The organism is Janthinobacterium aquaticum, assembly GCF_009208565.1.
GTDB lineage: Bacteria > Pseudomonadota > Gammaproteobacteria > Burkholderiales > Burkholderiaceae_D > Janthinobacterium.
Map to the genome: position 1 here is coordinate 57,672 of NZ_WFLK01000006.1, position 57,671 is coordinate 115,342.

The window sequence follows — 57,671 nt, forward strand, 5'->3', positions numbered from 1 at the left end:
CCACCAAGGAGGCGATGGCGGCCCAGGGCGACGATGGCGGCATCCGCTACTATTCCTACGAATGGACTTATGTGGTGGGCGCCGGCCTGCGGCCATGGTATGGCGTGCAGCCGCGCCTCAATGCGGCGCCGCTGCCGGCCGAGACGCTGTCGGGCGGCCTGGGTTCGGTGTCCTACAACTACTCGGACAACGCGCTGTTCATCTTTCAGCAGCCGCACAACCATACCGGCATGCAGAACATGCAGCGCTTTGTCGAAGGCCGGCGCCTGGTGCACACCAACTTCCGCACCGGCGAACACAATGAAGGCGGCAACGACCGCTATGCGCCAGCCGTCGGCCTGCAGGGGCAGCGCTATACGCAGTCGGCCTGCATCGCCTGCCACGTCAACAATGGCCGCAGCCCGGCGCCCGCCTCGATCAATCAGCGGCTCGACATGATGGCCGTGCGCGTGGCCGCGCTCGATGCGGCCGGCATGCAGGTGCCGCACCCGCAATACGGCACGGCGATCCAGATGAATGCCGTCTCGGGCGCCGGTGTGCCGCAAAACTGGGGCAACAGCGTGGCCGTCGGTGGTTTCGAGACCAGCCAGGTGACACTGGCCGATGGCAGCGTGGTCGAACTGCGCAAGCCCAAACTTGCTTTCGAGGGCCCGGTGCCATCTATCGTCTCGCTGCGCGCCGCCCCGCCGATGATCGGCACCGGCCTGCTTGAAGCGGTGCCGGAAGCCGACATCCTGGCGCGCGTGCGCAGCACGGCCGACGCCGACGGCGTCAAGGGCCAGGCCAACTTCGTGTACGACCCGGAAAGCGGCGCCGTGCGCCTGGGCCGCTTCGGCTGGAAGGCGGCCAAAGCCACCTTGCGCCAGCAGGCAGCCGAGGCGCTGCTGCTCGACATGGCCGTGACTTCGCCGGTGTATCCGAACCGCGCCTGCACGGCAGGCCCCGTCGCCTGCGCTGCCGGCGGCAAACAGGCCGGCATTTCCGAGGCGGACCTGCAGTCGATCTCGCACTACCTGGCGCTGGTCGCCGTGCCGGCCCAGCGCAGCATCGCCAGCGGTTTCCCCAAGGGCGTGGCGCCTATCGATGAACTGAAGGTCGACCCGCAGCAGGTGACGGCCGGCGCAAAACTGTTCCAGGGCATGCGCTGCGCTGCCTGCCATACGGTGGAAATGAAAACCGGCAGCGGCCACCTGTTTGCCGAACTGCGCAACCAGACCATCCGCCCCTACACCGACCTGCTGCTGCACGACATGGGCCCGGGCCTGGCCGACAAGTTTGTCGAAGGCCAGGCGCAAGGCGCCATGTGGCGCACCGCCCCGCTGTGGGGCATCGGCTACACGGAAAAAGTGCTGGGCAAGGAAGGCAAGGCCGGCTACCTGCATGACGGCCGCGCCCGCAGCCTGACCGAAGCGATCCTGTGGCACGGCGGCGAAGGCTCCCGCTCGCGCCAGCGTTTCGAGGCGCTGTCCAAAGCGGAGCGGGAATCGCTGCTGGCATTCCTCAAATCACTGTAAGCATCGCCGGCCCTTCGGGCCGTAATCCGACAATACCTTCGTGTGCCAACGATGTTGTCGGATTACGCCCTTTGGGCTAATCCGACCTACTTGACTCAAATCGCTGTAAATATCCTGATGCCGCCGTAGGTCGGATTAGGCCCCGCAGGGGCCGTAATCCGACAATACCGCTGACGCTAACAATGTTGTCGGATTACGCCCTGCGGGCTAATCCGACCTACCTTCATTCTTTTTTCTTCATCAACCCCGCCAACGCCGCAAACGGATTATGCGTCGCCGGCGCCACCTCGGCCGACAGCAAGCCGGCGCCGCGGTCCGCTTCCAGGTAGCGCGAGTGTTCGTTGTCGTGGCAGTACAGGCACAGCAGCTCCCAGTTGCTGCCATCGGGCGGATTGTTGTCGTGGTTATGGTCGCGGTGATGCACGGTCAGCTGCTGCACGTTGGCGCGCGTGAATTCACGCATGCAGCGTCCGCACACCCATGGATACATCTTCAGCGACCGTTCGCGATAGCCGCTCTCGCGCTGATCGGCGGCGCGCCGTGCCTCGGCCACGATTTTATCGAGCCTGGCGGCGTCAGGTTTCTTCGCTTGCATATGTGCCTTCAATATCGGTGGAATAAATAGCCATTTTAATGACAGTCACCGTCAAACTGGCTGTTTTTCATCGCACTATCGGCCCGCCATGCGCGCGGCATGGATTTTTTTGCCATCTTTCTCGCCGTGCGTGCTTGATTTAAAGCAAAATGGGTCCAGCGCCTGCCTCCTTTCGCGATCACGATGACGAGACCTCTGCCACGCCTGTTCAGCCGCCTTTACCGTCTCAGCCTGGTGCCGCTGTTTGCGCTGCTGTTGCTGGCGCTGCTATGGGGCGCGGTGCTGGCGCAGATACGCCAGGAGCGCGCCAGCAGCATGCGCGATGCGGTCGCCGGCAGCGAGTCGCTGGCACGCACGCTGGCTGACCACACCAGCACTATCCTGCGCCAGACCGACCACGCCACGCAGCTGTTCAAGCTCAAGTTCGAGGAGTCCGGCGGCGCCTTGCGCCTGAAAGAATTTACCCGGCCGCGCGGCCTGCTCGACAGCGTGCTGCCATCCAAGCTGGCCTTGCCCATTGCACTGGTGGACGCCAACGGCAGTATCATTGACACGAGCAATGCCTATCTGCCCGAGTATCCGGGCGGGCAGGCTTTTTTCAAGGCGCTGGCCGGCAATGCGCTCGATGTGGCGCTGGTCGATACGCCGGTGCTCGATGCAGCCAGCAAGCAGTGGACCATCCGCCTGGCGCGCCGCCTCAATGACAGCGGCGGCAATTTCGCCGGCGCCATCGTGGTGCTGGTCGACCCCACCTATTTTGTCGACGACTACGATCGCCTCGACCTTGACGAACACGGCGCGCTGATGCTGGTGGCGCGCGACAGCGGCCTGACCGTAGGACGCATCGGCGAACAGCAGATCATCAGCGACCGCATCGACTTTCGCGCGCCCGGCCCGCCCGCGCGCGCGCCGGAAGAAATCGAGATCGTGCCGGCCATCGACGCCACCGACCGCATCTACAGCTACCGCGAGCTGGCGCGCTATCCGCTGCTGGCGGTGGTAGGGGTGAGCCGCTCCAGCGCGCTGGAGCACTTCGAACACCGGCGCCGCCTGTACCTGGGCGCGCTGGTCGGCGTCAGCCTCCTGATCGTGGGTTTCGGCGCACTGCTGACGCGCCAGAGCGCACGCCTGCGCCGCAGTTCGCGCCAGGCCAGGGAAGCGCAGGCGCTGCTGCGCGCGGCGCACCAGGCCAGCCTCGATTCGATCATGCTGCTCAAGGCCTGGCGCCCAGCTCCCGGTGCATCGCCGCAGGACTTTATCCTGGCCGATATCAACGAAAGCGCCGCCGATATGCTGGGCAAACCACGCGCCGAACTGCTGGGCCAGCGCCTGCTGCAGGTACTGCCGCTGATGCGCGGCGAGCGTTTCTTCGAGCGCTTCGTGCAGGTGATGCAAAGCGGCCAGCCGCAGGAGGAAGAGTTCGAGCTCAAGCTGGCCTCGGGCGCCACGCGCTGGCTGCGCCACCAGGTGGTGCCGATTATCGACGGCGTGGCGCTGACCTCGCGTGATATCAGCGCGCGCAAGCGCGACGAGCTGGCCGTGCGCGACAAGGGCAGCTTTCTGCAGTCCCTGGTCGAACATCTGCCGGTGCTGGTGTACGTCAAAAGCGCGCGCCCGGAAAATTTCGGCCAGATGGTGGTATGGAACACGGCGGCCGAACTGGTCACCGGCTACCTGGCCGTCGACGTGCTGGGCAAGACCGACAGCGTGGCTTTTCCGCCCGACTTCGGCCTGCATGACATTGAAGACGACCGCGCGGTGCTGGCCGAACGCGGCGTGATCGACCATGTGGAAAAGCCGTTGCGCCTGGCCGACGGCACCACGCGTTATCTGCACGTGGTGTCGGTGCCGGTGTTCGACGAACGCCAGCAGGTGGAATATATCCTGTGCATCGGCGAAGATATTTCGCAGCGCCGCCAGCAGGAACTGGCGCTGCGCCAACACCAGGCCGAACTGGCTGCCGTCACCGATTCCTCGCCGCTGGGACTGGTGCGCCTCGACCGCGAGCGCCGCTGCACCTATGTCAACCGCACCTTCGAAGCCATCACCGGCCTGCCGCGCGCCGCTGCGCTGGGGGCCGGCTGGACTGGCGCGCTGCATCGCGACGATTATCCGCAGATGCACGGGGCGCTGGACCGGCTCAAGCGAGAACAAAGCGCTTTCCAGGCCACGCTGCGCTGGGTGCACCGCGACGGCAAGCTGGTCTGGGTTTCGCTCAAGCTGGCGCCGATCCTGGTCGACGGCCGCGTCGACGGCTGGGTCGGCAGCCTGGACGACATTACCACCCTGCGCCTGTCGGAAGTGGCGCTGCTGGAAAGCGAAGCGCGCCTGCGCACCATTGCCGACACGCTGCCGGCCATGGTCGCCTATATCGACGCCGACCAGGTCTACCGCTTCCTCAACGTTGCCTACGAGCGCGAACTGGGCATGCCGGCAGCACAGGTGCTGGGGCGCCGCATACCTGACACCGTCAGCGCAGAGCGCTACCGCATGCTGGTGCCGTATATATTGCGCGCGCTGGCCGGCGAGACGCTGAGCTTTGAGGAAGAGGACATCAAGGACGATATCGCGCGCTGCATGGAGGTCATTTACATTCCGCAGATCGGCGAAGACCAGCTGCAGGTGGTGGGCTTTCACGTGATGCGCCAGGATATTACGGTGCAAAAGCGCGAGAAGCAGCGCCTGCTGGCGCTGGCCCAGGTCGATACGCTGACCGGCCTCACCAACCGCGCCGGCTTCCTGCAAAAGCTCAGCGACTGCATGCAGGAAAGCCGCCGCCAGGGACATCTGATGGCCGCCATGTACATGGATATCGACCGCTTCAAGCCTGTCAACGACACCTACGGCCACGCCATGGGCGACGCGCTGCTGCGCGCCTTTGCCCAGCGCCTCACCCACACCATGCGCGCCACCGATATCATCGCGCGCCTGGGCGGCGATGAATTTACGATCATCCTGAGCCATCTGCACCGGCCCGACGACGCCACCGTGCTGGCGGCGCAGATCGTCAGCACCATGCAGCAGCCGTTCGATCTCGATGGCACGGTGGTCAGTATTTCGGCCAGCATCGGCCTGGCCTTCTACTGCGGCGCCGACATCACGCCAGCGGCGCTGCTGCAGCAGGCCGACGTGCTGCTGTACCAGGCCAAGCAGGATGGGCGCAACGGCTACCGTGCAGGCGCGGTCGAACCCTGAGCGCCGATTTGCTATATTGACGCCTGTTCCCACCTTCGCCCGACCGATCTCCATGCGTCTGCTGCACACTTCAGACTGGCACCTGGGCCAGACCCTGCACAATTACGAGCGCCACTACGAGCACCAGTGCTTTCTCGACTGGCTGCTGGAAACCCTGGTGGCCGAGCGCATCGATGTGCTGCTGGTGGCCGGCGACGTATTCGACAACGCCAACCCTTCGGCCGCCTCGCAAAAGCAGCTGTACGGTTTCCTGCAGCAGGCGCGCGCGCGCCTGCCGGCGCTGCAGATCATCGTTATCGCCGGCAACCACGATTCGGCCGGCCGCCTGGAAGCACCGGGGCCGCTGCTGGCTGCGCAAGGAACGCATGTGATCGGCCATGTGCTGCGCGACGAGGCCGGCCAGATCGACCTGGAGCGCCTGCTGCTGCCGCTGCATGACGACGCTGGCAATGTGGCGGCCTGGTGCCTGGCCGTGCCGTTTCTGCGCCCCGGCGACGTGCCGAAGCTGGCGCCCGACAGCCCCCAGGAGCCTTACCTGGGCGGCATCGCCCTGCTGTACCGCCAGCTGACCGACCTGGCGCTGGCGCGCCGCACACCTGGCCAGGCCATTATCGCGCTGGGCCACTGCCATATGGTCGGCGGCGATATGTCCAATGACTCCGAGCGGCGCATCGTGATCGGCGGCGCCGAAATGCTGCCGGCCGGGATCTTTGACCCGGCCATCGCCTATGCGGCGCTGGGCCACCTGCACAAGGCGCAAGCCGTGGGCGGCCATGAACATATCCGCTACAGCGGCAGCCCGATCCCGCTGTCGTTTGCGGAAGTGCATTATCGCCACCAGGTGCTGTGCCTGGAACTGGACGGCGCGCAGCTGGGAAAGTTGCGCGTACTCGATATCCCGCGCGCCGTGCCGCTGCTGCGCGTGCCCGAAAAACCGGCGCCGGTGTTTGAGGTGTTGGCGCAGCTGGCCGCACTGGCCATGCCTGAAGCGCCGCCTGAAGCACAGCCCTACCTGGAAGTGCGGGTACGGCTGGACGCCCCCGAGCCGGGCCTGCGCGCGCGCATCGAAGCAGCGCTGGACGGCAAGCCGGTACGGCTGGCAAAAATCGAGACCTCGAGTGCCGCAGCCAGTAATGCGCCGGCTGCCATGACGCTCGACCAGCTGGCGCAACTGCAGCCCGATGAAATCTTCCGCCGGCTGTACCAGCAAAAATTCGGCAAGGAGGCGCCGCCCGATCAACTGAGCGCACTGGCCGAACTGCTGCTGCCCGACACTGAGGTGCAAGCATGAGAATCCTCGCCATCAGCGGCAAGAACCTGGCCTCGCTGGCAGGTGAATTCCTGGTCGACTTTGAACAGGAACCGTTGGCGTCTGCCGGCCTGTTTGCCATCAGCGGGCCGACCGGTGCCGGAAAAAGCACCCTGCTCGACGCGCTGTGCCTGGCCTTGTATGACGCCACGCCGCGCCTGCTGCGCGTGGCCGGGCGCAATGCACTGCCCGACGTCGGCAAGGAAACGGTCAATGCGCAAGATACGCGCACGTTGCTGCGGCGCGGCACGCCGGAGGGCTATGCGCAGGTCGATTTTGTCGGCAACGATGGTGGCCGCTACCGCGCGCGCTGGAGCGTGCGCCGCTCGCGCACCAAGGCCGAAGGCGCATTGCAGGCCACCGCCATGAGCTTGCACCAGTTGCCTGCGCTGCAGCCCATCGGCGGCACCAAGACGGAAGTAAAGGAAGCGATCGAACAGCGCATCGGCCTGTCGTTTGACCAGTTTACGCGCGCCGTGCTGCTGGCACAGAACGAGTTCTCCACCTTCCTGAAAACCGAAGACAACGAACGCGGCGAGCTGCTTGAAACGCTAACCGGCACCACCATCTACAGCGACATCTCGATGCGCGCTTTCGAGCGGGCAAAAAAGGAAAAACAGCTGCTCGAACGTCTGAGCGACAAGCTGGCAGACCAGAAACCGATGGCGCCCGAACTGCGCCAGGAAACGCAGGCGCAGGCCGAAGCGGCCGAAGCGGCCTTGCATCAGCTCGATGCGCGCAAGAGCGTGCTGGAAAGCCAGCAGCGCTGGCACCAGCAATCGCAGCAGTTGCACGACAGCGTGGCGGGTGCCGGCCAGGACATGGAAGCGGCCAGGCTGGCGCAGGCCGAGGCGCAGCCACGCATCACCACGCTGGCGCAATGGGAGCTGCTGCAGCCGGCCCGCCCCCTGCTCGACGATACGGCGCGCCTGGCGGGCGAACTGGCGCAGACCAGCGAACGATTGACGCTGGCGCGCCAGCAGGCGGCCGAGGCGCTGGCCGGCGAACAACAAGCATCTGCCAGTGCGCAACTGGCCGGCGAACAGTTGCAGGCGCAGGAAGCGGCGCAACGTGCGGCGGCGCCACAGCTCGATCAGGCCAAGGCGCTCGACGCCGGCATCGCCGCGCGCCTGCCGGCGCACCAGCAAGCCAGCACTGCCATGCAGGCAGCCGATTCTGCCAACGATACGGCGCGCGCCGAACTGCTGGCCGTGCAGCAGCGCCAGCAGGCGCTGGAGGCGCAGCAGGCAAGCGGCGCCGAGTGGCTGGAACAGCACCGACACTGGCGCACGCTGGCGCAGGAGTGGCCGCTGTGGGATCAGTTGCTGCAGCAGGCCGGCCAGCACGCAGCCCAGGCCGATGCGCTCGATACCAGCCTGGCGCAGGCTAAGCTGACAGCGCGCCAGGCCGCTGACGATGCCGCCAGTCTGCAGGCCACGCTGGCACAGGCCGCCAGTGAGCTGGCGCAACGCGAGCAGCAACGCGCCACCGCATTGGCGACGCTGCAGGCGCTCGATGGCGCGCAACTGGAACAGCGGCGCGAACAGCTGGAAAACCAGGCGCGGCAGCTCACCACGGCAGAAAAAAGCTGGACCGAACTGGCTCACCATCAGCAGCAACTGCGCCAATGGCAGGACACGGCCACGCAACTGGCGCAGTCGGTGCAGCAGGAAAGCGCCGCCCAAGCGACACTGGCGGCGCAGACGGCCGGCCTGGAAGCGGCGCTGGCGCAAGCTGAAAAAGCACTGGCCGGTGCGCAGGCTGCCTGCAGCGCCAGCGTGGAGCAGATGCGCGCCAACCTGGCAGAGGACGAGCCCTGCCCCGTGTGCGGCGCGCTTGAGCATCCTTACAGCCAGGCCGAAACGGCGCTGCATGCGATGCTGGCCAGCTTGCAAGATGGCGTATTGTCCTGCCGCGCGCAGCTGCGCAGCCATGGCGACCAGTTGGCCCTGCACAAAGCGGCGCTGGCCAGCCTGGCGCGCGAGCAGGCCACGGCGCAGGCCGAGTTGACCCGTCTGCCGCCGCTGCTGGCCGCCCTGGAACAACAATGGATAGAGCACAGTGCGCTGCCCGGCTTGCCCGAGCCGGCGCTGCGCACGGCGTGGCTGGCCGACCAGCTGGCCGCCAATATGGCCAGCCTGCAGGCCCTGTTGCAGCAACTGGCCGCACTGCGCCAGGCCGGCGTCGCGCGCGACCAGGCGCAGGCCGCTTATGACGAGGCCAGCGCGCACCACGCGCGCCTGGGCGTGTTGCATAACGAAGCCCAGGCGCAGCTGCTGCAATGCCAGTCGCGCCTGGCTTCTGCCGCAGAACGCCAGGAAACGGCGCGCCAGTCGCTCGGCGAAGTGCTGGCGCAGCTGAACCGCGCCTTTGCCGACATGGACGAAGCCGGCGACTGGAAAGACGGCTGGCGCCAGGGTCCGGCCGATTTCCGTGCCGCGCGCCAGGCGCAAAGTACGCAGTGGCTGGCGCAAAACAAGGCGCAGGATGAGCGTACCGGCCAGCTCGCCACGCTGGCCGTGCAGCTGCAACACGCGCACGCGCAGGCTGACCAGGCGCGCCAACTGGCGCAGGAGGCGCAGACGGCGTTTGCCCAGCTCGACGTCCAGCTCAAAAGCTTGCAAACGCAGCGCGCCGCCCTCTGGCAAGGGGCAAACGTGGCGCAAGTCGAGCAGCAGCTGGCACAAAACGTCGATGCGGCGAAGGCTGCGCTGGCCCGCGCCCAGCAGGCAGTGCAGGCAGCAGGCCATGAGCGTGCGCGGCTCGACGAAGCCTGCGCGCAAGCGAACGCGCGCATCGCCACTCTCCAGCAACAGCAGGCCGAGGCAGCTTGCGCCCTACAGGACTGGCTGGCGCAATTGCAGCAGTCACAAGGCGATCAGGCGCCTGCCGACCTCGCGCAACTGCGCGCGCAATTGGCTGTCACGCCCGACACCATGCGCGCCGAGCGCGCGGCGCTGCAGGCCATCGCCGACCGCGTGACGGCAGCGGCGTCGGTGCTGGCCGAACGCCAGCAGCGCCAGCTCGCGCATCTGGCGCTGCGACCAGCCGAGCTGGAGGACGATCCACAGGTGCTGCAACAGGCGCTCGATACGTTGGGCGAAGAGCGCGGCGCCGCCAACCAGGAAGCGACGCGCCTGCGCCTGGCGCTGGCGCAGGACGATGCGCGCCGCCACAGTGCGCAGGAAGTGCTGAAGCAGATCGAGCAGCAGGCCAGCGTCGAACACCGATGGGCCAGCCTGGCCGATCTGATCGGCTCGGCCGACGGCAAGAAGTTTCGCAACTATGCCCAGCAGTTCACGCTGGAGGTGCTGCTCGGCTATGCCAACGCGCATCTGGCCCAGCTGGCGCGGCGCTATCAGCTCGAACGCATCAGCAATCCCGGCCAGCCGTCGCTGGGCCTGATGGTGCGCGACCAGGACATGGGCGGCGAGCTGCGCTCGGTCCATTCGCTGTCGGGTGGCGAGTCGTTCCTGGTGTCGCTGGCGCTGGCGCTGGGCCTCGCTTCCCTGTCGTCGAACCGGGTGCGGGTCGAGTCGCTGTTTATCGACGAGGGATTTGGCAGCCTCGATACCGAAACGCTGCGCGTGGCCATGGATGCACTCGACGGCCTGCAGGCGATGGGCAGGAAGGTTGGCGTGATCTCGCATGTGCGCGAAATGACCGAGCGCATCGCCACCCGCATCCTGGTGCAGCCGGGCGCCGGCGGCAGAAGCGTGGTGACGGTGCGCTGATGAGGCGCGCGGGCGATTGGGTTAAAATCGCCCCCTTTGCACCATCCAACTGATCAAGGACACCCATGAAAGCCGCCCGCAGCCTTACCTTCAAATGCGTCAAATGCCAGAAATCGATGCAGGTCTATCTGCAGAAAGTATCGGCCTGCTCGCATATCACGCCTTACCAGGGCATCTGCCAGTGCGGCGAAGTCAAACGCCACGCCACCGGCCAGGCAGAAACCGTCAAGGCCTACCTGGAGTCGGCAGACGGTAGCTGGTCGCACCACCACTGATGGTTAAAGAATTGGGCGCAACCGCCGATACAGCAGTTACTACCTACTGATTGGAATTGCCATGTCCCAGCTGCCTGCCATCGCTAACCGCCAGAGCGCCGCCAATACGCTGTCCCAGACAGCGCCAAAAGCCGCCGGCAGCGGCAGTGGCAGTGGCGCGACCAATGCGCTGATGCAGCGCACCTCGCAAGACATGGTCGCCCTGTCGAAAAAAGGCCTGGACCTGTCGGCACAGGGTTTGTCGGATCGTACCGACGCGCTGGGCAACGCCACCGTCGACGTGGCGCAGGATTTGCTGGGCAATATGGCACGCCAACTGTTCGGCGACGGTGCCAGCATCAATTTCGATTCGGTCGACCTGTCGGCATCAAGCGGCTATGCGGCGCAGATGGCCAGCTATGCCGGCCCCAATGGCCGCGCCGGCATGGCCGGCTTCAGCCTGGCCGAAAACGCGCACTTTATCGGCAAGGGCACCATTACCACGGCCGATGGCCAGAGCTTTGAATTCGAAATCGAAGTGCAGTACGAATCAAAGATCAGCGCCAGCGCGCAGTACCAGTCGCAGGCCGCTGCGGCTGGGGCTGGCGACGAGGCCGAAGACGGCAGCGAACTGCCCTCCGTCGACCTGCCGAAGATGGATTTTGCCGGCAGCCTCAGTGACCTGTTCAAAATGCTGGGCCAGCAGCTGCGCAGCAGCATCTACGACGCCCAGGCAGCGCAGGACGAAAAAGCCGGTGCCGCCAATGAAGCAGGCAGCCTGACGCTGCGCCTGCTCGACCTGGTGCAGCAACCGAAAGCGCAGGCAACGCCGGCACCAGCATCAACAACCAATGCCACGCCGGAAGAACAGGCCAGGGCGCAAAGCCAGGCCAAGGCGCTGGCGCAGGCCTATGGCGCGCCGGACGGTCCGCTCAAGCCATCGGCCTGAGCGCGCAGCAACATGCCAACCAGGCGGGCTGGCAGCCACGTATAATGGAAGACCGCCTGCGCAGGCAGCACGCCGCGCGCCCTCTTCTATCGATTGAACGCCATGCCCGACACCACACCCCTTGCCGACCACCCGCAGATCCACTGGACCGAGAACGGCGTCGCACACAGCGCCCGCTGGCGCTCCGAAAGCGGCATGCCGCCGCCCAAGCGCGTGATGATTGCCGACGACCGCATGACGGCCGACCAGGCCTATCGCCTGGCCTGCGAAGGCACGGCACTGCTGTGGCGCGGCGACTTCCAGAACGCGCGCCAGTTGCTGCAGGCACTGGCGCGCCGTAACGACCAGAAAAAACCCGGCAAAAAAACTGGCAAAAAAAACAACCCGGCCGACGATCAGCCGGCCAGCCCCGGCGCAGCATTCCATCTGCACCGCCAGGCGCAGTCGCAGCGCGCCCGCACGCTGGCCATGCTGCTGCTGCCGTTCGAGGCCGACTACACGATTGCCCTGCGCCGCGCGCCCGACGTGAAACTGGCCTGCAATGAAGCCTATGGCCGTGGCGAGGAGCCGTTCGTGGCCTCGCTGCGCGAGCTGCTGGGCCTGATCGGCGCCCATGAATGGCGCCGCAATGGCGTCGAACTGCCGGCACTGGGCCAGCGTATCCACCCGCATTACGGCGTGTTTTCACCGATACGCGGCGAGTATGTGCAACTGGTGGCCGACACGCCGCTGCCGGCCGGTACGCGCCTGGCATTCGATATCGGCACCGGTACCGGCGTGCTGGCGGCCGTGCTGGCGCAGCGCGGCGTCAAGCACATCGTGGCCACCGATATGGACCCGCGCGCCTTGTCCTGCGCACGCGACAACCTGGCGCGCCTGGATCTGCTGGAGCAGGTCGAGGTGATCGAGGCCGACCTGTTCCCGGCGGGACGCGCGCCGCTGATCGTGTGCAATCCGCCATGGCTGCCGGCACGCCCCAGTTCGCGCATCGAATACGCCGTCTACGACCCGGAAAGCAGCATGCTGCGCGGCTTCCTGGCGGGCCTGGCCGCGCATCTGGAGCCGGGCGGCGAAGGCTGGCTGATCCTGTCCGACCTGGCCGAACACCTGGGCCTGCGCCCGCGCGCGCAGCTGCTCGACTGGATAGCGCAAGCTGGCCTGAAAGTGATCGAGCGCCACGACGTCAAACCGACCCACCCACGTGCGCAGGACGCCAGCGACAGCCTGCATGCAGCGCGTTCGCAGGAAGTCACTTCGCTGTGGCGCCTCGCGGCGGCATAAAGCAAAAATGCCAGGTTTTCACCTGGCATTTTTGTATGAGCGTAGGTCGGATTAGCGTAGCGTAATCCGACATCAGCCAGCACAGCTACAGCTGCATCAAGCCTTGAAGAACTTCAGCAGATCAGCATTGATCACATCAGCATGCGTGGTTGGCATGCCGTGCGGGAAGCCCGGGTAGGAAATCAGCTGGCCTTTTTTGAGCAACTTGACCGACTTGGCGGCGCTGTTACCGAACGGCACGATCTGGTCGTCTTCACCGTGCATGACCAGCACCGGCATGTCCATCGCACGCAGATCATCGCTGAAGTCCACTTGCGCGAACTGGAAGATGCAGTCATAGGCAGCCTTGACGCCACCCATCATGCCCTGGCGCCACCAGTTCTGGCGGATCGCTTCCGACACTTTCGCGCCCGGACGGTTGTAGCCGTAGAACGGGATCGTCAGGTCCATATAGAACTGTGGACGGTTGAACGCGGTGCCCTGGCGGATATCGTCAAACACCTTGAGCGGCACGCCGTCAGGGTTGGTGGCCGATTGCACCATGATCGGTGGCACGGCGCTCAGCAGCACGGCCTTGATGACATGCTTCTTGCCATACTGGCGCGTGAAACGGGCAACTTCGCCGCCACCGGTGGAGTGACCGACGTGGATGGCTTTCGTCACTTTCAGCTCGGTCGCCAGCGCAGCGACGTCGGAGCTGTAGGTATCCATGTCGTTGCCGGTATCGGTCTGGGTCGAACGGCCATGACCACGGCGGTCATGCGCGATCACGCGATAGCCGTGCTGCAGGAAGAACATCATCTGGCTGTCCCAGTCGTCCGAGGTCAGTGGCCAGCCGTGGTGAAACCAGATCACCGGCGCGTCTTTCGGGCCCCAGTCCTTGTAGAAGATACGGGCGCCGTCCTTGACGATAATCATGCCGGTGTTCATGTCGGTCATGTCCGGATGACGTGCCTGCTCGGCGCGCGTGGCTGCCGACGCCAGGCTCGGCATGGCCGCCACGGCAGTAGCAGCAGCTACGCCCAGGCCGCCAAAAATGGCGCTACGGCGCGAAGCCACCGGATCGGCTGGCGTGGTGTTGGTATCCCTGTTGGTATTATTGTTCGATTCCATCTGATGCTCCTGAAAACGGGTTGATATTGGACTAGCCTTGTGAAAGACGCCAGGCAGCGCCACGTGGGCAGGCCGCCTGGCCACGACAAGAAGCAGTGTAGACAATTGCGTATCAATCCACCTCTATAGGAAGGTAGGGAGGCAGGCATTTCGTTTGGCAGGCTGCTCAGGCGAGCGCCGTTGCGCAATGCAGCAAACTGCGCTATAATTCGCCCGCGGGGTGGAGCAGTCTGGCAGCTCGTCGGGCTCATAACCCGAAGGTCACAGGTTCAAATCCTGTCCCCGCAACCAGATACCGGAAAGCCGTTGAGTCCTGCAAAGGATCAACGGCTTTTTCTATTGCAGCGCAGCATTCCAGCGCGCGCAAGTCGCCACATTTTTCACCCGCTTTGCTATTGGCATGAACTTGGTATATAATTCGCCTGCGGGGTGGAGCAGTCTGGCAGCTCGTCGGGCTCATAACCCGAAGGTCACAGGTTCAAATCCTGTCCCCGCAACCAGATACTAAAAAGGGCCTGTCGCTTTGCGACAGGCCCTTTTTGCATTGCATCAAGCATTTTTACATTCTGCTCCCATCGAATCACTTACCCCAACCATACGCTTGTTGTTCTGTGGAAATTGTGTATGATAAGTGGCAATCATTTTTGACATTATTTACCGCCCACAACGAGCTATGCACATCAATACAACCAGAACGGCGCTCCTGAGCGCCATCATTATCGCAACGCTTTCCCAGGCCCACGCCAAGGATATACGCGACGAACTTAATATCCAGACAGGCAAGGCGCAACTCGTGATCCGCGACCTGCCACCGCAGCAAGTTGCGGAAAAAGTCAAAGACGCCCTGTCGCAGTTTGCCATTCCAACCAACCTCAACTTCAAAACTATTCCTACACCGCTGCCAGCCAGGCCCGGCGCGCCGACAGAGAAGTCGGTGCTGATCCAGGGCAGCCCTGCGACCGATTACGTGTGCGACGGCGCCTATGCGGAACTGACCAAAATGCCGCCACCGGTACAGAATGCGTTTTACTTCAACCGTGAAGCTTTGCGCTCATGCATGTATGCATTCCAGGGCGGGGTCAGGATCGACATCATTTTCCACGTGATCCGCAAGACCGAATCTCTGACCGGCGGCTTGTTCAACAGCATCACGAAATCGATACGCGGCAGCGATGGCGAACGTATCAGCGGCCAGCTCAAGGAAAACATCGAGGCCATCCGCAAGGTATTGCCCACAGCGCTGGTGGCGCGCATCGAAGCGCCAGGCATGGCAGTTGAGGAACCTGACAAGGATGCCGTTGCGCAGATCATTCCACCACCGACACCAGCAGAACTGGCGGCCGCACAAGCGAAGCCGGAGCAGGCAGCACCAGTCCAGGCTTCCGCACCGGCAAAGCCGGCAGCGCAGCGCCATATGGACGGCGGCGTGGACCTGTCGCTGATTGGCGCCCGTAAGGAGCTCACTGCCATGGGCTTCAAATTCTTCGACCAGGACCAGTTTGTCGATGCGGCACGCCGCAACGACTTTTTGACGGTACGGCTGTTCCTGGCAGCAGCCGCCATCCGCCCTGGCAGCCCCGACAGCAAGGGTGACACCGCACTCAGCTTTGCCAAGGACAATACGGAAATGAAATTTTTTCTGAACGCCTTTATTGAAGCGGAAAAACAGGGAGATTACCCAGGCAAGATCGGTGAAGCCGTGTTATCGCGCTGATTATCGCGCTGCCCCACAAGGCTGCCCGGTGGCGCCTCAGGCTGCCACCGTCGGCACACTTTGGGCATCGGCTCGCATGCGTGTTGCAGCTGCCTGCAAGCTGGCCGCAGCGCGCGCCAGGCTGTCTTCGTCCTTTTGCTCGGCCATGGCGGCAAAGGCACTGATATGGAACATGGCCACCATACCCGGTGCAACACCCATCTCCAGCGCCGCACCGGCCAGTTCGTTCGACGCGGCCAGGTAACTGTCGCTGCCCGCCTCGAATGCCTGTTTGGTCTCCAGCAATTCCTGCCCGCCCTCGCCCTGCTGCAGGCAGGCGTCGACGCGCTGCTGGAACGTCAGCAGCGTTTCAATGCCGGCTGGCGGCACATCGTCCATCGTCGCTACGGGCGGTGCCACGCTCTCTGCCACCGACTCAGGTGCTGGCGCCGGCGCTGCCGGCCGGGGTTCGGCCTCCTGCAGCGGCAGCATGTCGTTACGCACCAGCCAACGCTCGACAGCCAGGAAGTCTTCAAACACTTCGGCCAGCTTGGGGTTGACCAGCCGCACGTCGCCATTGCGCCAGTCGATCTTGGCACCCTGGCCGCTGCGGCCCAGCAGGATATCGCTGCCGCCTTCCACATTGGCAACCTGGCCGATCACCAGCCAGTTCATGCTTAAAGCCTGGCGGCGCATCACATTGACGCGGCTGAAATGGCTGAGCCAAAAATATCTGGCGAATACTAAAGCAAGGGCACCGCCAAACAACCACAGCATTGTTTTCTCCACGACCAGTCGACAGCAGGCATTCTCGCACATCGCCCGTTGTAAAGTCGCATTTCCACAACGCCACGCGGTTGCCGATTGCCGCGCACCGTCCGCTCGGCTATTATGAGAACAATTCTCATTTAGATTGACCATCTTGCTTGCCGCCTCCCCTTCTTCGCCGGACTTCCAGACGCTGTATGCCGAGAACCACGGCTGGTTGCTGCAGTGGCTCAAGCGTCGCTTGCACGATGCGGGCCTGGCCGGCGACCTGGCGCAGGATACGTTTATCAAGATTCTGCTGGTAGGCAACAGCCGCGAAATTATCCAGCCGCGCCCGTTTCTCGCCACCATTGCCCGGCGCCTGCTGGCCAACCATTGCCGGCGCGAAGAGCTGGAACAGGCGTATATCGAGGCGCTGCTGCACCAGCCACAAGCCCAGGCGCCATTGCCTGAGACGATGGCGATCTTGCTTGAATCGCTGCAACGCATCGACCATGCACTGGACAAACTGTCGGCCAAGGCGCGCGCCGCGTTTCTGATGGCCCACCTGGACGGCATGCGTTATGCGGACATTGCCGCCGAACTGGGGGTTACTGCCCACTCGGTCAAGAAATACCTGAGCCACGCCAATCTGCTGTGCTTTTTTGCCGTGCCTGATTTTGCAGCGCCTTGACATGCACGCTGCCAGCAAAGTGTATGCAGAAGGACAGCCGATCGACCTGCATGTGGCCATGCAGGCAGCCGAATGGCTGACCACCCTAATGAGCGGCGACGCCACGCCCGCCGAACGTCAGCAGTGGCAGGCCTGGCGTGCGGCCCATCCCGACCATGAACGGGCCTGGACGCATATAGAAAAAGTCAGCGGCGGCCTGCAGGCGCTCGACGCAAAAGCCAGCCGCCAGGCGCTGATACAGCGTCCGCGCGCAGCCACACGGCGCCAGGCCCTGGGCATGCTGGGCTGGGTGGCCGCCATCGGCCTGGCCACCTGGGGCGGCGCACGCACGCAGGCGGCGCGCACGCTGCTGGCCGATATCTCTACCCCGCTGGGCCAGCGCCGCAGCGTGACGCTGGCCGATGGCAGCGTGCTGCAGTTAAATGGCGACAGCGCCGTCAATATCCGCTTTGACGGCGCGCAGCGGCGGCTAGAGCTGGTACGCGGCGAAATATTCATCAGCACCGCACGCGAAGCTGGCACACCCTACCGTCCGTTCCTGGTCGACACCGTGCATGGCCAGGCGCAGGCGCTTGGCACGCGCTATTCGGTGCGCCAGGACGATGCACATACCAGCGTGGCGGTGGAACAGGGCGCGGTGCGACTGACGCCGCGCCATGGCAACGCCAGCGTGCTGGTTCAGGCCGGCCAGGCCAGCAGCATGACGGCGCAGGCGGCAGCGCCTGCACATGGCGTATCGGGCGATATCTGGGGCTGGCGCCACGGCCTGCTGCTGGCCGACGATATGCTGCTGCGCGACTTTCTGCATGAGCTGAGCCGCTACCGCCACGGCTTGCTCGGCTGCGACGACGCCGTGGCGGGACTGCGCATTTCCGGCGTGTTCCCGCTGGCCGATACCGACGCGGTGCTGGCCTCGCTGCCCAATTCGCTGCCGGTCGCCATCCGCTTCCGCACCCGCTACTGGGTGCAGGTGGAAGCACACGCCGCATCCTGAAAAAAAATTCAAAAAAAACTTACCCGATTTGTTTTCCCGCGTGTCCTGTACAGGCAAAGCACTTTTCTTCTGACTCGACACAAGGACACCATGTCTGCTTCTCTTCCCCGCGCCACGCCACGGCGCACCCTCGTGGCGCGCGCCCTGGCGCTTGCTTTCTTCACTTCCGGCGCCGCGTGCATCACGCCGGCCCTGGCGCAGGAAAACACCGCACAGGAAATCACGCACGAATTTCGCGTGCCGGCCGGAGACCTGGCCAGCGCATTGCGCCAGGTGGCCAGCCAGGGTGGCGTCATTCTCAGTTTCACGCCCGAGCAGACGCGCGGCAAGAACAGCGCCGGCCTTGAGGGCCGCCACAGCGTGCATGCAGCGCTGAACGGCGTCTTGCGCGGCACCGGCCTGCAGGCCGAACGCAGCGCCAATGGCAGCTACGCGCTGCGCGCAGCGCCAGCCGTACCGGTGGCCGCCACCCTGCCCGAAATTTCGGTCATGGCGCAGCAGGACGCCACCGAAGGCAGCACCAGCTATGTATCGAAAGTGGCGCTCACCACTGCCACGCCACTGGGCCTGGCCCTGAAAGATACGCCGCAATCGGTCAGCGTGATCACCAGCGCTCGCATGCAGGACCAGGGCTTGAACACCATCGCCCAGGTCATGGCGCAGGCGCCCGGCATTACCCTGTTCAAGCTCGGTAGCGAGCGCACCGGCTTTACCTCGCGCGGCTACGCCATCACCAACTACCAGCTCGATGGCGTCAGTACCCACTCGGAAAACCTCGGCCTCAACGCACTGCCCTCGCAAAGCCTGGCCGACATGGCGCTGTACGACCGCATCGAAGTGCTGCGCGGCGCCTCGGGCCTGATGACCGGCGCCGGCGACGCGTCGGGCGCGCTCAATATGGTGCGCAAGAAGCCGACCGCGCAGTTCCAGGCATCGGTCGAAGGCGCGCTCGGTTCATGGCACGAGAAGCGCGCCGTGGCAGACGCGGCCGGCCCGCTGAACGAAGCGCGCACGCTGCGCGGTCGCGTGGTGGCCGTCAGCGAAGAAGACGAAGGCAGCATCGACGATTACCAGCGCAACCGCAAAGTAGTGTACGGCGTGATAGAAGCCGATCTTGCACCGGGCACGCTGCTGAGCGCTGGCGTCACGCACCAGCGCAACCGCTCGAAAGGTTCGCTGTCCTACCTGGGCTTCCCGCTATTTTTCAGCAATGGCCAGATGACCGACCTGCCACGCTCATTCAATCCGGCAGCGCCATCGAACCGTTTCAATATCAACGCCACCGACACCTTTGCTGCGCTCGAACACCAGCTGGCCAACGACTGGAAGATCAAGCTGACCGCCAACCACGTGCAGTCATCGCAGTCGGAGCGTTCGCTCTACCTGGGCGTGAGCGACGGCTTTGCCGACCAGGCCACTGGCGACGGCCTGCCGCTCAAAGCCAATTTTCGCGACTACCAGTTGAAGGTCAACAGCGCCGACCTGAAACTGAGCGGCCCTTTCACGCTGTTCGAGCGCCAGCATGAACTGGTGTTCGGCTTTGACTACAGCGAATTTGAAAGCAAGACCGATGGCCGCTACGACTGGGACGTGCAGCGCAAGAAAGGCAATCTGTACACCTGGGCGCGCGACGAGGTGCCAGTCTACGGCGGCCCTTACGTTACCTACGACAGCACGCGCCGCCAGGCCAGCGCCTACGCCGCCGGCCGCTTTGCCGTGACCGACAAGCTCAAGGCGATTGTCAGCGCCAAGGTCATGCGCTATGACGAGAACTATGTCACCAAGGCGCCCAGCATCGATTACTACAGCCAGACGCCGGCCTCGGAAAGCCGCGTCTTCACGCCTTACGGTGGTCTCGTCTATGCGATTGACGCCAGCCACAATGCCTACGCCAGCTACTCCACCATTTACCAGCCGCAGGCTTCGCAGGACCGCAACGGCGCCCTGCTGGCGCCGCGCGAAGGCAAGAACTACGAAGTCGGCGTCAAGAGCGGCTGGTTTGACGGCCGCCTCGATACCACCGTGGCGCTGTACCAGATCCGCCAGAGCAACCTGGCCGAATCGGACCCCGGCTACACCGTGCCCGGCACAACATTCCCGGCCTACCGCACCATCAGGGGCGCCAAAACGCAAGGGCTGGACCTGGAAGTGACGGGCGCGCCCATCACTGGCTGGAACGTGTCGGCGTCATGGTCGTACAGCCAGACCAAGGACGCTGACGGCAAGGCAATCCAGACTACCTTCCCGCGCCACCTGGTCAAACTGTGGAGCACCTACCGCCTGCCTGGAGAACTCAATCGCCTGACGGTCGGCGGCGGCGTCAACTGGCAAAGCCGCGTGTATTCCGATATCGAAGCGTGGCAGATCGAACGCACGCTGCACTGGACACAAAAATCGTACTCGGTGGCCAGCCTGATGGCGCGCTACGACGTCAACGACAAACTGACGGCCACGCTCAATGTCGGCAATCTGTTCGACAAAAAGTACACGGCGTCGGTGTCGGACTGGTGGTATTCGGGCATGTATGGTCCGGGGCGCAATGCGTCGCTGACGCTCAAGTACCAGTTCTGATTCTTCGCGATGGGTACCTTCTGAGCGATATCGAAAGATAGACCACCATGGCTGGTGCCGGTACAATCGCCAGGCGCCACTTCATGCCTGGTGGCTGTTTGATGACCGATATCTTTCAGGAGGCGGAATGAATTTGATACTTCTGCAGCCGGGCAATCCTGCCCTGCTCGATGCACTCAGCGACGTTGGCGATATGGACCGTAGCAAATGGGCAGGCATGCTTCCCGATTGCGGCCCATGCATCGAGTTGATCTCCGTCCACCAGGGCATGAAGCAGCAAGTTAGCACCGACGTCAGCAACTCGGCACGCACGTCCGGGCGTCCGATTCTGAGCGAATTTACTTTGACCAAATACATCGACAGGACATCGGTCAACTTATACGGTCTTTGCCTACGCGCCGAACCGCTCGGAAAAGGTGCCAGCGCACCGACCAGATTGCACATCATGCGCGCCGCGGGCGAGCAGCCAGCAAGCCTCATTACCTTTGCGCTGCGCGACGCCATCATCAGCGAAATCCAGTTTCAAACCCATCCCAACGACATGCCAACCGAGCAATTCAAGCTGAGCTTTACTGAAATACTGTGGACCTACGACGCGCAGCAGTCGCGCAGCAAGGGCGTTGCTGCGCAGACGACTGGCTGGAGCGTGCTCAAAAACCGTTCCATCGAACAATTTACAAATTGAATCTGCAGCAGGCATATCCCATGAAACAGAAACTGCACGATTTCGCCCTCGCTGCGATCAGCCGCCACATCGCCGAGCATCCGCAGGCAGCCGACACGCTCGAAGGCATTTATCTTGGCTGGATCAGCTGGGACGATGCGGCTGGCGATGCATCCGCACCGCTGCAGCTGGCGGCGACGCAAACGGCCTTGCAGGAACTGGCGCAGCGCGGCGTGCTGGAAGTGCGCCGCGTTGGCAGCGGGCAGGTCTGGCGCAGCCACCGCAGCACCGGCGCGCTGGACTGAAAGCGGCAACGGAAGCATCAGCGCGCGTGCAACAGCCAGGCCCATGTCGCAGATACTTCAATTAGCCACAGAGCAACTGCTACAATTTCCCCTTTGTTTATTCCGGAGAGCCCAGTGAAGCCCAACGACCCGCAAGCCCCGTCCACCGACCTGCCAGCCAATCCTGCGCGTCGCCGCATCTTCCAGGCCGCCACCGCCGTCGGCCTGGCCAGCAGCGGCCTGCCTGCCGTGGCAGCGGCCAAGCCGGCCGTGGTCAAAGGGTCGCTCGACGCCAAGCTCAAGGCGCACGTGAAAAACGTGGTGGTGATTTACCTGGAAAACCGCAGCTTCAACAACCTGTTCGCCAACTTCCCCGGCACCAGTGCGCCGTTATCGAGCGTCACGCCGGCGCAGGCGCAGCAGCTCGACCGCGACGGCACGCCGCTGGCCACGCTGCCGAAGATCTGGGGCGGCCTGGTGCCGAACCAGCAAAATATCGGCGGCACTGATTACCAGATCAAGGAAGACCAGATCACCGGCTTGGCCAATGCACCTTACAAACTCAGCGACGCCGCCGACAAGCCGCTGCCGGAAAGCCTGATCACGCGCGACCTGGTACACCGCTTCTACAACAACCAGATGCAGATCAACGGTGGCAAGAACGACGGCTTTGCCGCCTGGGCCGACAGCGGCGGCCTGGTGATGGGTCACTACGGCGAGACGTCGAAAAACCTCAACCTGTGGCAGATCGCCCAGCAGTACACGCTGTGCGACAACTTCTTCATGGCCGCTTTCGGCGGCTCCTATATGAACCACCAGTTCCTGGTGACGGGTCGCGCCAACGAATACTTCAATGCAGCCGAGACGGCGGCAAAGAAAAAAATCGCCGTGCTGGCCGACGGTCCGCAGGGTGTGCGCCTGGCGATCGCTGAAGACTGCCCGAAGTCAGCGCTCGATGGCAAGCCGAAATACGTCAACGACGGCGCCATCACGCCGGACGGCTACGCGGTCAATACCATGGCGCCGCCGTATCAGCCCAGCTATATCCGCCCGGCCTATGATGGCGATCCACTGCATGCCGACCCGGCAGACGCCAACACGCTGCCGCCGCAAACCTATGACACCATCGGCGACCTGCTCTCGCGCAAAGGCGTGAGCTGGGCCTGGTATGGCGGCGGCTGGCAGGCGGCGCTCGATCACAAGGGCGGCGGCAGCAAACCGAATTTCCAGTACCACCACCAGCCGCTCAACTATTTCAAGCAGTTCGCACCCGGCACGCAAGCGCGCGCCGAACACCTGCGCGACGGCGGCACCGGCGACAGCCCGATCTCGAACAAATTCCTCGCCGCCGTGGTGGCCGGCAAGCTGCCGGCGGTCACCTTCTACAAGCCGCAGGGCAACCTGAACCTGCATGCCGGCTATTCCGATATCGAGTCGGGCGACCAGCACGTGGCCAACGTGATCCAGCATCTGAAGGAGTCGCCACAATGGAAGGACATGATTGTGGTGATCACTTTTGACGAAAACGGCGGCTGGTGGGATCACGTGGCGCCGCCCAAAGGCGACCGCTGGGGTCCAGGCACGCGTATTCCGGCCATCGTGGTATCGCCGCACGCAAAAAAAGGCGCGGTCGACCACAGCTTCTACGACACCACGTCGATCCTGCGCCTGATCACCCGCCTGCACGGCCTGCCGCTGCTCGAAGGCCTGAAAGTGCGCAACGAGGCGTTTGCCGCCCGTGGCGCGCTGCCACCGGGTGACCTGACGGGCGCCCTGAGCTTCCGTTAAGCTTCCCACGGGGCGGCGCGCCTGTGATACACTGCGTGCCGCACTTAACTCCGCAGGTTCAGCTTTCCTGACGCTTGCAACAACAATGAGCCCGACTCCCGTAGCCGGGCTTTTGTTTTGTGGGGCAAGCGCCTATAGTCATCACACGTCATCAAACTGCGGACAGCTTTCTGCCCGCTCCCGGCAGTGCCTTCGGATGCAGCCGGGACCCGAGGTTCAGAAATGAGAGATAAAAAAGATAACGCCACCATCGACTTGCCAGGTTTAGCGCCACCGCCTCCAGCGCCGGTGCCAGAACCTGAGGCCGAACCGAAGCGCCGCGTGCGCACGCGCAAGGTGGCGTTGAAACAGGTCCAGCTCGAATTGCTGGAACCGACCGACGCCACCGGTCTGCCGGTCTGGCAGCGCGACGAAGGGCTGGATCTGACCGGCCTGCCGATCTGGGCGCCCGATCACTGACCTCCCCGCCGGCGGCCTTTGTCTGCCGCCTGCACAACACACCATTCGCACCAGGGCGCATAAAACGCCTGTAGACTGTGCTCATCGCTTTTCTTACCGGCCCGCCCCATGACCGACACCATCACCACCTCCTTTGCCAGCCTGCCGCTGACGCCTGCCTTTCTCGCCAACCTCGACTCGCTCGGTTACCACCAGATGACCACCATCCAGGCGCAAAGTCTGCCGGCGGTGCTGGCCGGGCGCGACCTGATCGCCCAGGCCAAGACCGGCAGTGGCAAGACCGCCGCCTTTGGCATCGGCATTTTGCACAAGCTCAATCCGGCCTGGTTTGCCGTGCAGGGTCTGGTGCTGTGCCCGACGCGCGAACTGGCCGACCAGGTGGCCAATGAGCTGCGCCGCCTGGCGCGCGCGGCCGGCAATATCAAGATCCTCACGCTCACCGGCGGCGCGCCGATGCGCCCGCAGATCGCCTCGCTCGAACATGGCGCCCATATCGTGGTCGGCACGCCAGGCCGCCTGCGTGACCATCTGGGCCGCGGCACCATCAAGCTCGATCACGTGCAGACGCTGGTGCTCGACGAGGCCGATCGCATGACCGACATGGGCTTTTACGACGAAATCGCCGGCATCGTCAGCGCCTGCCCGGCACGCCGCCAGACGTTGCTGTTCTCGGCCACCTACCCCGACGATATCCGCCAGGCGACCGCCTCGTTCCTGGTCGATCCGCTGGAAGTGACGGTCGAAGCGCAGCACGACAACAGCAAGATCGAGCAGCGTTTCTATGAGATCGGCTTTGACGAGCGCAATAGTGCGGTAGCCAAGCTGCTCAAGCACTACCAGCCCGAGTCGACGCTGGCCTTCTGCAACACCAAAGTCCATTGCCGTGAACTGGCCGACGAATTGCGCCAGCAGGGCTTTTCCGCACTGGCGCTGTACGGCGAACTGGAACAGCGCGAGCGCGATGAAATCCTGGTGCTGTTTGCCAACCGCAGCTGCTCGGTGCTGGTGGCCACCGACGTGGCCGCGCGCGGGCTCGATATCGCCAACCTGGGCGCCGTAATCAACGTCGATGTGTCGAAAGACACCGAAGTGCATATCCACCGCATCGGGCGCACCGGGCGCGGCAGCGAAAGCGGCCTGGCCCTGTCGCTGTGCGCACCGAACGAAAAGAAATGGGTCAAGCTGATCGAGCAGTACCAGAACAGCGCGGTGCAGTGGCACGATCTGAAAGAACTCGATGACGACGACAGTGGGCAAGCGCAGCCGGCGCCGATGGTCACGCTGTGCATTATGGGTGGCAAGAAGGACAAACTGCGCCCCGGCGACCTGCTGGGCGCCCTGACCGGCGACGCCGGCCTGACCAAGGAACAGGTAGGCAAAATCAATGTATTCGAGTTCATGACCTATGTGGCGCTGGACCGCAAAGTGGCCGACGCCGCCTTCCGCCGCCTCAACAACGGCAATGCGCTGGGCCGCGACTTTGGCAATATCAAGGGCCGCAGCTTCAAGATGCGCTTTATCGAAGCGTGATTATTCACCGGCACATATCGCGTAGGTCGGATTAGGCGGGGCCGCCCAGGCCCTTCGGGCCGTAATCCGACAACATTGTTAGCGTCAGCGGTGTTATCGGATACGCCGCAGGTCGTAATTTGTTGGCGTCAGCGGTGTTGTCGGATTACGGCCCCTTTGGGGCCTAATCCGACCTACGCACGCGCTTCGCTACAGTGCCACCCGCAGTATCTTCAATCTCATACCCCGCCTCGCGCATCTGCGCACGCAGCATGTCGGCATCGTGCCAACGCCGCTCGCGCCGCGCCAGTTCACGCGCCGCCATCAATGCCACAACCGCTTCCGGCACCGCCACCTCCAGTGGCTGCCAGGCCAGCAGATCGAGCCCCAGCGCTTCATCAAAGCGTGCCATGGTGGCCTTTTTCACGCCGTCCGATAGTTCGCTTTTGAGCAGATCCCACGCCACGGCCAGTCCACGCGGGTAATTGAGGTCGTCGTTGAGCATGGCCGCAAAACGCGCCAGCCAGGCGGCGTCGGCCTCGCCCTCGGCTGGCCCGAGCGCATGCACGCTGGTGCGCAGGCGACTCAAGCCGCTGGCGGCGGCACGCAAGGCTTCGTCGGTAAAATTGAGGCTGCTGCGGTAATGTGCACCCAGGCACAGGTAGCGGTAGGCCAGCGGATCGACGCCCTGCTCGACCAGGCTTTGCAGGCGCAGGAAGTCGCCTGACGATTTCGACATCTTGGCGTCACCGGTTTTCAAAAAAGCCCCATGCAACCAGAAGTTGGCCAGCCGCGTGCCGTGGCGCGCTTCGGTCTGGGCGATCTCGTTGCTGTGGTGGACCGCCACATGGTCTTCACCACCGCAATGGATATCAAAGTAAGTTCCCAGGTGCTTTTCGGCCATTGCCGAGCATTCGATATGCCAGCCGGGAAAGCCCAGGCCCCACGGGCTATCCCATTCCATCTGGCGCTCTCCGGGCGTGCCGCTGAACTTCCATAGCGCGAAGTCGCAGATATCGCGCTTTTCCCCCAGCTCGACCCGCTTGCCCGCCTGCAGGCCGGCGCGGTTCAGGCGCGCCAGCTTGCCATAGCTGCTTTGGCGCGCGGTATCGAAGTAAATGCCGTCCGAGGTGGCGTAGGTATGGCCCTTCGTTTCCAGGTCGCGGATAAACGCGATCTGCTCAACAATATGGTCGGTGGCGCGGCACCAGACGGTGGGCGCCAGGATATTTAACTGCTGCAGGTCCGCTTCAAAGGCGCGCGTGAATTCGGCCGCAATATCCCAGGCCGACTTGCCGCTGCGCGCGCTTTTCGCTTCGATTTTGTCGTCGCCACTGTCGGCGTCCGACGTGAGGTGGCCGACATCGGTAATGTTCATGACATGGCGCACCTCAATGCCATTGAAGGCCAGCGCGCGGCGCAGGCCGTCGACAAACAGATAGGTGCGCAGGTTGCCGATATGCGCGTAGTCGTACACGGTCGGGCCGCAGGCGTACAGGCCCGCCTTGCCCTCTTCGATCGCGGTAAAAGGGCGCAGGCTGCGGCTATACGTGTCGTACAGATGGAGTGTCATGCAAGTCTTTCGGAAGTGGCGCAGAAAAAGAAAATGGCCACAGGTTTTTCAACACTGTGGCCATCGGAATGAGGAAGTAAAAGCTTAACGGCGCCGGGCCGTCTCCTCACGGGGCCAGGCGCACGGACACAGCGCAGCAGCAGCGCCGGTGGCAAGCATGGAGTGGAGGATAAAAGCGTTCATGGCTTGACTATCGCACGGCGGGCGGCAGGCCGTCAAGCCTGCCGGCGCCGGCTCATTTTTTCTTCGGCTGCTCGATATGCGGCAGCAGCACCGTCAGAATGCCCAGCAGCGGCAGGTAGGAGCACAGCTTGTAGACATAAGCGATGCCCGATACGTCAGCCAGATGCCCCATGGCAGCGGCGGCAATGCCCGACACGCCAAACATCAGGCCGAAGAAAATGCCGGCAATCATGCCGACCTTGCCCGGCACCAGTTCCTGCGCAAACACCACGATGGCGGAAAACGCCGACGAAATCACGAAGCCAATAATCACCGTGAGCACCGCTGTCCAGAACAGGTCGACATACGGCAGCAGCAGCGTGAATGGCGCCGCACCCAGGATCGAAATCCAGATCACACGCTTGCGGCCGATACGGTCGCCGATCGGGCCGCCCATAAAGGTGCCGGCGGCCACGGCGGCAAGGAACAGGAACAGATAGAGCTGGGCCGAGCCGATCGACAGATGGAATTTGTCGATCAGGTAAAACGTGTAATAGCTCGACAGGCTGGCCATGTAGATATATTTGGAAAACACTAGCAGCGCCAGCACGCCCAGCGCCCCCATCACCTTGTTGCGCGACAGATTCGGGCCGCCGTGGCCGCCTGTTTTGGGCTTGAAGCTGGCCAGGTGGCTGCTATACCAGCGGCTGACCGTGTAGAGCACGGCGATGGCCAGCATGGCCAGCAGGCTGAACCAGGCAATATTGCCCTGGCCGCGGCCGACAATCACGGCTGCCGCCAGCAAGGGCCCCAAGGCCGAACCGACGTTGCCGCCGACCTGGAACAGCGACTGCGCAAAGCCGTAGCGCCCGCCCGAGGCCATGCGCGCCACGCGCGACGCTTCAGGATGGAAGGTCGACGAACCCACGCCGATCAGACCCGCCGCGACCAGCAGCGTAGGGAAACTCGTCACCACGGCCAGCATCAGCACGCCAAGCAGCGTAAAACACATGCCCACTGGCAGCAGAAAGGGCAGCGGTCGGCGGTCGGTGTACAGGCCAATCCACGGCTGCAGCAGGGACGCCGTGCACTGGAACGTCAGCGTAATCAGGCCAACCTGGGTAAAGCTCAGCGAAAACTCGGCTTTCAGCATCGGGTAGATCGACGGCAGCAGCGCCTGAATCAGGTCATTGAGCAAATGCACAAAAGCAACAGCGCCCAGGATATTCATGGCCAGGCCCGACTGCTGGCTGGTATGGATGGGCTGAGGCGCCGCGATGGTCGCGGTCATGGGATCAGTGGTGGTGGTATTCATAAGCATCCGCAAATATCCGGGCACAGGGCGGCCCGGCAGGAAAGCCAGTATAGTATGGTCGCACAAACACGAACTTCCAATAATCGTCGCGTAAGTGACAAAATTTACTATGGTCAATTCCAGCCCCCTCCCCCGCAGCACCTCGTCTGCCGATTATCAGCATGTGCCACGGCCGGTGACGGCGCTGTCAAAGCAATATGCGACAGCAGCTTATACGCCGCCGCACAGCCATGTACGCGCGCAGCTGCTGTTTGCCACCGAGGGCGTGATGCGGGTCAGCACCGAGCACGGCGTATGGATACTGCCGCCAAGGCGCGCGCTGTATATTCCGGTCGGCGTGGTGCATGAACTTGATATTCTGAGCGCACTGAGCATGCGCACAATTTATATTGAAGCGAGCGCGGCCGCGTCGTTTGGCGCCAGCTGCAAGGTGGTGGAAGTGAGCCGCCTGCTGCGCGAAATGATTTTGGCGCTGCTCGATGAACCGGTGGAGTATGCGTTGGACGAGCGCGGCGACTGGCTGACGCGGCTGATCCTGTCGGAACTGGCGCGCGCCGACACGGTACCGATCGCCATTCCCTGGCCGCGCGACCGCCGGCTGGTGGCCGTATGCAACGCCATTATGGCCGCACCGGGCAGCCGGCGCAGTATCGAAGACTGGGCGCATGAAGCCGGCGCCAGCGCGCGCACGCTGATCAGGCTGTTTCCCAAGGAGACCGGGCTGCACTACCGGCAATGGCTGCAGCAGGTACATCTGGCCGAAGCATTCTGCCGGCTCGACAAGGGCGAAAGCGTGGCGGCGATTGCCCATGCGCTCGGCTACGCCAGCCCCAGCGCCTTCAGCGCCATGTTTCGCCGCATACTGGGGCGCACGCCCCAACACTATCTGGGCGAATGGCGTAACGTGGAGTGAGGCATCAGTTGTTCTTGAGCAGCGCCGCTTCGGCGATGCTGGGGCGGCCAAAATAGCGCGTCTGCACGGCGCCGGTCTTGTCGCGGCCGGTATACAGGCCCGTGACGGCGGAATTGGCCGGGTCGTACAGCACCAGGAAATAATGACCGCAGTTATGCGGCTCGCACACACTGCTGAGCAGGCGCGTACTGCCATCGATATCAACCGGGCGCAGCGGCGTGGTCACGCCATTGGGCACCCAGGAGGGACGACGGATATCGGCCTTTTTCAGCTCGGTCAGGAAAGCCTGGCGAAAAGCGCGGTCGCTGTCGTAGAGTTCGGGAAAATACGGGCAATCGGTGGCGTCGCTGCATTGCATGGCGCGCTCGACGGGCGAAGCGGCTGGCATGACGGCGGCGACAGCGGTGCCAGCCTGGACTGGCAACGCCGCCAGGGCCATGGCGGATGTGGCGAAACAGATGGTGAGTAACCTTTGCAACATGCAACCTCCTCTATGACAGGAACCAGTCCAGCATAACAGAGTGGGCGCACGGGACAGTCAGGGTGAGCAGCGTATGCCGACCACGCCATTGACCCTGCCTTCGACCCAGCTGGTCTCGCGCCAGCGAAATACCCCCGGCGCAACAAACACGATCTGCCATTCCACCAGCTTGCCGGTTGAATTGTGCCGCGTTTCGTTGTCATAGACGATCGTCAGGCTGTGCTCTGTTTCAGCGGTAACCGTGGCAGCAAAGTGATTGGTCACGCCCAGCTTGCTGGTCCAGGTACGATCATTGAAAATGGCCAGCCGCTGATGGTCATCGGACAGCTGCATGCGTGTCAGGCGGCGCTCGCCGCTGCAGGTGGCGTTGGTATTGACGCTTTCGGACCAGCTGCCGCTCAGCTGGTCATCATCGAAAACGGGTGGCGCGGCAACGGCGGCCGCACTGAGCAGCAAGATTGCAAGCATGGCGATGCTGATAAAAAAGATCTGGCCTACAGCATAGCAGCGCTTGCAAGATAATAGTGGTGACCAAGCCGCTATTACGAAGAAATTAATTTTTGGACGAAAAAAAACGCTGCCGGCCAGGGCAGCGTTTTCTGGTCTACCGACCAACCATCAGCAATGGCTGATTAGTTGCGTACAACGCGCTTGTATTCGTTGGTGCGGGTGTCGATTTCGATCACGTCGTCTTGTGCCACGAACAGCGGCACTTGCACGGTGTGACGGTGCGCTTCGATGGCGTTTTCGATTTTGGCTTCTTTCAGGACGTTGCCCGAGGTGTTGCCTTTGACTGCAGGCTCCGAGTACACCACCTGACGGGCGATGGTGGTTGGCAGTTCAACCGAGATGGCCTTGCCGTCGTAGAAAACGGCTTCGCATTCCATGCCATCTTTCAGGTAGTTCAGCGCTTCGCCCAGGTTTTCTTCTTCGATTTCGTATTGTTCGTATTCAGCATCCATGAATACGTACAGTGGGTCAGCGAAGTACGAGTAGGTGACTGGCTTTTTGTCCAGAACGACGACGTCAAACTTGTCGTCGCCGCGGAACACGTTTTCCATCGGGGTGTTGGTCAGAAGATTTTTCATCTTCCATTTGTAGGTGAAGCCCGTGCGGCTCGAACCGTTGACGTCAGAACGCAGCACGATCATAGGCTTGCTGTCGACCATGATGATATTGCCAACACGAATTTCTTTTGCGGGTTTCATAGAAGTGTACGTAAAAAGTGGGTTGCATGAAGACCATCTGCCGCCCTGGCGCCTTCAGCGTCCCGGACTTGCGTTTGATCGGTTAAAAAGTAATTCAGAAATAACCGCGCATTTTACCTTAGTTTCAGGCTCACGCCTATCTTGAGGTACGCGCAAAGGCCAGCAGATTGCCAGCCAGATCGCCATGGGCCAGCATCTGTTGCTGCCACTGCACGGCGCGCGCGGCTATGCGCACCCGATCGGCAAGCAGCGCTGGCCACAGCTGCCGCCAGTCCTGCGGCTGCCCCGGCACGCCATTCCAGGCTTCGGCGGCCTGAACCAGGCTGGCTAGTGCGCCATCCCCGTCTTGCGCATAACGCTGCAAAAACGCACGCAGTTTGACGTGATGCAGGTTTTCATCCTGCGGATATATATGCCAGACAAACGGCCGGCCGGCCCATTGCGCGCGCACAAACGAGTCTTCGCCACGCACAAAGTTGATATCGCAGGCCCACAGCAGCCGGTCATAATCGTCCTGCGGCACGAAAGGCAGCACGCGCACGGTCAGCGCGCCGCGCGTGGCTACCCTGCCCGCCACGCCATCTGCGCCGATAAAGGCGCTAACGGCATCGAACGCCACGCCTTCGGGTACCAGGCAGGTCACTTTTTCACGACCATCCTGCCAGGCCGCGAGCAGCTCGCCCACCGGTGCATGCGGATAGCAGAACAGCGATACTTTCAGGCTATCGCGCTCTTCCGGCGTCAGACCCAAACGCGCCAGAAAAGCCGTCATCTGGTGCTGATCGGCCTGGAACGCCTGGCGCTGGCGCTCGAGCGCGCTTTCCCGCAGCAGGCCACCGGTTTTTGCCGTAAAGCCAGGAAAGAAAAAATGCTTGATCATGCCGTGACGCGGCGACGTCAAGCCATGGCAGCCTTCGACCCATTCTTCGGCCGTCAAGCCTTCCAGGTTCAGCCACACGGGCTGCGGCTGGCACTGCGCCATGGCGGCAATATAGCCGGGCGGAATATCGCAGGCAAAAAATTCAATCACGATATCGCTGATATCGTCTGGCTTGAAAGCGCCATCCTGGTCGCGCCAGTGACGCACGGTGACGCCTTGCGCCAGCTGGCTGTCGGCCGCCAGCTCGATTTCCGGACAGATACGCTGAAAGCTGGCCAGGTCATCGACCCACAGCGTGACCGCGACGCCATGTTCGCACTGCAATTGACGCGCGAGGCGCCAGCAAATGCCGATATCGCCGTAGTTATCGACGACTTTGCAGAAGATGGCCAGCGATGCTAATGTCATGACTTTCCGATCTCGATAAAAACAAAAAAGCCGCACTGTTACCAGGCGGCTTTTTTGTTGGCTAAGAATAGCCGGTCTGGCGTCCCCAAGGGGATTCGAACCCCTGTACTCACCGTGAAAGGGTGATGTCCTAGGCCTCTAGACGATGGGGACAGAAACTCTGTCCAGCATGCGATGTTTTGCATCCTGACCTGATAATGCTTGCTGCTGTACTACCTGCAAAACTGGCGTCCCCAAGGGGATTCGAACCCCTGTACTCACCGTGAAAGGGTGATGTCCTAGGCCTCTAGACGATGGGGACAGAAATCTGTCCTGAACGCGCAAAGCACGTCCTGACCTGGTACTGCTCGATGTTGCAGAAACAAAAAAAGCCTGACTTGTCAGGCCGATTCAGCACTGCAACGTTCTACTACTTACTACACGAATCCTGGCGTCCCCAAGGGGATTCGAACCCCTGTACTCACCGTGAAAGGGTGATGTCCTAGGCCTCTAGACGATGGGGACCTGTGCTGGCTTGACTCTCAGCGGACTCTTCGTTGAAGGTTTTTGTTAACCCCTCAAAAAAGCGTGCGCGAAGTATAGCACGGAGTAATTTGCGAAAGCAACTGCGGGGGCGTTTATTTCGCATTTCACCGCAAACCAGGAAAAACCGTAGGTCGGATTAGCGGGGCAAAGCCCCGCGTAATCCGACAACATGGTTGGCTGCGACCGCGGTGACGTCGGATTACGCCGTTCCGGCTAATCCGACCTACGACCCACGCTCTACGCCCGCTTTTGCTTCGGAAATAAAAAAAGCCGCTCAAGGCGACTTTAATTGATTACCACTTTGTTCCTGCGCTATTGGTGGAGGTAAGCGGGATCGAACCGCTGACCTCTTGCATGCCATGCAAGCGCTCTCCCAGCTGAGCTATACCCCCCGGGCGCAGAAACACTGCTACTACTTTTTGCTACTAACAACACCAGACCGAACTGGCGTCCCCAAGGGGATTCGAACCCCTGTACTCACCGTGAAAGGGTGATGTCCTAGGCCTCTAGACGATGGGGACCATGGAACTACAGTTTGCTACTTTATCTCTGCGCTGTTGGTGGAGGTAAGCGGGATCGAACCGCTGACCTCTTGCATGCCATGCAAGCGCTCTCCCAGCTGAGCTATACCCCCCGGGCGCAGAAATAATAAAAGCCGCACTTGGCGACTTTGTTTTCACTACTTGCTTTCCATTCACTCCAGCTTTTTACCGGACCGAACTTACAACAATCAGTACAAACAACTGCCACTACTATAACACAACTACCTGGCGTCCCCAAGGGGATTCGAACCCCTGTACTCACCGTGAAAGGGTGATGTCCTAGGCCTCTAGACGATGGGGACCTCGGAACTTCTACAGCTACTGCACCAAGCCACAACAAACCAGACTGCGGTTTTTTGGTGGAGGTAAGCGGGATCGAACCGCTGACCTCTTGCATGCCATGCAAGCGCTCTCCCAGCTGAGCTATACCCCCGTTGGTGCAGAAACAAGAGTATAGCAAAGAAGTTTCACTCTGCAAATACTCTTTTTAGCCCGTGACACACTTTTCACAGGGACAATTGCTGCACCGGCTTTTCAAGCCGCTTTACAACCACTTTGCCAGGCGCGCCAGCACGGTCTCGCGGCCGAACACCACCACCACCTGGTCGATGGCCGGGGTCTGCAGCTGGCCCGTCAGAATCAGGCGCAGCGGCATGGCCAGCAGCGGCATCTTGATGGTGTTTGCCGCCAGCACTTCCTTGATCATGGCCGCAACCGCCTCCTTGCTCCACTCCACGGTGGCGATGCGCTCGGCAAATTGCGCCAGCACTGGCTTGATGGCGTCGGTGATGTGCTGCGCAACCAATGCGGACTCAGGCTGCGGCGCACGGAAGAACAGCATGGACGCGGCGGCCAGTTCATTGATGGTATTGGCGCGCTCCTTCATCATGCCCAGCACCAGCGCCAGCTCCGGCGCGCCCTCGAACACGGCGCCGGCGGCGATCATCTGCTCGCGCGCCAGACCGGCCAGGCGTTCGTTATCGGCCTGCTTGATATAGTGGTTGTTGAGCCAGTTCAGTTTTTCCACATTGAACTGCGCGGCCGAATTGGACAGATGGCTGCCGTCAAACCACGACGTCATCTGCTCCATCGAGAACACCTCTTCGTCACCGTGGCTCCAGCCCAGGCGCGCCAGGTAATTCAGCATGGCTTCCGGCAGATAGCCCTGTGCCGGATAGTCCATCACATTGACGGCGTCTTTGCGCTTGGACATCTTGGCGCCGTCCGAACCCAGTATCATCGGCAGGTGGCCGTACTGGGGCAGCGGTGCACCAATGGCACGCAGGATATTGATCTGGCGCGGGGTATTGTTGACATGGTCGTCGCCGCGCAGCACGTGGCTGATCTGCATGTCCAGGTCATCGATGGCCACGCAGAAGTTGTAGGTTGGCGTGCCGTCCGGACGGGCGATCACCAGGTCGTCAAGTTCGCGGTTGGAGATGGTGATCGAACCCTTGACGAAGTCGTTCCAGGTCACGTCGCCATCGAGCGGATTCTTGAAGCGCAGCACCGGCTTGCGTCCTTCCGGTATGGCCGGCAGGGTCTTTCCCTCTTCCGGGCGCCAGGTGCCGTCGTAGCGCGGCTTCTGGCCGGCTGCGGTGGCGCGCTCGCGCATTTCCTGCACTTCTTCCGGCGACGAGTAGCACTGGTAGGCGGTGCCCGCTTCAAGCATCTGCGCCAGCACTTCGCGGTAGCGGTCCATGCGCTGCATCTGGTAGAACGGGCCTTCGTCGTGGTCCAGGCCCAGCCACTTCATGCCGTCGATAATCGCCTGCACCGCTTCCGGCGTGGAGCGCTCCAGGTCCGTGTCTTCGATACGCAACACGAAGGTGCCGCCGAAGTGACGGGCAAACGCCCAGCTATACAGGGCGGTACGGGCGCCCCCCAGGTGGAGGTAGCCGGTCGGGCTGGGAGCAAAACGGGTGCGGACGGGAGTAGCTGGTGCAGTGGTCATTGAAGTCATCTGGCGTATAGGAATAAAACGCCATTTTACACCGGGAGGGGGTCGGCCCTACAGCCGCTGCAAGCGCTGCCTGACGATATCGGCCTGCGCCTTCAGGGCCTGCTCGAACGGCGCCACCAGTTGCGACAGCGGCCGGTGCAGCGGCCTGACCAGGCTGACGGTAAACGGCAGCGCCACCGCAAAGCGCCGTATCTGCAGGCCCTGGCCGGCAAAGTCGAGCGCCGTCAACGGGTTGACGATGGCCACGCCCATGCCTTCGCGCACCATGGCGCAGACCGAGGCGGCGCTATGGGTGTCGAGCGCCAGGCGCCGCTCCACGCCAGCCTGGCGGAATATCTCGTCGATCTGCTGGCGGTACGGATCCACTTGCGCCAGGCTGATAAAGGGCTGGCCGGCAAAGTCCTGCGGCGCGAGCACGGCTTGCGCCGCCAACGGATGGCCGTCCGGCAGCACGCACACTTCATCGACCGACATCAGGCTGTGCAACGCCGTGCCCGGCGGCGCATTGCCCACTTCCGTAATGCCGATATCGTGACGCTGCGCCGACAGCCATTCTTCGAGCAGCGGCGACTCCTGCGGCGTAATGCTGATGCTGACATTGGGATAGTCAAGCACGAAGCGCTTGCAGGCCTGCGGCAGCAGCGACTGCGAAAACACCGGCAGGCAGGCGATCGACAGCTGCCCCTGGTCGAACTGGCGCAGCGCGGTAGCGGTGCTGACGATGCGCTCCAGACCAAAATAGGCGCGCTGCACTTCCTCGAACAGCTGCAGCGCATGGGCAGTCGGGCGCAGGCGCCCCCGCTCGCGCTCGAACAGCACCAGCCCGGTCAGGTATTCCAGGCGCGCCAGCTCGCGACTCACCGTCGGCTGCGAGGTATGCAGCATGGCGGCGGCGGCCGTGACGCTGCCGCTGGTCATAATGGCGCGGAACACCTCGATATGGCGCAGGGTAATAGACATAGCCATATCATAAATGAATAAGGTAGGCCCAAACAGATATTTTATATACGGTCCGCAAGGCTCCATCATGCTGATATCCAACCTACTGAAAGAGTACTGATGAAACCCGTATCCGACCAGACCCTGGCCCAACTGGCCGCCCAGCACGGCACCCCGCTGTGGGTGTATGACGCCGCCACTATCCGCGCGCGCATAGCCCAGCTGGCGCAGTTCGATACGGTGCGCTTTGCACAGAAAGCCAATTCAAATATTCACCTGCTGAAATTGATGCGCGAAGCCGGCGTGCATGTGGACGCGGTCTCGCTCGGTGAAATCGAACGCGCGCTGCAGGCCGGTTTTACCCCGGCGCAGACCAACGGCGCCGCCGGCTTGGTGTTTACCTGCGACCTGTTCGACCGCGCCACGCTGGCGCGCGTGGTAGAAGCGAAGATCGAAACGAACTGCGGCTCGATCGACATGCTGCGCCAGCTGGGCCCTGTCTCGCCCGGCCACCGCGTCTGGCTGCGCATCAATCCGGGCTTTGGCCATGGCCACAGCAACAAGACCAATACCGGCGGCGAAAACAGCAAGCATGGTATCTGGCACGAGCAACTGCCGGCAGCGCTGGCGGTAATCCGCGAGCACGGCCTGCACCTGGTCGGCCTGCATATGCATATCGGCTCGGGCGTCGATTACAGCCACCTGGAAACGGTGTGCGGCACCATGGTCGAGCTGGTGAAAAACATGGACCACGATATCGAAGCATTCTCCACTGGCGGCGGCCTGTCGGTACCCTACCGCGACGGCGAGCAGCCGGTCGACACCAGCCATTATTTCGAACTGTGGGACAAGGCGCGCAAGCAGATCGAAGCGCATCTTGGTCACGCCGTGCATATGGAAATCGAACCGGGCCGCTTCCTGGTGGCCGACGCCGGCCTGCTGGTGGCCGAAGTGCGCGCCACCAAGCAGATGGGCGGCAACCACTTCACGCTGCTCGATACCGGCTTCAATGAGCTGATGCGCCCGGCCATGTATGGCAGCTACCATGCCATGTCGGTGATTGCGCACGATGGCCGTCCACTCGACGTGGAGCGCGCTACCGTGGTCGGCGGCCCGCTGTGCGAGTCCGGTGACGTGTTTACCCAGCGCGATGGCGGCGTGGTGGAAACGCGCCTGCTGGCGGCCGCGCAGGTGGGCGACTATGTGGTGTTTGAAGGCGCCGGTGCGTACGGCGCGTCGATGTCGTCGAACTACAATAGCCGCCCGCACGCGGCCGAATACCTGGTCGATGGCGATGCGTCGCAATTGATCCGCCGCCGCCAGACGGTGGCCGAACTAATTGCGCTGGAATCGGTCTGAGCATTTCTTAACGGACACAGCTGTGGCGGGCGCTTCTGCTAACATCGGCGCATCCTGATGAAAGAGCGCCATGCCACGCACGCCCCTGCCTACTGTATCTTTGCGCCTGACCGTGGCAGTTGCCGTGTCGATGGCGCTGCTTGCCGGCTGCGCCGAACTGCCTTCGCTCGATACCCGCAACCATAGCATCCTCATTACCGACACCGCCGACACCCAGCTGGGGCAGGCAATCGCCCCCATGGCCGCGCTGCATCCCGGCCGCTCCGGCATCCATGCACTGTCGGACGGGCGCGATGCGTTTGCTGCGCGCGCCCTGCTGGCCGCCGCTGCCCAGCGCACGCTCGACGTGCAGTACTATATCTGGCACAAGGACATTACCGGCACGCTGCTGTTCGACGCGCTGCGCCAGGCTGCCGCGCGCGGCGTGCGCGTGCGCCTGCTGCTCGACGATAACAATACCTCGGGACTGGATCAGGTCTTGCTCCAGCTGGGCCGGCAGCCCAACCTGGAAGTACGGCTGTTCAACCCGTTCACCCTGCGCACGCCGCGCGTGCTGGGCTACCTGACCGACTTTTCGCGCCTGAACCGGCGCATGCATAACAAGTCCTTTACGGCCGATAACCAGGCCACCATCGTCGGCGGGCGCAATGTCGGCGACGAGTATTTCGGCGCGGCCGGCGACGTGCTGTTTGCCGATCTCGACGTGCTGGCCATCGGCCCGGTGGTCAGCGAAGTGTCACAGGATTTCGACCGCTACTGGAACAGCGCCTCGGCCTATCCGGCTGCGCTGCTGCTCAAGCCTGACGATGCCGACAGCAGCACGCTGGCAGGCGACGCGAAACAGCTCGACCAGCAGCAGGCCGCGCAAGCGTATCTGCAGGCGATGCGCAGCTCGCCGTTTTTCCAGCAACTGATCGCGCGCCAGTTGCCGTTCGAGTGGGCCACCACGCGCATGGTCAGCGACGATCCGGCCAAGGTGCTGGGCAAGGCGCACGCGGGCACCGGCGTGGCGGCCGGCCTGAAAAACCTGCTGGGCGTGCCGGCACAGGAACTCGATCTGGTGTCGCCCTACTTCGTGCCCGGCAAGGACGGCACGCAGGCCTTCAGCGAACTGGCGCAGCAAGGGGTCAAGGTACGCATCCTGACCAACGCGCTGGAAGCGACCGACGTGGCGGCCGTCCATGCCGGCTACGCCAAATGGCGCAAGCCGTTATTGCAGGCTGGCGTAACGCTGTATGAGTCGCGCCGCACCTGGGAAGAAGGCGACGCACGCGAGCAGACGGGCCGCTTCGGCAGCTCGGCCTCGAGCCTGCATGCGAAAACCTTCGGCGTGGACGACCAGCGCATCTTTGTCGGTTCGTTCAATTTCGATCCGCGCTCGATCGACCTCAATACCGAAATGGGCCTGGTGATCGACAGCCCGCAACTGGCCGGCAAACTGGGCCAGGCCATGCGCAGCACCATCCCCCAGCGCGCCTACCAGGTGCTGCTCGACCCCGACGGCGCGCTGTACTGGATCGCACGCGACGCCAATGGCAAGGTCACGCGCTATGACACCGAACCGGGCACCAGCGTATGGAAGCGCATGGGTGTGGCGATTTTGTCGGTGTTGCCGATTGATTGGTTGTTGTAGGTCGGGTAGGTCGGATTAGGCCCCGAAGGAACCGTAATCCGACAACACCCGCGACGCCAACAATGTTGTCGGATTACGGCCCGGAGGGCCTAATCCGACCTACGGCCCTTTGACCAACGAACGTTATTTCACCACCTCCATCAACACCCTCCCCTCCGACGCCGACGGCTGGCGCACCCGCAGCAGATGCGCCAGGGTCGGTGCGATATCGACCACTTCGGCATACTGGCCATAGCTGCCCGGCTTGATCCAGCGTGGGCCGTACACCATCAGCGGCACGTTGGTGTCATAGGTGTAGGGCGTGCCGTGCGAAGTGCCGCCCACGCCCTTGCCGAAGTACCAGGCCGGCTTGGTCACCACCATCAGGTCGCCCGACAGCTGGCGGTTCCAGGCGCGGCGCATCAAGAGGTCCATGCGGGTGGCCACCGCGCCCGCTTCCATCTGGGTACGCGTGTAGACCTGCGCCAGGCCGTCCTGCTGCAGCAGGAAGCGCGCAGCGGCGTCTTCCAGGTCGGCGCGCTTGACGCCCTGTTTGGCGGCCAGTTCGTAGTCGAGGTAGATATTGGGCAGCGACTGCGTCATCACCAGCTTGTCGGCGCCAAAAGTGGCGGCCAGGTGCTGGTTGAGTTTTTTGACCAGCTCGGCGCCGTCGATGCGTTTGGCGGCAATGCCGCGCGCTTCCGAAAACTCGGGCACGTTGGCAAAGCCATGGTCGGCCGTCAGCACCACCAGCACATTGTCCATGCCGACCTTCTTATCGAGGTCCAGGAAGAAGCCGGCCAGCATGCGGTCCAGGCGCTGCAGATGGTCGTGCGACATTTTGCTTTCCGGGCCGTAGGCGTGGTTCACGTAATCGTGCGCCGACAGGCTCACGCCGAGTATATCGGGCACGCCGCCGGCATTGCGACCCAGCTGCTCGCCGTCGATGGCGGCCTGCGCAAAGTCCAGCGTCAGCTGGTCGAGGAAGGGGCCGGACTTCAGGCGGCTGTAGTAATCGCCATCGAGGTTGCCGCTGTCGCTGTAATACGAGAACGGGAAGGTATTGCGCAGGCCCGGTTTGGCCGGCACCAGGTCGTCGCGCGCATCATGGGCGTAGGCGGCGTCGGCCAGCAGCGGCGTCCAGCTCTTGCCGTAGTAGCGATCCTGCGGCTTGCCGGCCTGGTAGCGCTGCACCCACTGCGGATGCTGCTGCATATAGTAGGTGCTGCTGGCAAAGTTGCCGGTTTTTTCCATATACATGTAGGCGGTGCCGGTCTTGCCCGCCAACAGAATGGCGCCGCGATCCTTGCCCGACACGGTCACGACCTTGGCCTGGTTACCGGTGCTGTAGCGCAGCTCGTCGCCCAGCGTGCTCACGCGCAGTTTGGCCGGCGAGGTGCCATCGTCCGGTTTGGTTTCTTCACCGATGTAATGAAAGTTGCCGTCTTCGGTGCAGTACACCGACTGCTTCGTGACAGGGTCGATCCAGTTATTGCCGATCACGCCATGCTGATAAGGATAGGCGCCGGTCAGTACCGCCGAGTGGCCGATGGCAGTCACGGTAATGCCATGCGCCTGATGCGCATCGCTGAACCACGCGCCCTGCTCGAGCAGGCGGCGAAAGCCTCCCTGGCCGAACTGGTCGCGATAACGCGTGACCTGCTCCTGCGGCAGGCCGTCGACCACCAGCACCACCACCAGCTTGGGCTGGGCCGTCCTGGGGGCCACGGAGGCAGCATGCGCCGGCAAGGCCGCCAGCGCCAGCGCGAGAGAACAGAGAAGTGTACGGCAAGAAGCGTCAGGAAAAGTCATGTCTGTCATGGTAAGTAGTTGATCGGTATGCCGCTGGCAGGCAGCATACCGGACGCAGATGACAGAAGCATGACAAAAGCATGACAACGCCGGCAGATCAGAAGTCGAACACCACCCTGGCAATGGCCGTGCGCGGGTCGCCCAGCGGCAGCACATTGGCGTTCAATACGCCTGCGTAGTACTGTTTGTCGAACAGGTTTTTCACGTTCAGGCTGACCCGGTAGCCGCGCCCCTGGTAGGCCAGGCTGGCGTCCGCCACGGTATAGCTGCCAACCGTATAGTTGACCGTCGGCGCCGTCTTTGGTGCTTCGTAGCGCGCGCCCAGCCCCGCCGTCCAGCCATCCATCACGCCGCCACGGAAGCGGTAGTTGGCCCACACATTGGCGCTCTGGCGCGGCGTATTGAGCAGGCGGCGCCCGACCGTGCCGCCATTGTCTTCGGTCACGCGCGCGTCGAGCAGCGTCAATGCACTTTGCACGCTCCAGCCATTGCGCAGGTCGGCGCTGATTTCTGCCTCGATACCGCGCGTGCGCTGTTCGCCCGTCTGTACCTGGGCGCTCGACAGGACGGCGATATGCGCCGGGTCGGGGTCGGCGGTGGTGACATTCTGGCGCGTCAGGTCATAGACCGCCACGGCGCCGTTGATGCGCCCGCCGGCAAACTGGAACTTGCTGCCGATTTCTGCCTGGCGGCCCTCTTCCGGCTTGAACTGCACGCCGAAAAAGTCGCTGCCGCTGACCGGCAAAAAGGAGGTGGCATAGCTGACGTAAGGGATGATGTTCGGCGTCAGTACATACGACAGCGCCGCATTGCCGGTGGTCGACGACGTATCATGGCGCTGCGTGATGCCGCTCAAGCCATTGTTCTCGCGGTTGCGCGCGCGGTCGTGGCGCACGGCCAGGTTCAGGCGCCACTGCTCGTTCAGCTTGATCTGGTCGCGCAGATACAGGCCCGTCGACGAGACCTTGGTGGTGGTCAGGCGGGTCACCGGCGGGCACACCACATTGGTGTTGTAGACCGGGTTAAAGACATTCAATGGCACGATGCGGCAGGCCTGGTTGGCGTTGCGCACCTGGTCGCTATTGAGGTCCAGGCCCAGCATCACATCATGCGCCATGCCGGCCAGTTCATAGGTGCGCGCAGCGTTGGTGTCGAGGCCGCGGTTATTGCCGTCGACATCCTGGATCTGCGCGGCGCGATTGAGCAGCACGTCGCCGGCCTGCATCGGGTTCAGGGTCACGAAGCGGCCATCCATGGCCATATCCTGCCAGCGGAAGTTCTGCGCCACGCGCCAGCCGTTGTCGAAACGATGGACCAGGCTGTAACCGATCTGCCCCTGGCGCGAATGATAGGGGCCGAAGCCCGGCTCGCCGTAATAGCGATCGCGCGGCAGGCTGCCGTTCCTGTTGGGCAGCAGATTGCCCTTGAGCGGCACGCCCTGGTTGCGCAGATATTCGCGCGTGGTGTAGGAAGTAAGGATGGTGAAATCGGTGTTGGCGCCGAAGTCCAGCGACAGCGATGGCGCGATATATTTGTTCTTGAAGTAAACCTGGTCGGTCTGATCGTCCGAGTACGACCACAGGCCATTGACGCGAAATGCAGCCTTGCCGCTGTCGCTGATAGGCCGTCCCAGGTCGAATGTCGCCTGCTTGTAGCCGTAATTGCCTATCGCAAAGCCGGCCTGGTTGAAGCTTTCCGCGCGCGGGCGCTTGCTGACCATATTGACCATGCCGCCCGGCTGCACCAGGCCGAAGTTGATCGAAGCCGGCCCCTTGAGTATCTCGATCGATTCGACGCCGAACACTTCCTGCGCCACGTAATTGGACTGGTTCAGCTTCAGGCCATCGACATAGATCGACTCGGAGGCGCGCTGGCCGCGAATGGAAAAGTCGTCCCAGCCACGCTTGCCCCAGCTGCCCGACGAGACGCCGGCCGAACTCTGGATCGCTTCATTGAGCGTGGTGACCTGGCGCGTATCGAGCAAGTCGCGCGTCAGCACCGAAATTGACTGCGCCGTCTCGAACAGCGAGAGATCGGACTTGGTGGTGCTGGCGCTGGCGCGGGTGGCGCCAAAGCCGGAGTTTTCCTCGCGGCTGCTGGCGACATGCACGGTTTGGATCGTGGTGGCGTCGGCCTCGATAGCGGCAGCTTCATCGGCAAAGGCGGGGCTGCATAACAGGGTAGAGGAAAGAGTCAGGCACAGCAGACGGGCGGCGGCAGGAACGGGACGGAGAGACAACAACATGGGATCCTTAATTGCGAATGATTCTTATTATTATATGTAAATCCGTGCAAAGATGTTACTGCTTAACTGTGGAAACTGATCTTTTTTTGTTTTTTACGTGTTATTGCTTATGCGGTGGGCGTAAAAAAACCCCAGTGCGGAAACTGGGGTTTGCTGAGGGGGAGATATCGAGATGTTGTCGGGTTACGCTGCGCTAACCCGACCTACCCGACCTACCGACCTGATCAGTCGTTCTTGACGACGATGGTCGGGAACTTGCTGGTCATATCCTTGGCCTTTTCCGCCACCTTGATGGCGATGGTGCGGGCGATCTGCTTGTAGATCACGGCAACCGGGCCATCGGGTTCAGCCACCACGGTCGGCGAGCCGGAATCGGTCTGCTGGCGGATCGCCATGGTCAGCGGCAAGGCGCCCAGGAATTCGACGCCGAAGTCGGCACACATTTTCGCACCGCCGCCGGCGCCGAAAATTTCTTCGGCGTGGCCGCAGTTCGAACAAATATGGGTGCTCATGTTTTCCACCACGCCCAGGATCGGAATACCGACCTTTTCAAACATTTTCAGGCCCTTGCGCGCGTCGAGCAGCGCGATGTCCTGCGGGGTGGTGACGATCACGGCACCGGTCACCGGCACTTTTTGCGACAGCGTCAGTTGGATGTCGCCGGTGCCTGGCGGCATGTCGACGATCAGGTAGTCGAGGTCGCGCCAGTTGGTCTGGTCAAGCAATTGCTGCAGCGCCTGGGTGACCATCGGGCCGCGCCAGACCATCGGCTCGTCCGGATCGATCATGAAGCCAATCGACGACACCTGCAGGCCGTGGTTTTCCATCGGCTCCATGCTCTTGCCGTCCAGCGTTTTCGGCTGGCCGCTAATGCCCAGCATCATCGGCTGCGACGGGCCGTAGATATCGGCGTCGAGCATGCCGACGGTGGCGCCTTCGGCGGCCAATGCCAGCGCCAGATTGACGGCGGTGGTCGATTTGCCCACGCCGCCCTTGCCGGAAGCGACAGCAATAATGTTCTTCACATTGCTCATCGGTTTCAGGCCGCGCTGCACCGTGTGCGAGATGATCTTCGACGACACACCCACGCTAACATTGCCCACGCCAGGCAAGGCGCGCAGGGCCGTCAGCACGGCTTTACGGATCAGGTCGATCTGGCTTTTGGCGGGATAGCCAAGCTCGATATCGAGCGAGATATCATTGCCGTCCACCTTGAGGTTTTTGACAGTCTTGCTCGATACAAAATCTTTCTGGGTATTGGGGTCGATGACTTGCGACAGTGCCGCTTTGACGTCTTCTACAGTGATGCTCATGACATTCTCCATGTGTAATGCCCGAAGTCTAGCGCATATTTGCCGGCCGCGATGCGGCTGCAGGCAAGCCTTATGCGCCGGCCATCTGCTCTTATGTCGTTTCCGCTGGTAAAATGGCTGTTTCTCTAACCAAAAGTGCATCAATCATGACTCGCAAGCTGTTCGTCACCACTGCCCTGCCTTACGCAAACGCCGCTTTTCACATTGGCCACATCATGGAATATATCCAGGCCGATATCTGGGTCCGGTACCAGCGAATGCAACGCGATGGCGACGCTGCGCGTGAAGTGCACTTTGTGGGCGCCGACGATACGCACGGCACGCCGATCATGATTGCCGCCGAAAAAGAAGGCATCACGCCGCAGCAGTTCGTGGCCAATATCGCCGCCGGCCGCGCACAATATCTCGATGGCTTTCATATCGCTTTTGATAACTGGTACTCGACCGATTCGCCGGAAAACGTCGACCTGTCGCAATCGATCTACCGCAAGCTGCGCGATACCGGGCTGATCGTCACCAAGACCGTTGACCGTTTCTACGACCCGGTCAAGGGCATGTTCCTGGCCGACCGCAATATCAAGGGAGAATGCCCTAAATGCGGCGCCAAGAACCAGTATGGCGACAACTGCGAAGTATGCGGTGCGGCCTACCAGCCAACCGACCTGGTCAATCCGTTCTCGGTCTTTACCAACGCCACGCCGGTGATGAAGCCGTCCGAACAGTATTTCTTCAAGCTGTCGGACCCGCGCTGCTTCGAGTTTCTGAAAGCCTGGCTCAACACGCCTGGCCGTTTGCAGCCGGAAATGGTCAACAAGGTCAGCGAATGGCTGGGTGAAGCCGGTGAAAAGCTGGCCGACTGGGATATCTCGCGCGATGCGCCCTACTTCGGCATCCCGATTCCCGACGCACCGGGCAAGTTCTTCTATGTATGGATGGACGCGCCGGTCGGCTATCTGGCCAGCTTGAAAAACTACTGCGACAAGCACGGCATCGACTTTGACGCTTTCCTCAACGATCCGTCGACCGAACAGATCCACTTTATCGGCAAAGATATTGTGTCGTTCCACCTGCTGTTCTGGCCTGCGATGCTCAAATTTGCCGGCCACCCGGTGATCGACAAGCTGAAAGTCAACGTACACGGCTTCCTGACGGTCAATAACGAAAAAATGTCGAAGTCGCGCGGCACCGGCATCTCGCCGCTGCGCTACCTGGACCTGGGCATGAACCCGGAATGGCTGCGCTATTACATCGCCTTCAAGCTCAATTCCAAGGTGGAAGACCTGGACTTCAACGGCGACGACTTCGTGGCCCGCGTCAACAGCGATTTGATCGGCAAATACGTTAATATCGCCAGCCGCTGCGCCGGCTTTATCGCCAAGCGCTTCGATGGCAAGCTGGCCGACAGCCTGTCGGAACACTCGCAGTCGTGGATTGCGCGCGCGCTGACGCACGAACACAATGGCGTGGTCATCGAGCGCCAGGACAGCATCGCCCAGCACTTCGAGAACCGCGAGTTCGGCAAGGCGCTGCGCGAAATCATGGAAATTGCCGACATTACCAACCAGTATGTCGATGAAAACAAGCCTTGGATACTGGCTAAGGACGCCGAAAAAACCGCCGAGCTGCATGACGTCTGCACCACGGCGCTGATCCTGTTCCGTCAGCTGACCATCCTGCTCTCGCCAGTGCTGCCGGGCGTGGCCGCCAATGTGGCGACCTTCCTTAACGACGAAGCCTACACCTGGGCCGACACGCAGGTGTTTGGCGACGCCGTCTCGCAGCGCATGCTGGGCCGCACCATCGGCGCTTACAGCCACCTGATGACGCGCATGGATGCCAAGATGATCGAAGCGCTGTTCGATGCGCCGCAAGCTGCCGTGGCAGCCCCGGCAGCAGAGGCAGCCAACGACGCCAAGCCGGCAGCGCCGGCCCTGACAGCCAGCACGCCGGCTTCAGCCATCGAGGAACTGGCGCCGGAAATCAAGATCGACGACTTTTTGAAAGTCGACCTGCGGATTGCAAAAATCGTCAACTGCGAACTGGTCGATGGCTCCGACAAGCTGCTGCGCCTGACGCTGGACGCCGGCGAAGGCCGCCTGCGCAATGTGTTCTCGGGCATCCGCTCGGCTTACAAGCCGGAAGAGCTGGTCGGCAAGCTGACCGTGCTGGTGGCCAATCTGGCGCCGCGCAAGATGAAGTTTGGCGTCTCCGAAGGCATGGTGATGGCAGCCTCGGCTGCGGACGAGAAAGCCAACCCGGGCATCTACATTCTCAACCCATGGCCAGGCGCGGAACCTGGCATGCGCATCCGTTAAGGAGCGATGATGCAGATCGTGGTGCGCGAAGCGGTGCTGGACGATTGCACCCTGATCGCCGACATGACCCGCGCCGCCTGGGCTGGCAAGGTAGCGGCCAGCTCCAGCGGCCACCGCGAAACGGCCGAGCAGGTGGCGCAGCAGCTGCGCCACGGCGGCGCCTTCGTGCTGCTGATCGACGAGGCGCCAGCCGGTTCGCTGCGCTGGACCCCGCTCGACAGCGATCCTGCCGTGTGGGAAATCTCGCGCATGGGCGTGCTGCCGGCCTGGCGCGGCCAGCACTGTTCGCAGCATCTGCTCGAAGCGGTGATCCACCACGCACTGGCCTGCCAGGCCGAAGAGTTGCGCCTGGCCGTGCGCGCCGACCAAGGCAAGCTGATCGATTTTTACGCCGCTTTCGGCTTTGAACTGGCCGAAGAGCTCGATTATTCGCACGCCAATCCGGCGGAACCGGCACCATCGGTGATGCGGCGTTTGCTGCGCTACTGACGGCATCCACAGATTTATTGCTTATTTCCCACAATTTCCCGGTCGACAGGCAGAGAAAGTAACGCCTTGCCCTGTCGGCGCGGTAAAATGTGGCCTGCTGACCTTACTGAAAAGCCACTATGAAAATGCCTGCAAAACACATGAACTATGTTTCGGACCATACTCAGTTCATCAACGAACTGAAGGCCAAGAATCCTGCCATCGAAGAAGGCCAGCGCGCCGGCCGCGCCCTGCTGTGGGACAAGCCGCCAGTGAGCCTCGATGAGCAGCAGCGCCAGATGGCCTCGGCCATCAAGCAACAGGCTTACGTCTACCAGAACAAGAACTGATTGCCCGGACCGGTACGATGTTGCCTGAAGAGCCGGCGCTCGCCGCAGGCGAGGCCGTAGTCGGATCTGCAGGCGGGACCGAACCCGCCGCAGCAGGCAACACGGCTACCGTTGAGGCCGCACCAAAGGCCGATCCGCTAGAGCAGTCGATAGCGCGCCTGTACGGCGAGCCGCTGCTGCGCATGCCGACGGATCTGTATATTCCACCGGATGCGCTGGAAATCTTCCTGGAAGCGTTTGAAGGTCCGCTCGACTTGCTGCTCTATCTGATCCGCAAGCAGAACTTCAATATTCTCGATATTCCGATGGCGCAGGTGACCCTGCAATACCTGAAGTATGTCGACCAGATCCGCGTCAGCAATCTGGAACTGGCGGCCGAATACCTGCTGATGGCGGCCATGCTGATCGAGATCAAGTCGCGCATGCTGCTGCCTTCGCGCAAGAGCGATGTCGAGGAAGATGGCGGCGACCCGCGCGCCGAACTGGTGCGCCGCCTGCTCGAATACGAGCAGATCAAGCTGGCTGCCTACGACCTCAACACCATCCCGCAGTTCGAGCGCGACTTCGTGCGCACCCAGATCTTTATCGAGCAAAGCCTGACGCCAACTTGGCCCGAGGTCGATGCCGTCGACCTGCAGCAGGCCTGGCTCGACCTGCTCAAGCGCGCCAAGCTGACCCAGCATCACCGCATCAGCCGCCAGGAGCTGTCGGTGCGCGAACACATGACCAGCATCCTGCGCCATTTGCAAAGCGCGCGCTTTGTCGAGTTTGGCGACCTGTTCGACCTGGCCGGCGGCGTGCCGGTACTGGTGGTCAACTTTGTCGCGCTGCTGGAGCTGGCCAAGGAAACGCTGATTGAAATTACCCAGGCCGAACCATTTGCCCCCATCTACGTCCGGCTGGCCTATTCGCCGGCCTGACACCCTCTCCCTTTGTCACTGACCACCGTACAACGGGGTTTTAGCGAAAGCAATCCATGAAAATTATTTCCGACATCGAAGAATTGCGCGACCAACTCAGCGGACAGCTGCGCACGGCCTTTGTGCCCACCATGGGCAATCTGCATGAAGGCCATCTGTCGCTGATGCGCCTGGCGCGCAAGCATGGCGACCCGGTAGTCGCTTCGATCTTTGTCAACCGCCTGCAGTTCGGCCCCAACGAAGACTTCGACAAATACCCGCGCACCTTCCAGGCCGACGTGGAAAAGCTGGAAAAGGAAGGCGTCTATGTACTGTTTGCGCCCACTGAAAAAGATCTGTACCCGGAGCCGCAGGAATACCGCGTGCGCCCGCCTGACGGCCTGGGTAATACGCTGGAAGGCGAGTTTCGTCCCGGCTTCTTCGAGGGCGTCTGCACGGTGGTGACCAAGCTGTTTTCCTGCGTGCAGCCGCGCGCGGCCGTGTTCGGCAAGAAGGACTACCAGCAGCTGATGATCATCCGTAACATGGCGCGCCAGCTGGCCATGCCGACCGATATTATCGCCGCCGAAACCTGGCGCGCCGACGACGGCCTGGCGCTGTCGTCGCGCAATATGTACCTGTCGCCAGCCGAACGCGCCGAAGCCCCCGAGCTGTACAAAGGCCTGAACTTTGTCGCTGAAGAAGTACGCAAGGGCAACCTGGCCGTGCCGGAGCTGGAACAGGCCGCCATGGCCGCCCTGAGCGGTCGCGGCTGGACGCCCGACTATATCTCGGTACGCAAGCGCATCAATCTGCAAGCGCCCGATAGCGCCGAACTGGTTGCCGGCGAGCCGCTGGTGGTGCTCGCTGCAGCAAAGCTGGGCCAGACGCGGTTGATCGATAATCTGGAAATCTGACAGGGCGCGGTGTTGTCGGATTACGGCCACCGATTTCCGGCGTCAAACCCGTCCCATTGCTATTGCCCATTGCATAGGACGGTAGGTCGGATTAGGCCCTTCGGGCCGTAATCCGACAACACTGTTGACGCTTGAGGGCGTTGCCACGGCCGCGGGTATTGTCGGATTACGCGCGCAGCGCTAATCCGACCTACGCCGGGCTCATCTCCCCTCATTGTTATGCCCCATTGCACAGTGATACCAGCGCCGCCGTCTTTATCGCCCCGCCGATAAAGACGACAATAAGCCCTTATCCACACGCAAACGGGAGTATCCATGAAACCAGGCAAGACAGCGATTATCACCGGCGCCTCGCGCGGTATCGGTGCAGCCATTGCGCGCCGGCTGGCGCGCGACGGCATGCAGGTCGTCATCAATTACGCCAGCAGCGCACAGCAGGCCGAAGAGCTGGTGGCGGCCATCAAGGCTGATGGGGGCGCGGCCATCGCCGTCAAGGCCGATGTGGCCAGGTCCGCCGAAGTCAAGGCCCTGTTCGATGCCGCCGAAACAGCCTTTGGCAGCGTCGACGTGCTGGTCAATAACGCCGGCATCCTGCCGTCCTCGCTGCCGACGCTGGCACAAACCGATGACGCCACCTTCGACAGCCTGTTCGCCATCAACGTCAAGGGCAGCTTCAACGCCATGCGCGAGGCCGCTGCACGTTTGCACCAGGGCGGCGCGGTGATCAACTTTTCCACCAGCGTGATCGGCCTGGCCTTGCCCGGCTACGCGATTTATGCGGCCACCAAGAGCGCGGTGGAAACCATGACCAATATCTTTGCCAAGGAACTGCGCGGCAAGAACATTACCGTCAATGCCATCGCACCGGGCCCGACCGCCACCAGCCTGTTTTTGGATGGCAAAACCGAGGAAACCATCGCGCGCCTGGCCAATATGGCGCCGCTCGAACGGCTGGGTACGCCCGACGACATTGCCGCAGCGGTATCCTTCCTGGCCGGCCCGGACGCGCGCTGGATCAATGGCCAGACGCTGCGCGCCAATGGCGGCTTGGTCTAGGCAAGCAAGCTCATCAGTAATATAAAAGCAAAAACGCCGCCAGTGCAAACCGGCGGCGTTTTTTCTGGTCAAGCCTGACGAATTACGCGCCGGCTTTTTCCAGTTTTTCAAAAATCTTGTTCAGCTTTTCATCAAGCGTGGCGGCCGTGAACGGCTTGACCACGTAACCACTGGCGCCAGCTTGCGCGGCAGCGATAATGTTTTCCTTTTTCGCTTCCGCGGTCACCATCAGCACCGGCAGCTTCGCCAGCGCAGGGTCGGCGCGGATATGCTGTAGCATGGTCAGGCCGTCCATATTGGGCATGTTCCAGTCCGACACCACGAAATCAAACGATTCCGCGCGCAGCTTAGCCAGGCCCATCACACCGTCTTCTGCCTCGTCGACGTTGGCGTAACCCAGTTCCTTCAACAGATTCCTGACAATGCGACGCATCGTCGAAAAATCGTCAACGACTAAAAATTTCATCTTTGGATCAGCCATGAATAACTCCGTTGTTTCTGTAGCGGTTTGTTAATAATATCGACATGAATGCCGACATTATGGTCGACACTACGGCAGCAAGTCGTAGGATAGCATTTTCGTTGCTTTTAGGCGAACAAAGTTGCCCCATATCATAGTAAAACGTGGCTTACACGCGCAATGCGCGCATGCCATGCGCTGCCAGGTAACCCAGCACCATGCCAGGCAGCGCCGTCAACGCGCCAACCTCGTGCGTGGCACCCACCGCAATCGCTTCGCGCGGCATGCCAAACACCACGCAACTGGCTTCATCCTGTGCGAAATTATACGCTCCTGCGTTCTTCATCTCCAGCATGCCTTGTGCGCCGTCCTTGCCCATGCCGGTCAGGATCACCCCGACCGCGTTTTTACCGGCAAACTGCGCCGCAGAACGGAACAGCACATCGACCGACGGACGGTGGCGATTGACCGGCTCACCCTGGTCGATCTTGGTCATATAGTTGGCGCCACTACGGGTCAGGGTCAGGTGCGAGTGGCCAGGAGCGATATAGGCGTGGCCCGGCAGCACGCGTTCGCCGCCGGCTGCTTCCTGCACCGAGATCTTGCACAGCGAATCGAGGCGCTTGGCAAACGAGCGCGTAAAGCCTTCCGGCATATGCTGGGTGATCAGGATACCGGGGCAGTCGGACGGCATCTGCATCAGGAATTCGCGGATCGCTTCGGTGCCGCCGGTCGAGGCGCCGATGATAATCAGTTTTTCCGACGACAGCAGCGGATTGCGCAGGATCGGCAGCGGCGCCGTGCCTGGCGCGGCCGGCGCGCCGTGCGGGGCGATGGTACGGGCGCGGATGCGGGCCTTGGAGGCGGCGCGGATCTTGTCAGAAATCATGTCGGTATATTCGCGCATGCCGCTCTGGATTGAAATCTTCGGCTTGGTCACAAAATCGACCGCGCCCAGTTCCAGCGCGCGCATGGTGATTTCCGAGCCGCGCTCGGTCAGGGACGACACCATCAGCACCGGCATCGGGCGCAGGCGCATCAGCTTTTCCAGGAAATCGAGGCCGTCCATGCGCGGCATCTCGACGTCGAGCGTCAGCACGTCGGGATTGGTTTGCTTGATCAGGTCGCGCGCCACCAGCGGATCGGGCGCCACGCCGACGACTTCCATGTCGGGCTGGCTATTGACGATTTCAGACATCACACTGCGTATCAGCGCCGAATCATCGACGATCAGTACTTTAATTTTCATGCATTCCCCTTGCGGACAAACAGCCCGCCTAACTATCCTGATTAAAACAGTTCGACGGCGCCGCCGACCGGCGCCACTTTCAGACGGCTCGCGTAATCGAGTTCGCGGCGGACCAGCGTATCGTTATGCGACTGCATCAGTTTTTTGACCAGTACCTTGCCGCTGCGCGGGAAAAAGTACACTTTGCGCGGATAGATGTCATTGAGGTCTTCGGCCACCACGCGCATGCGCTCGGCCTTCAGGTAATTGATCACAAAGGCGGCATTGCGCTCGCCCACGTTAATGGCCGTAAAGCCGCGCAGCACGGCGCCGCCGCCAAACACTTTCGCTTCCAGGTTTTCACGGCGCGCGCCGGCCTTGAGCAGATCATTGATCAGAATTTCCATGGCGTAGGTGCCATAGCGCATCGAGGCCGAAATCGGACTGCTGGCGTCGCTGCCGCCGTCGGGCAGCATGAAATGGTTCATGCCGCCCAGGCCCGTTACGCGGTCGCGGATGCAGGCCGACACGCAAGAGCCCAGTACGGTGACGATCAGCATGTCCTTGTTGGTGAAGTAATACTCCCCGGGCAGGATCTTGGCGGCGTCACAATTGAACGTCCGGTCGTAATAGACGTTGGTGGCGAATTGCTCTCTGGGTTCCAGGCTCATAATTGACTCTTAGATACGATGCGACGGTGCTTTGGACGCGCTGGCGCGAGGCTGGTCGAGCTCGTAGACGGTCTTGCCGCGCAACTTCAACGATTCCGACACGTACAGGAAATTCTCCGAATGGCCGGCAAACAGCAGCGCATCGGGCTTCATCAGCGGCACGAAGCGCGACAGGATCTTGCGCTGGGTGGCCTTGTCGAAGTAAATCATCACATTGCGGCAGAAGATCACATCGAACTGGCCAGTCAGCGGCCAGCTGTCGGCCAGCAGGTTGAGCGGCTTGAAGGTGATCATCTGGCGCAGTTCAGGGCGCACCCGTACCTGGCCTTCGCGGTCGCCCTTGCCCTTGAGGAAAAACCGGCGCGCGCGCTCGGGCGGCATTTTATCGAGCCGGTCGAGGCCATACACGCCGTTGGCGGCCGTGGCCAGCACATTGGTGTCGATATCGGTGGCAATAATGGTCACCGGCGGCGTCAGGGTATTGAACGCTTCGCACACCGTCATGGCGATCGAATACGGCTCCTCACCGGTCGAGCTGGCAGAGCACCAGATGGTGATCGGGCCGCTGAGTTTTTTCACATGGTCGGCCAGCAGCGGAAAGTGGTGCGCTTCACGGAAGAACGAGGTCAGGTTGGTGGTCAGCGCATTGGTAAACGCCTCCCACTCATCGGCCATATGGCCCGCCTCCAGTTCATCGAGATAGCGCACGAACGACGAGATGCCGGTGGCGCGCAGGCGCCGTGCCAGGCGGCTGTAGACCATTTCCTGCTTGCTGTCGGCCAGCGCAATGCCGGCACGCTTGTAAATCATGGCGCGGACCCGCTCAAAATCCTTGCCGGTAAAGTCAAATTCCTTGACTGAATCCGTTTTTGTTTGCGGCATTTGTTATTACCTTTCTATCACTACGCTGAACAATGCCTTTGCAATTCATCTGGCGGGGCCTGGCGCCGTCAGAACTCTTCCCAATCGTCGCCACCGGCCGCCGCCAGCTTTTTCTCTGCTGCCGGCAGCGCCGCCTTCGGCGCTGGCCTCGGGGCCGCAACGGCGACCCTGGCAACAACCGCTACCGGCGGCGCCGCTGGCAGTGGCGCCCTTTGCACCATGGCGCCATCGCCGGCCAGCTTGAAGGCGCTGACCGCCTCGGCCAGGCGCAGCGACTGCTCCTGCATGCTTTCGGCCGCTGCCGCAGCCTGTTCCACCAGCGCCGCATTTTGCTGCGTCATCTCGTCCATCTGCGAGATGGCCTGGTTGACCTCCTCGATGCCATGGCTCTGCTCCTGCGTGGCGGCCGTGATCTCGCCCATGATATCGGCCACCTGGCGGATCGACGTCACCACCAGCTCCATCGTCTGGCCTGCCTCGTCGACCAGGCGGCTGCCGGTATCGACCTTCTCGACCGAATCGCCGATCAGGCCCTTGATCTCCCTGGCCGCCGCTGCGCTGCGCTGGGCCAGGTTGCGCACTTCGGTGGCCACCACCGCAAAGCCGCGGCCCTGCTCGCCGGCGCGCGCCGCTTCCACGGCCGCGTTCAGCGCCAGGATATTGGTCTGGAACGCAATGCCGTCAATCACCGCTATGATATCAACGATCTTGCGCGAGCTGTCCTTGATTGCGCCCATGGTGTCAACCACCTGCGACACCACGCTGCCGCCCTGCTGCGCCACCGACGACGCCGACACCGCCAGCTGGTTGGCCTGGCGCGCATTGTCGGCGTTCTGCTTGACCGTCGACGTCAGCTCTTCCATCGACGAGGCCGTCTCTTCGAGCGAGCTGGCCTGCGTTTCCGTACGCGCCGACAGGTCCGCATTGCCGCTGGCAATCTCGCCCGAGGCCACGGTAATGGCCTGCGTGCCCTGGCGCACGGCGCTCACCGTGCGCACCAGGCTGTCGTTCATGTCGCGCAGCGCCTGCTGCAGCGCGCTCGTTTCGTCACGCCCCTGTACAGCCACATGCGCCGTCAGTTCGCCAGCGGCCACCTGCTGCGCCACCGCCACCGCACCCGACAACGGCACCGTGATCGAGCGCGTGATGAACACCGCGCACCAGGCGCCAAGCAGCACGGCGACGCCGCCCAGCACCAGCAGCACCAGCATCAGCTGCTTGTCGCCTTCGAGCGAGCTGGCCATGAAACTTTGCTGCGCCTGCTGTTGCAACTGCAGCAGCTGGTTGATATCGGCCAGCATCTTCTGGTTCAGCGGGTCGATGCGCTTGGCGATAATCTTGGCGCCGCCTTCGCTGTTAAAGGCCAGCACCTGGCTCATCGCCTCCTTGAAGGCGCCGTCGACCTCGCGATCAAGCGCGGCAATATTGGCCAGCAGTGTCTTTTCACTGGTAGACAGGCCCAGCGTGGCCAGCTTGTCGCGCGCGCCCTCGTAGAGCTTGCGCGACTTGCCTACCTTGCCTTCTTCGGCCTGCATCAGGCCCACGTCGCTTTGCAGACCGATATTGCGCATGGAAATACCAGTTTCCAGCATTGCGCTCTTCATTGCCGCCGCCTGCGTGTTCTTCTCGCTGGCCAGTTCCAGCCCCGTCAGCAGCTGCGCTTTGTTACGATAATTGAGCGTGTTGGCCGCGACCACCACGATCATCAAAATGGCCAGGATGCTGCCGAAACCAATGCCTAACCGCGTACCAATCTTAAAATTGCGCAATGCCATTGCAGTCTCCCCGTTTTATTGGTTTTGGCCTGGTCTCTGTGGACCTTGTGGCCTGTGCAGGTCGGATTACGCGGGGCTGTGCCCCGCTAATCCGACCTACGTTTCTGTCACCTTAAGCGGCGAGCTTGTCGATCAGGCCCATCTCGCTGCTTGACATCAGCTTGTCGATATCGACCAGGATCAGCATGCGCTCGTCGATGGTTCCCAGGCCAATCATGTAGTCGGTCGAAAACGCGGTGCCCATTTCCGGCGCCGGCTTGACCTGCTCGGGCGTCAGGGTGGTCACGTCGGACACGCTGTCAACCACCATGCCGACGATGCGGCCACCGATGTTGAGAATAATCACCACGGTGAACTGGTCATACACGGGCGTGCCCAGATTGAACTTGATGCGCATGTCGACCACCGGAATGATGATGCCGCGCAAGTTGATCACGCCCTTGATGAATTCTGGCGCATTGGCGATGCGGGTGACCGCTTCGTAGCCACGGATTTCCTGAACTTTCAGGATATCGATGCCGTACTCTTCCGAGCCCAGCGTGAAAGCGAGGAATTCACGGCCGGCGATGTCCTTGCCGTCGCCTGCGGTAGTTTGTTGAAGTTCTGACATGATGTGTTTTCCTATCTGCTATCTGTGTTACGAAAAAATGGACTCGTCAGCAAGCTGGCGAGAGGAACGGATCAGGGCGGCGACGTCGAGAATAAGCGACACGCCGCCGTCACCGAGAATGGTGGCGCCGGAAATGCCCACCACCTTGCGGTAATTCGATTCGAGGTTTTTCACCACCACCTGCTGCTGGCCGACCAGGTCGTCGACAAACAGCGCGGCCTTGCGCCCTTCCGTCTCGAGGATCACGCAGATGCCTTCGGACGGGTTGGTAAAGCGCGGCGTGATGTCGAACATCTGGTACAGCGGGATCAAAGGCAGGTATTCGCCGCGCACCTTGACCACCTGGCCACGGCCACTGATCTCCTTGATGTCTTCAACGGCCGGCTGCAGCGATTCGATGACAAAGCCCAGCGGCAGAATGTACACTTCCTCGCCGACGCGGATCGACATGCCGTCCAGGATCGCCAGCGTCAGCGGCAGCGAGATCGAAATGGTGGTGCCAAAGCCCTTGGCCGAGCGGATATCGACCACCCCGCCCATGGCGCTGATATTGCGCTTGACCACATCCATGCCCACGCCGCGGCCCGATACATCGGTGACCGCTTCGGCGGTGGAAAAGCCTGGCGCGAAAATGAGCTGCCACACTTCGGCGTCGGTCATCGATTCCGACACATCCATGCCCTGCTGGGCGGCCTTGGCCAGGATGCGTTCGCGATTGAGGCCGGCGCCGTCGTCGGACACCTCGATAATGATATTGCCGCCCTGATGGCTGGCCGACAGGAACAGGCGGCCCGCTTCGGTCTTGCCGGCGGCCACGCGCGCAGCAGGCAGCTCGACACCGTGGTCGATACTGTTGCGCACCAGGTGCGTGAGCGGATCGACGATACGCTCGATCAGACCTTTATCGAGTTCGGTTGCCGCGCCATTGGTAATAAAGTCGACCTTCTTGCCCATCTTGCTGGCCAGGTCGCGCACCATGCGCGGGAAGCGCGAGAACACGAAGTCCATCGGCATCATGCGGATCGACATCACCGCTTCCTGCAAGTCGCGCGTGTTGCGCGTCAGGTGGCTGACGCTGTCGAGCAGCTTTTCATGCAGCATCGGGTCGAGCGCGCCGGCGCGCTGCTCGATCATGGCCTGCGTGATCACCAGTTCGCCCACCAGATTGATCAGCTGGTCGACCTTCTCGATCGACACGCGGATCGACGACGATTCGGCGCCGGCCTTGTCGGTTTCCTTCTTGGCCGGCTTTTTCTCGTGCTCGGCAGGTGCAGCAACCGCTGCCACTGCTACCGGCGCCGTCGCCACCACTTGGGCGGCGTCGGCGCGGATCTGTTCGAGCGGCTGGAAGAAGCCATAGCCGCGTTCGGCATCGCTCTGGTTGCCGGCCGCGGCGCGGATTTCCTCGAGTGGCTGGAAGAAACCATAACCCTGCTCGGCGTC

The 57,671-nt window shown here is 62.3% G+C and carries 46 protein-coding genes and 10 tRNA genes (2 of these 56 cut by a window edge); 27 read left to right on the forward strand and 29 right to left on the reverse strand.

Going from position 1 to position 57,671, the window contains the following annotated elements; translation table 11 throughout:
- Positions 1 to 1,514, forward strand: partial view of a di-heme oxidoredictase family protein gene (locus GCM43_RS11440; RefSeq protein ID WP_152244320.1) — the end only. Its footprint begins 1,630 nt before the window's first position; the window shows 1,514 of its 3,144 coding nt (coding positions 1,631–3,144); its start codon lies off the left edge, out of view; its stop codon occupies positions 1,512 to 1,514.
- A 223-nt stretch (positions 1,515 to 1,737) separates the two neighbouring features.
- Here the strand turns inward: GCM43_RS11440 and GCM43_RS11445 are convergent, their stop codons facing one another.
- Positions 1,738 to 2,109, reverse strand: coding sequence for a YajD family HNH nuclease (locus GCM43_RS11445; protein ID WP_152244322.1), 372 nt, complete (start codon positions 2,107 to 2,109; stop codon positions 1,738 to 1,740).
- 183 nt (positions 2,110 to 2,292) lie between these two features.
- Here GCM43_RS11445 and GCM43_RS11450 point away from each other — a divergent pair, with 183 nt between their 5' ends.
- The 6 genes from GCM43_RS11450 (at position 2,293) to GCM43_RS11475 (ending at position 12,831) form a co-directional block, all read left to right on the forward strand.
- Positions 2,293 to 5,304: a PAS domain S-box protein gene (locus GCM43_RS11450; RefSeq protein WP_226929452.1), complete on the forward strand. Its 3,012-nt coding sequence runs from the start codon at positions 2,293 to 2,295 to the stop codon at positions 5,302 to 5,304.
- 52 nt (positions 5,305 to 5,356) lie between these two features.
- Positions 5,357 to 6,595, forward strand: a complete 1,239-nt coding sequence (locus tag GCM43_RS11455) for an exonuclease SbcCD subunit D C-terminal domain-containing protein (protein ID WP_152244324.1) — start codon at positions 5,357 to 5,359, stop codon at positions 6,593 to 6,595.
- On the forward strand, positions 6,592 to 10,347 hold the full coding sequence (locus GCM43_RS11460; protein WP_152244326.1) for an AAA family ATPase: 3,756 nt from the start codon (positions 6,592 to 6,594) through the stop codon (positions 10,345 to 10,347). Before GCM43_RS11455 ends, GCM43_RS11460 begins: the two co-directional genes overlap by 4 nt.
- A 65-nt stretch (positions 10,348 to 10,412) precedes the next feature.
- Entirely contained in the window at positions 10,413 to 10,622 is a 210-nt protein-coding gene (locus GCM43_RS11465) for a hypothetical protein (RefSeq protein ID WP_152244328.1), read from the forward strand.
- A 61-nt stretch (positions 10,623 to 10,683) separates the two neighbouring features.
- Positions 10,684 to 11,550 (forward strand): hypothetical protein, encoded by an 867-nt coding sequence (locus GCM43_RS11470; RefSeq protein ID WP_152244330.1) that lies wholly within the window; start codon positions 10,684 to 10,686, stop codon positions 11,548 to 11,550.
- A 102-nt stretch (positions 11,551 to 11,652) separates the two neighbouring features.
- The gene (locus tag GCM43_RS11475) at positions 11,653 to 12,831 is read left to right on the forward strand and encodes a methyltransferase (RefSeq protein ID WP_152244332.1); all 1,179 of its coding nucleotides are present in this window, start codon (positions 11,653 to 11,655) and stop codon (positions 12,829 to 12,831) included.
- A 96-nt stretch (positions 12,832 to 12,927) separates the two neighbouring features.
- Here the strand turns inward: GCM43_RS11475 and GCM43_RS11480 are convergent, their stop codons facing one another.
- A complete protein-coding gene (locus tag GCM43_RS11480; RefSeq protein WP_226929463.1) occupies positions 12,928 to 13,761 on the reverse strand; it encodes an alpha/beta fold hydrolase in 834 nt (277 codons plus the stop codon).
- A 397-nt stretch (positions 13,762 to 14,158) separates the two neighbouring features.
- Between GCM43_RS11480 and GCM43_RS11485 the strand changes: the two genes are divergently transcribed.
- From GCM43_RS11485 to GCM43_RS11495, 3 genes are all read left to right on the forward strand, one after another.
- A tRNA-Met gene (locus tag GCM43_RS11485) sits at positions 14,159 to 14,235 on the forward strand.
- 132 nt (positions 14,236 to 14,367) lie between these two features.
- Positions 14,368 to 14,444: transfer RNA gene (locus GCM43_RS11490), tRNA-Met, on the forward strand.
- A gap of 173 nt (positions 14,445 to 14,617) precedes the next feature.
- Entirely contained in the window at positions 14,618 to 15,658 is a 1,041-nt protein-coding gene (locus GCM43_RS11495; RefSeq protein ID WP_152244336.1) for a hypothetical protein, read from the forward strand.
- 36 nt (positions 15,659 to 15,694) lie between these two features.
- On the opposite strand, the gene GCM43_RS11500 is transcribed toward GCM43_RS11495, so the two are convergent.
- Positions 15,695 to 16,312: a hypothetical protein gene (locus GCM43_RS11500; protein WP_152244338.1), complete on the reverse strand. Its 618-nt coding sequence runs from the start codon at positions 16,310 to 16,312 to the stop codon at positions 15,695 to 15,697.
- 247 nt (positions 16,313 to 16,559) lie between these two features.
- On the opposite strand from GCM43_RS11500, the gene GCM43_RS11505 reads away from it, so the two are divergent.
- From GCM43_RS11505 to dbpA, 8 genes are all read left to right on the forward strand, one after another.
- Positions 16,560 to 17,078, forward strand: a complete 519-nt coding sequence (locus tag GCM43_RS11505; RefSeq protein ID WP_152244697.1) for a sigma-70 family RNA polymerase sigma factor — start codon at positions 16,560 to 16,562, stop codon at positions 17,076 to 17,078.
- 1 nt (position 17,079) lies between these two features.
- Positions 17,080 to 18,072: a FecR domain-containing protein gene (locus tag GCM43_RS11510; RefSeq protein ID WP_152244340.1), complete on the forward strand. Its 993-nt coding sequence runs from the start codon at positions 17,080 to 17,082 to the stop codon at positions 18,070 to 18,072.
- Positions 18,073 to 18,162: 90 nt separating this feature from the next.
- Positions 18,163 to 20,643, forward strand: a complete 2,481-nt coding sequence (locus tag GCM43_RS11515; RefSeq protein WP_152244342.1) for a TonB-dependent siderophore receptor — start codon at positions 18,163 to 18,165, stop codon at positions 20,641 to 20,643.
- 127 nt (positions 20,644 to 20,770) lie between these two features.
- Positions 20,771 to 21,328, forward strand: coding sequence for an Hcp family type VI secretion system effector (locus GCM43_RS11520; RefSeq protein ID WP_152244344.1), 558 nt, complete (start codon positions 20,771 to 20,773; stop codon positions 21,326 to 21,328).
- A 20-nt stretch (positions 21,329 to 21,348) separates the two neighbouring features.
- Complete coding sequence (locus GCM43_RS11525) at positions 21,349 to 21,612, forward strand: hypothetical protein (RefSeq protein WP_152244346.1); 264 nt, start codon at positions 21,349 to 21,351, stop codon at positions 21,610 to 21,612.
- 114 nt (positions 21,613 to 21,726) lie between these two features.
- Entirely contained in the window at positions 21,727 to 23,379 is a 1,653-nt protein-coding gene (locus tag GCM43_RS11530; protein ID WP_226929453.1) for an acid phosphatase, read from the forward strand.
- 222 nt (positions 23,380 to 23,601) lie between these two features.
- Positions 23,602 to 23,838 carry a hypothetical protein gene (locus tag GCM43_RS11535; RefSeq protein WP_152244348.1) on the forward strand — a complete coding sequence of 79 codons (237 nt, stop codon included), beginning with the start codon at positions 23,602 to 23,604 and terminating at the stop codon, positions 23,836 to 23,838.
- Between the two features lie 108 nt (positions 23,839 to 23,946).
- Entirely contained in the window at positions 23,947 to 25,368 is a 1,422-nt protein-coding gene (dbpA, locus tag GCM43_RS11540; RefSeq protein ID WP_152244350.1) for an ATP-dependent RNA helicase DbpA, read from the forward strand.
- A gap of 163 nt (positions 25,369 to 25,531) precedes the next feature.
- On the opposite strand, the gene cysS is transcribed toward dbpA, so the two are convergent.
- Together cysS and GCM43_RS11550 are read right to left on the reverse strand one after the other, a co-directional pair.
- Positions 25,532 to 26,920, reverse strand: coding sequence for a cysteine--tRNA ligase (gene cysS, locus GCM43_RS11545; protein ID WP_152244352.1), 1,389 nt, complete (start codon positions 26,918 to 26,920; stop codon positions 25,532 to 25,534).
- Positions 26,921 to 27,155: 235 nt separating this feature from the next.
- Positions 27,156 to 28,397 carry an MFS transporter gene (locus GCM43_RS11550; protein ID WP_413770950.1) on the reverse strand — a complete coding sequence of 414 codons (1,242 nt, stop codon included), beginning with the start codon at positions 28,395 to 28,397 and terminating at the stop codon, positions 27,156 to 27,158.
- A 109-nt stretch (positions 28,398 to 28,506) separates the two neighbouring features.
- Here GCM43_RS11550 and GCM43_RS11555 point away from each other — a divergent pair, with 109 nt between their 5' ends.
- A complete protein-coding gene (locus GCM43_RS11555; RefSeq protein WP_152244354.1) occupies positions 28,507 to 29,310 on the forward strand; it encodes an AraC family transcriptional regulator in 804 nt (267 codons plus the stop codon).
- A 4-nt stretch (positions 29,311 to 29,314) separates the two neighbouring features.
- On the opposite strand, the gene GCM43_RS11560 is transcribed toward GCM43_RS11555, so the two are convergent.
- From GCM43_RS11560 to GCM43_RS11625, 14 genes are all read right to left on the reverse strand, one after another.
- A complete protein-coding gene (locus tag GCM43_RS11560) occupies positions 29,315 to 29,791 on the reverse strand; it encodes an Ivy family c-type lysozyme inhibitor (RefSeq protein ID WP_152244356.1) in 477 nt (158 codons plus the stop codon).
- Positions 29,792 to 29,848: 57 nt separating this feature from the next.
- Positions 29,849 to 30,259 (reverse strand): hypothetical protein, encoded by a 411-nt coding sequence (locus GCM43_RS11565; protein ID WP_152244358.1) that lies wholly within the window; start codon positions 30,257 to 30,259, stop codon positions 29,849 to 29,851.
- Positions 30,260 to 30,423: 164 nt separating this feature from the next.
- Entirely contained in the window at positions 30,424 to 30,999 is a 576-nt protein-coding gene (locus GCM43_RS11570) for an elongation factor P (protein WP_152244360.1), read from the reverse strand.
- A gap of 136 nt (positions 31,000 to 31,135) precedes the next feature.
- Positions 31,136 to 32,287, reverse strand: coding sequence for an elongation factor P maturation arginine rhamnosyltransferase EarP (earP, locus tag GCM43_RS11575; protein ID WP_152244362.1), 1,152 nt, complete (start codon positions 32,285 to 32,287; stop codon positions 31,136 to 31,138).
- A gap of 77 nt (positions 32,288 to 32,364) precedes the next feature.
- A tRNA-Glu gene (locus GCM43_RS11580) sits at positions 32,365 to 32,440 on the reverse strand.
- Positions 32,441 to 32,512: 72 nt separating this feature from the next.
- Positions 32,513 to 32,588: transfer RNA gene (locus tag GCM43_RS11585), tRNA-Glu, on the reverse strand.
- Between the two features lie 127 nt (positions 32,589 to 32,715).
- Positions 32,716 to 32,791, reverse strand: a tRNA-Glu gene (locus GCM43_RS11590).
- Between the two features lie 337 nt (positions 32,792 to 33,128).
- Positions 33,129 to 33,204: transfer RNA gene (locus tag GCM43_RS11595), tRNA-Ala, on the reverse strand.
- A gap of 53 nt (positions 33,205 to 33,257) precedes the next feature.
- Positions 33,258 to 33,333, reverse strand: a tRNA-Glu gene (locus GCM43_RS11600).
- 37 nt (positions 33,334 to 33,370) lie between these two features.
- Positions 33,371 to 33,446 (reverse strand) — tRNA-Ala (locus GCM43_RS11605).
- A gap of 134 nt (positions 33,447 to 33,580) precedes the next feature.
- Positions 33,581 to 33,656, reverse strand: a tRNA-Glu gene (locus tag GCM43_RS11610).
- Positions 33,657 to 33,711: 55 nt separating this feature from the next.
- Positions 33,712 to 33,787 (reverse strand) — tRNA-Ala (locus GCM43_RS11615).
- Between the two features lie 111 nt (positions 33,788 to 33,898).
- Positions 33,899 to 35,308: a glutamate--tRNA ligase gene (gltX, locus tag GCM43_RS11620; protein WP_152244364.1), complete on the reverse strand. Its 1,410-nt coding sequence runs from the start codon at positions 35,306 to 35,308 to the stop codon at positions 33,899 to 33,901.
- A 57-nt stretch (positions 35,309 to 35,365) separates the two neighbouring features.
- Entirely contained in the window at positions 35,366 to 36,277 is a 912-nt protein-coding gene (locus GCM43_RS11625; protein WP_152244366.1) for a LysR family transcriptional regulator, read from the reverse strand.
- A 96-nt stretch (positions 36,278 to 36,373) separates the two neighbouring features.
- Here GCM43_RS11625 and lysA point away from each other — a divergent pair, with 96 nt between their 5' ends.
- Positions 36,374 to 37,615, forward strand: a complete 1,242-nt coding sequence (gene lysA, locus GCM43_RS11630) for a diaminopimelate decarboxylase (RefSeq protein WP_413770953.1) — start codon at positions 36,374 to 36,376, stop codon at positions 37,613 to 37,615.
- A gap of 70 nt (positions 37,616 to 37,685) precedes the next feature.
- Positions 37,686 to 39,248, forward strand: a complete 1,563-nt coding sequence (locus tag GCM43_RS11635) for a phospholipase D family protein (protein WP_152244370.1) — start codon at positions 37,686 to 37,688, stop codon at positions 39,246 to 39,248.
- 123 nt (positions 39,249 to 39,371) lie between these two features.
- Here GCM43_RS11635 and GCM43_RS11640 read toward each other — a convergent pair whose 3' ends face one another.
- The 3 genes from GCM43_RS11640 to apbC form a co-directional block, all read right to left on the reverse strand.
- Complete coding sequence (locus GCM43_RS11640; protein ID WP_152244372.1) at positions 39,372 to 41,039, reverse strand: alkaline phosphatase family protein; 1,668 nt, start codon at positions 41,037 to 41,039, stop codon at positions 39,372 to 39,374.
- A 97-nt stretch (positions 41,040 to 41,136) separates the two neighbouring features.
- Positions 41,137 to 43,284: a TonB-dependent siderophore receptor gene (locus GCM43_RS11645; RefSeq protein WP_152244374.1), complete on the reverse strand. Its 2,148-nt coding sequence runs from the start codon at positions 43,282 to 43,284 to the stop codon at positions 41,137 to 41,139.
- 224 nt (positions 43,285 to 43,508) lie between these two features.
- Positions 43,509 to 44,597, reverse strand: coding sequence for an iron-sulfur cluster carrier protein ApbC (gene apbC / locus GCM43_RS11650; RefSeq protein WP_152244376.1), 1,089 nt, complete (start codon positions 44,595 to 44,597; stop codon positions 43,509 to 43,511).
- A 146-nt stretch (positions 44,598 to 44,743) separates the two neighbouring features.
- Here apbC and metG point away from each other — a divergent pair, with 146 nt between their 5' ends.
- The 6 genes from metG (at position 44,744) to GCM43_RS11680 (ending at position 50,602) form a co-directional block, all read left to right on the forward strand.
- Entirely contained in the window at positions 44,744 to 46,912 is a 2,169-nt protein-coding gene (gene metG, locus GCM43_RS11655) for a methionine--tRNA ligase (protein WP_152244378.1), read from the forward strand.
- A gap of 9 nt (positions 46,913 to 46,921) precedes the next feature.
- Positions 46,922 to 47,401 (forward strand): GNAT family N-acetyltransferase, encoded by a 480-nt coding sequence (locus GCM43_RS11660; RefSeq protein WP_152244703.1) that lies wholly within the window; start codon positions 46,922 to 46,924, stop codon positions 47,399 to 47,401.
- Positions 47,402 to 47,520: 119 nt separating this feature from the next.
- The gene (locus GCM43_RS11665) at positions 47,521 to 47,730 is read left to right on the forward strand and encodes a DUF3460 family protein (protein WP_152244380.1); all 210 of its coding nucleotides are present in this window, start codon (positions 47,521 to 47,523) and stop codon (positions 47,728 to 47,730) included.
- Between the two features lie 17 nt (positions 47,731 to 47,747).
- Entirely contained in the window at positions 47,748 to 48,650 is a 903-nt protein-coding gene (locus tag GCM43_RS11670; protein ID WP_152244382.1) for a segregation and condensation protein A, read from the forward strand.
- 56 nt (positions 48,651 to 48,706) lie between these two features.
- Positions 48,707 to 49,546, forward strand: coding sequence for a pantoate--beta-alanine ligase (gene panC, locus GCM43_RS11675; protein WP_152244384.1), 840 nt, complete (start codon positions 48,707 to 48,709; stop codon positions 49,544 to 49,546).
- A gap of 315 nt (positions 49,547 to 49,861) precedes the next feature.
- Positions 49,862 to 50,602 (forward strand): SDR family oxidoreductase, encoded by a 741-nt coding sequence (locus tag GCM43_RS11680; RefSeq protein WP_152244386.1) that lies wholly within the window; start codon positions 49,862 to 49,864, stop codon positions 50,600 to 50,602.
- Between the two features lie 82 nt (positions 50,603 to 50,684).
- Here the strand turns inward: GCM43_RS11680 and cheY are convergent, their stop codons facing one another.
- From cheY to cheA, 7 genes are all read right to left on the reverse strand, one after another.
- Positions 50,685 to 51,083: a chemotaxis response regulator CheY gene (gene cheY / locus GCM43_RS11685; protein ID WP_026132837.1), complete on the reverse strand. Its 399-nt coding sequence runs from the start codon at positions 51,081 to 51,083 to the stop codon at positions 50,685 to 50,687.
- A 148-nt stretch (positions 51,084 to 51,231) separates the two neighbouring features.
- A complete protein-coding gene (locus GCM43_RS11690; protein WP_152244388.1) occupies positions 51,232 to 52,311 on the reverse strand; it encodes a protein-glutamate methylesterase/protein-glutamine glutaminase in 1,080 nt (359 codons plus the stop codon).
- A 41-nt stretch (positions 52,312 to 52,352) separates the two neighbouring features.
- Positions 52,353 to 52,961 (reverse strand): chemoreceptor glutamine deamidase CheD, encoded by a 609-nt coding sequence (gene cheD / locus GCM43_RS11695; RefSeq protein WP_152244390.1) that lies wholly within the window; start codon positions 52,959 to 52,961, stop codon positions 52,353 to 52,355.
- A 9-nt stretch (positions 52,962 to 52,970) separates the two neighbouring features.
- A complete protein-coding gene (locus GCM43_RS11700) occupies positions 52,971 to 53,843 on the reverse strand; it encodes a CheR family methyltransferase (RefSeq protein WP_152244392.1) in 873 nt (290 codons plus the stop codon).
- 68 nt (positions 53,844 to 53,911) lie between these two features.
- Positions 53,912 to 55,618 carry a methyl-accepting chemotaxis protein gene (locus GCM43_RS11705; protein ID WP_152244394.1) on the reverse strand — a complete coding sequence of 569 codons (1,707 nt, stop codon included), beginning with the start codon at positions 55,616 to 55,618 and terminating at the stop codon, positions 53,912 to 53,914.
- Positions 55,619 to 55,730: 112 nt separating this feature from the next.
- Positions 55,731 to 56,228 (reverse strand): chemotaxis protein CheW, encoded by a 498-nt coding sequence (locus GCM43_RS11710; RefSeq protein WP_152244396.1) that lies wholly within the window; start codon positions 56,226 to 56,228, stop codon positions 55,731 to 55,733.
- Between the two features lie 27 nt (positions 56,229 to 56,255).
- Positions 56,256 to 57,671, reverse strand: the 3' portion of a protein-coding gene (gene cheA, locus GCM43_RS11715) for a chemotaxis protein CheA (RefSeq protein WP_152244398.1). 765 nt of this gene lie beyond the right edge of the window; 1,416 of the gene's 2,181 nt are visible here — the last part of the coding sequence; its start codon lies off the right edge, out of view; the stop codon is at positions 56,256 to 56,258.

Bases quoted from the DNA above. Each gene is read 5' to 3' on its own strand.
- GCM43_RS11445 (WP_152244322.1), bottom strand. From the start codon at position 2,109: ATGCAAGCGAAGAAACCTGACGCCGCCAGGCTCGATAAAATCGTGGCC.
- GCM43_RS11450 (WP_226929452.1), top strand. From the start codon at position 2,293: ATGACGAGACCTCTGCCACGCCTGTTCAGCCGCCTTTACCGTCTCAGC.
- GCM43_RS11455 (WP_152244324.1), top strand. From the start codon at position 5,357: ATGCGTCTGCTGCACACTTCAGACTGGCACCTGGGCCAGACCCTGCAC.
- GCM43_RS11460 (WP_152244326.1), top strand. From the start codon at position 6,592: ATGAGAATCCTCGCCATCAGCGGCAAGAACCTGGCCTCGCTGGCAGGT.
- GCM43_RS11465 (WP_152244328.1), top strand. From the start codon at position 10,413: ATGAAAGCCGCCCGCAGCCTTACCTTCAAATGCGTCAAATGCCAGAAA.
- GCM43_RS11470 (WP_152244330.1), top strand. From the start codon at position 10,684: ATGTCCCAGCTGCCTGCCATCGCTAACCGCCAGAGCGCCGCCAATACG.
- GCM43_RS11475 (WP_152244332.1), top strand. From the start codon at position 11,653: ATGCCCGACACCACACCCCTTGCCGACCACCCGCAGATCCACTGGACC.
- GCM43_RS11480 (WP_226929463.1), bottom strand. From the start codon at position 13,761: ATGAACACCGGCATGATTATCGTCAAGGACGGCGCCCGTATCTTCTAC.
- GCM43_RS11495 (WP_152244336.1), top strand. From the start codon at position 14,618: ATGCACATCAATACAACCAGAACGGCGCTCCTGAGCGCCATCATTATC.
- GCM43_RS11500 (WP_152244338.1), bottom strand. From the start codon at position 16,312: ATGAACTGGCTGGTGATCGGCCAGGTTGCCAATGTGGAAGGCGGCAGC.
- GCM43_RS11510 (WP_152244340.1), top strand. From the start codon at position 17,080: ATGCACGCTGCCAGCAAAGTGTATGCAGAAGGACAGCCGATCGACCTG.
- GCM43_RS11515 (WP_152244342.1), top strand. From the start codon at position 18,163: ATGTCTGCTTCTCTTCCCCGCGCCACGCCACGGCGCACCCTCGTGGCG.
- GCM43_RS11520 (WP_152244344.1), top strand. From the start codon at position 20,771: ATGAATTTGATACTTCTGCAGCCGGGCAATCCTGCCCTGCTCGATGCA.
- GCM43_RS11525 (WP_152244346.1), top strand. From the start codon at position 21,349: ATGAAACAGAAACTGCACGATTTCGCCCTCGCTGCGATCAGCCGCCAC.
- GCM43_RS11535 (WP_152244348.1), top strand. From the start codon at position 23,602: ATGAGAGATAAAAAAGATAACGCCACCATCGACTTGCCAGGTTTAGCG.
- dbpA (WP_152244350.1), top strand. From the start codon at position 23,947: ATGACCGACACCATCACCACCTCCTTTGCCAGCCTGCCGCTGACGCCT.
- cysS (WP_152244352.1), bottom strand. From the start codon at position 26,920: ATGACACTCCATCTGTACGACACGTATAGCCGCAGCCTGCGCCCTTTT.
- GCM43_RS11550 (WP_413770950.1), bottom strand. From the start codon at position 28,397: ATGAATACCACCACCACTGATCCCATGACCGCGACCATCGCGGCGCCT.
- GCM43_RS11555 (WP_152244354.1), top strand. From the start codon at position 28,507: ATGGTCAATTCCAGCCCCCTCCCCCGCAGCACCTCGTCTGCCGATTAT.
- GCM43_RS11560 (WP_152244356.1), bottom strand. From the start codon at position 29,791: ATGTTGCAAAGGTTACTCACCATCTGTTTCGCCACATCCGCCATGGCC.
- GCM43_RS11565 (WP_152244358.1), bottom strand. From the start codon at position 30,259: ATGCTTGCAATCTTGCTGCTCAGTGCGGCCGCCGTTGCCGCGCCACCC.
- GCM43_RS11570 (WP_152244360.1), bottom strand. From the start codon at position 30,999: ATGAAACCCGCAAAAGAAATTCGTGTTGGCAATATCATCATGGTCGAC.
- earP (WP_152244362.1), bottom strand. From the start codon at position 32,287: ATGACATTAGCATCGCTGGCCATCTTCTGCAAAGTCGTCGATAACTAC.
- gltX (WP_152244364.1), bottom strand. From the start codon at position 35,308: ATGACCACTGCACCAGCTACTCCCGTCCGCACCCGTTTTGCTCCCAGC.
- GCM43_RS11625 (WP_152244366.1), bottom strand. From the start codon at position 36,277: ATGTCTATTACCCTGCGCCATATCGAGGTGTTCCGCGCCATTATGACC.
- GCM43_RS11635 (WP_152244370.1), top strand. From the start codon at position 37,686: ATGCCACGCACGCCCCTGCCTACTGTATCTTTGCGCCTGACCGTGGCA.
- GCM43_RS11640 (WP_152244372.1), bottom strand. From the start codon at position 41,039: ATGACTTTTCCTGACGCTTCTTGCCGTACACTTCTCTGTTCTCTCGCG.
- GCM43_RS11645 (WP_152244374.1), bottom strand. From the start codon at position 43,284: ATGTTGTTGTCTCTCCGTCCCGTTCCTGCCGCCGCCCGTCTGCTGTGC.
- apbC (WP_152244376.1), bottom strand. From the start codon at position 44,597: ATGAGCATCACTGTAGAAGACGTCAAAGCGGCACTGTCGCAAGTCATC.
- metG (WP_152244378.1), top strand. From the start codon at position 44,744: ATGACTCGCAAGCTGTTCGTCACCACTGCCCTGCCTTACGCAAACGCC.
- GCM43_RS11660 (WP_152244703.1), top strand. From the start codon at position 46,922: ATGCAGATCGTGGTGCGCGAAGCGGTGCTGGACGATTGCACCCTGATC.
- GCM43_RS11665 (WP_152244380.1), top strand. From the start codon at position 47,521: ATGAAAATGCCTGCAAAACACATGAACTATGTTTCGGACCATACTCAG.
- GCM43_RS11670 (WP_152244382.1), top strand. From the start codon at position 47,748: ATGTTGCCTGAAGAGCCGGCGCTCGCCGCAGGCGAGGCCGTAGTCGGA.
- panC (WP_152244384.1), top strand. From the start codon at position 48,707: ATGAAAATTATTTCCGACATCGAAGAATTGCGCGACCAACTCAGCGGA.
- GCM43_RS11680 (WP_152244386.1), top strand. From the start codon at position 49,862: ATGAAACCAGGCAAGACAGCGATTATCACCGGCGCCTCGCGCGGTATC.
- cheY (WP_026132837.1), bottom strand. From the start codon at position 51,083: ATGGCTGATCCAAAGATGAAATTTTTAGTCGTTGACGATTTTTCGACG.
- GCM43_RS11690 (WP_152244388.1), bottom strand. From the start codon at position 52,311: ATGAAAATTAAAGTACTGATCGTCGATGATTCGGCGCTGATACGCAGT.
- cheD (WP_152244390.1), bottom strand. From the start codon at position 52,961: ATGAGCCTGGAACCCAGAGAGCAATTCGCCACCAACGTCTATTACGAC.
- GCM43_RS11700 (WP_152244392.1), bottom strand. From the start codon at position 53,843: ATGCCGCAAACAAAAACGGATTCAGTCAAGGAATTTGACTTTACCGGC.
- GCM43_RS11705 (WP_152244394.1), bottom strand. From the start codon at position 55,618: ATGGCATTGCGCAATTTTAAGATTGGTACGCGGTTAGGCATTGGTTTC.
- GCM43_RS11710 (WP_152244396.1), bottom strand. From the start codon at position 56,228: ATGTCAGAACTTCAACAAACTACCGCAGGCGACGGCAAGGACATCGCC.